This is a genomic window from Novosphingobium chloroacetimidivorans (assembly GCF_014204535.1).
Taxonomy (GTDB): domain Bacteria; phylum Pseudomonadota; class Alphaproteobacteria; order Sphingomonadales; family Sphingomonadaceae; genus Novosphingobium; species Novosphingobium chloroacetimidivorans.
This window is the reverse complement of sequence record NZ_JACHLR010000013.1, coordinates 52,016-106,975: the sequence shown is the minus strand read 5'-3', so window position 1 is coordinate 106,975 and position 54,960 is coordinate 52,016. Positions and strand designations below refer to the sequence as shown.

Genomic DNA, 54,960 nt, shown 5'->3' with positions numbered 1-54,960 from the left:
GTCGGCCAGGGCCAGGACACGCTGGAGGACGACATGGCGCGCATCGCCAAGGCGCAAGGGCGCACCGTCACGCCCGAGAGCCTGCCCGAGCGCGGGCTGTTCTACCGCGCCGACCACTTCTCCTTCGCCAAGCGCGGCGTCCCGGTGCTGCTACAGATGGGAATCGCCGGCGCCTCCGATTTGAAGCTAGGCGGCCGCGCGGCGGGGCAGGCGTGGATCGATCGCTATACCGGCCAGTGCTATCACCAGGCCTGCGATGCGTGGGACGCCAGCTGGAATCTGGACGGCGCGGTGCAGGACATCGAGCTGGTCGGCACCATGGCGCAGGAGCTGGCGAACTCGACCCGCTGGCCCGAGTGGAAGGCCGGGTCCGAGTTCAAGGCGGTGCGTGATCGGAGCGCGGGCGAGCGGCGGTGAGATTTCGCCCCCTCCACCACTCGCTGCGCGAGCGGTCTCCCTCCCCGAGCAAGCTTGCGGAGGAACCGGAGAGATTTTCCTTCAATCCTCCCCGAGCTTGTCTCGGGGAGGGGGACCGCCAGCCGCAGGCTGGTGGTGGAGGGGCAGCGCGCAGCTTCGCCCTCCTCGCCGCCCTCGCCCTCTCCGCCTGCGGCGGTCACTACCGCCCGGTCAGCGACGTGCCGGTGCGGATCGGCCCACCCTACAAAGTGCGCGGCGTGACCTACACCCCAGCCGCGCAGCCCAGCTACGACATGCTCGGCTATGCCTCATGGTATGGAAGCGAGAGCGGCAACCGGGTTGCCAATGGCGAGAAGTTCCGGCCCGGCTGGATCACCGGCGCCCACACCACCCTGCCCTTGCCCAGCTATGTCGAGGTGACCTCGCTCGACACCGGACGGCGCATCCTGGTGCGGGTCAACGATCGCGGACCGTTCGTGGCGCGGGGACGAATCCTCGACCTCTCGCGCGGGGCGGCGGAACTGCTGGGCATGCGCGCGAAGGGCCAGGCGGCGGTGCGGGTACGCGTCGCCGATCCATCGGAACGAGACCGTGCCGCCTTGCGCAAGGGCAAACCGGCGAGCGTACTCGATCCGGTGCCACCCCGGGTCCTCGAAGCGCTGCGCGAACGGTTCGTCCGGGGTGTCGGCGCACTCTGACGCTTGGGCGGAACCCAGGCTCGCGCTCGCGTGTTGAATCGGCAAGCACGAGGAGAGAGCCATGAGTGACACCGAACACACGCAGATCAACCAGACGGGGCCCTCGATCGGCGCCGAGATCCCCTATCGCCGCGATCGGATCGACAAGAAGACGGGATCGCTGGTGTTCGATCGCCATCTGGACGAGGTGACGACCAGCGTGCCCGAGCAGGCGCCGACCGACGACATGCCCAAGGACGACAACCCGCTCAGGCGCGGCCAGGTGACCTGATCGCCCCAGGCGTCGAACCTCAGGCCAGCAGCGCCCTCCAGGTTCCGGCGCCCACCACGCCATCGGGCGTCAACTTGTGCGCCTTCTGGAATGCCGTGACCGCGGCCTTGGTGCCTGGCCCGAACTCGCCATCGGGCTCCAGCTTCAGCAAGGCCTGTAGCAGCTTGACGTCTTCACCCCTGTCGCCCTGACGCAAGGGAGGGCGGCTGCGTTCGGGAGGCGTTGGCGCAGGTTTCGCGGAGGGCCTGGTCGGCTTGGTCGCCGGGGCCGACAGCAGCAGCTCCCAGGTCTGCCTGCCCACGATCCCGTCGGCGTACATGCCTGCCTTCTTCTGGGCCGCCATGACCTTGGCCTTGGTGCCCGGCCCGAAGTCTCCATCCGCCGCTTGCCCCAGCAGTTCCTGCAAGTGCATGACATCCTGCCCGGTGTCGCCGATCTTGAGCAAGGGCAGCGGGTTGTCGGTCCGCGCTCCCCCGCTGGCGAACAGCGCATAGGCGTCCGCCATCTTCCGGTCGTAGGCGTTCTCGGCATAGGAGGCGCCGTTGTAGCCGCGCGCGAAGCCGGCCCAGTCGCGGCGGATCAATTCGTCATCGAGCTTGCAGGTCTTGATGAAGGCCACGAACGCGGCGAGCTGTGCCGGTTCGCCCGAGACCATGGCCCTGACGAAGCCTTCCACCTTGGGATGGCCGCAGCTGGCGTGATTGAAGCCCATGACCTGGAACTTGCCCCAGCTGGCCGATTCGAGCGCGGCCTTGCGGTTCAGCTTCAGCGCCGCCTTCAGCCGCTCGTACTCGCGCGCACCGCCCAGGTACCCGCCGCGCGTGGGCCATGAGATATCGGAGTGCGCGGCGCTGTGCTTGCCCGCCGTGCGCTTGTGGAAGATATGCCGCTCGAACAGGATCTTGGGACGGCCATCGGCCAGGAAACCACCGCCCGCGCTTTCGACTTGCGCGACGGCGCGCACCGCCGCGACAGTACAGCGCAAGTCACGCGCCGCCTTCTCGAAGTCGGCATCGCGCAGCGGCGTGGGATCGCCGATGAATTCGTCTGGCATGCGTCTCGCCCTTCCCCCTCAGGAAAGCTGGAGGGTATCGCGATACCGGCGGTGTAGGAAAGTCTCTTCTACGCAAGGCTCCCCCGGAGCGACGGGTGCTCAGCCGATCGCGAGCGCGCGCGCTCCCGGCTCGCCCAGCCAGCGTGCCTCCACCCCCCAGACCTCGCGGATCACGCTCTCGGACAGAGCATGGCCGGGCGGTCCATCGGCGACGAGCCGACCGTGATGGAGTACCAGCACGCGGTCGGCATGGTTCATCGCGGTCGCAAGGTCGTGCAGCACCAGCACCACGCCCCTGCCCTCCTGCGCCTGCTCGCGAAACCGGCGCATCAGCGTGGCGGCGTGCGCCAGGTCGAGGTTGGCGAGCGGTTCGTCCGCCAGCAGCCAGTCGGGCCGCGTCGCCAGGACGCGCGCCATCAACGCCCGCGCCCGCTCGCCACCGGAGAGGCGCGTGACGGGCCGATGGCGGAAGCGTTCCAGATCCATGGCGGCAATCGCGGCGTCGATCGCACCTTGCGCCTCGCTCGCCGGCGCGCCGCGCCAGGGCAGGCGTCCGAGTGAAACCAGCGTCTCGACCGACACGTCCCAGGCGATCTCGGGGGCTTGCGGCAAGTAGCCGAGTTGCCGCGCACGCTCGGCGGCGGGCAGACGGTCGACCTGCGCCGCACCCAGGCGCACGCAGCCGGCATCGGGCGCCAGCAATCCGGCAAGCACCGACAGCAGCGTCGACTTGCCCGCGCCATTCGGGCCGCAGATCGCCTTGATCCCGCCGCGGTTGAGCTTGGCGGTCACTGCTTCCAGGCGGCCCGTGACCGTGACCTGATCGAGCGCGAGGCTGCTACTCATACCGAACCTCGCCGCATCTTGAGCAGGAGGTGGAGGAAGAACGGCGCGCCGATCAGGCTGAGCGCGATGCCGAGGCGCAGCTCGCCACCCGCGAGCGGCAGGATGCGGCACAGCACGTCGGCGAGCAGCAGCAGCAGCGCGCCCGCGAGCGCGCTCGGCAGCAGCAGCGACGAGGGCCGCCGGTCGGTCAGCGGGCGCATCAGGTGCGGCACGATCAAGCCGACGAAGCCGATGATGCCGGCCACGGCCACGCTCGCACCCACGGTCAGCCCGACGCCGACGATCATCAGCGCCTGGAGGCGCCGGGGCTCGACGCCCAGCGAACGCGCGGCCGCCTCGCCCAAGGTCAAGGCGTCGAGGCTGCGCGCGACGAGCGCCAGCACCGCGACCCCGGCGAGCGTGAGCGGCGCGGCGATCCACACTTCACGCCAGGAGCGATCGGCCAGCGCCCCCATCAGCCAGGTCACGATCTCGCTCATCGCGAAGGGGGTGGGCGAGAGGCTGATAGCGAGGCTCATCAGCGCGCCGGCGAGGCTGGCGATCATCAGTCCGGCCAGGGTGAACAGCGCCACCCCGCCGTCGCGCCCCGCAATCAGCGCCAGCAGCGCCATTGCCCCGCCGGCACCGATCAGGGCGAACACCGGGAGCAGGTAGACCGACGCGGCGTACCCGGTCCAGAAGCTCAGCACCGCGCCGAGCGCCGCTCCGGAGGAGACGCCGAACAGGCCCGGATCGGCCAGCGGATTGCGCAGATACCCCTGCATCGCCGCGCCCGCGGTGCCGAGCCCGCCGCCTACGATCAGCGCCAGCACCGCACGAGGCAGCCGCAGCTGGAGCAGGATCACGGCGGCATTGCGGGTCTGCGGATCGAAAGGGTCGATCCACACCCGTCCGGCCAGCAGCGAGAGCGGGACCGCCAGCGCCAATGCACAGACCAGAAGAAGGGTGGGCTTGCGGGTCATACCGGGTCGCTCGGTGCGCGGGGGCGCTTCGCCAGCCCGAGCCTGCCGCGAGCTTCGCGCGTCGCCTGCGGCGCGGTCCCGCCGATCGTGCGGCGCAATCGCGCCAGCTCTTCTGCCGCGCGCACGATCGTCGGGCCACCGCACCACAGCAGAGCGCTGTCGAACTTCTCGCGGCGCGTGTCCTTGAGCGCGGTCAACGCCGGATGAGACAGCAGCCGGTCCTCTTGCGCCTGTTCGCTGCCGGTCGTCAGGATCACCTGTGGTGGATCGGCCAGCATCGCTTCGAGCGGCAGGTAATCGGCCTGGCGCATGCCCCGGGCCGCAGCGGCGTTGACGAAGCCGGTCCGGCGCAGCAGGTCGGCGATCAGCGTCGTATCACCAGCGACGATGCCGCCGCTCTCCCAGACCAGGGCCGATGCCGGAAAGGTCCGAGCCGGCGGCGCGGCTCTTCGCAAGGCCTGTTCGATCTTCTGGACAAGTGCTTCGCCAGCCTGCACATTTCCGGTCGCACCTGCAAGCTCGCGCACTTGCGCCTCGCTCGACGCAACGCTGTTGACGCTGCCGATCATGACCACCTCGATGCCGAGGTCGCGCAGTGCCTGCACGGTCGGCGCGGGCAGGAACACGTCGGCAATCACGATGTCGGGCGCCAGCTTGGCGATCTCCTCGACCGAGCCGGACACCGCCGGATAGCGCCGCGCCTCGGCCACTCCCATCGAACTGGAGGCCGGGTCATGGCTGTAGTGCGAAACTGCCCGCAATTGGCCGGGTGCCGCTACCTCGGCCATGATCGCGTCGCTGCACGGATTGAGCGACACGACGCTCGGTCGCCCGGCGAGCCGGACGGCGGGTGCCGGCGGCTGACCGCAGCCGACCAGCGCCAGCACGACGCCGGCCATTCCGCTCGCCCGCGTGCGCGCGAGCGGTGTTCCTCCCCGGCGGCGCCGGGGCAGGAACGCCGAAAGCCTCACATCCTGGCCCGAATGCCGATGAAGCCGGACCGTCCGGCCGTGCCGTAGCCGCCCGCCGTCTGGTACTCCTCGTCGGTCACGTTCTCCACGCGCCCGAACACCTCCAGATTTTCGCCCACCGGAACGCTCGCGCGAACGGTGCCCAGCACATAGCCCTCGATGCGGCCGAACTCGCCGGCGAAGTCATAGCTGTCGCTGACCAGACGGATGTCGCCACCGAGCGCGAAGCCGGTCAGCGGGCCGGACTTGACCGGAGTCCAGTCCGCCGAGACGGTCAGCGCGTGCCGGGGGCGACGGGCAAGGTCGGTGCCCTCGTCGAAGCTGCCGGGCGTGCGGTCGGTCGACTTCACGTATGTATAGGCAGCCTGCGCCCGCAGCGTCTCGCTGACGCGAGCACCCAGTTCCAGCTCGAAGCCTGTCGCGCGCGCCTTGCCGATATTGACGTAGTAGCCGAACGGCCGCGTGGCGCAGATCGCGCCGGAGCAGGACGTGAATCCGATCAGGTCGCGGCTGTCGCGGCGGAAGCCGGTGAGCGCCAGGTGAAGATCGCCGTTGCGATCACCGTACTCGAGCCCCGCGTCGTAGCTGCGGCTCTTCTCGGGAGCGAGCGTCGCGGTCGGGTTGCTGTACTCGGAGAAGAGTTGGTACAGCGTCGGAACCTTGAAGCCTTCGCCATAGGAGGCGCGCACACGCCATTGATCCACAACGACAAAGCTGCCGTTGGCGCCGAACGTCCAGCGATCGCCGAAGCGGGAGTGATCGTCGTAGCGCACGCCGCCTGCCAGGGTGAAGCGATCGCCGTACCAACCCACCGAGGCATGGCCGCTCGACAGGTTGGCCTTCTCGCGATCGTTTGCGTCGACATCGATCTGCGACCACTCGTGATCGGCGCCGAAGTCCACCCGTACTGCCTCTGCAGCACGCCAGACGCCGGCCAGTTCGGCACGGCGGCTCTGACCCTGTGTCTCGGAATACGGCGCGTCGCCAAAGGTCGGGTCGTAGTACCGGCGGCGGGCGTCGGACACCTGGTAACCGGCATTGAGGTCGAGCGCGTCGGACGTCCAGGCAAGGCCGGCGCGGCCGCCGATCTCACGGGTCTTCTGGTACTCGGGCGTATCCGCGAACTCGAACAGGGGCGCGGGGTAGCCGTCGATATCGAGCTTGCCGCGCGTGTAGCGGCCGACGAGGCTCGCGGTGAGATCGGGGGTCAGGTTCAGGTGTGCTCGGCCGCTCGCCCGATACTGGTGGAAGCCGTCACGCTCAGTACCGGATGCTGCCTGGCTGAGGCCATCGGTGGTGACGTAGCCGCCATTCAGCGTCACGCCGTAGCCCTCACCCGAGACGCCGCCGGTGACCTGGCCGTCGAAGGTATCGCGCGCGCCGTACTCTGCAGAGGCTTCGAGGCCGTTAAGGTCCCGCGAGGTGAGCGCCAGGACGCCGCCGATCGCTTCGGATCCCCAGATCACGGAGTTGGAGCCGCGCAGCAGCTCGACGCGGCCGAGGCCGCCGGTGGTCAGGTTGCCGAAGTCGTAGCCGCCGCCCGGAGCCGCCACGTCGGCGACGCGCAATCCGTCGACGAGCACGAGGAGCTGCTGCGAGTTGGCGCCGCGCACGAACAGGCTGGTGGTCGATCCCAGGCCACCGTTGCGGGCGAAGGTCACGCCGGGCAGACGCTCCAGAACGCGGGTGATGTCGGGACCTTGAACCGATGCGATCTCTTCGGAGCCGATGACGCTGATTGGCTGACCGGCCTTGTCGATGTTCAGGCGGCTGCCGGTGGCGAGGACGGTGATTGCAGTCGTGTCGATAACCCGGTCGGCAAAGATGACCTCGTCATCCTGCGCCTGTGCGGGATTGGCGACCGCAAGGGCCGAAGTCAGCAAAAACAGGTACTTCACGTAAAAACCTCCAACCTTGAACGAAGCGCCGTTCATGGCGAGAGGTTCGCGCTCCCCCTCATGGAAGCGCGAGCCACGCTGCACCGGTACACCCGCCCGGCACGGAACGACCGTCAGATCGGGCAGGTCTCCTGGCTCCCGGATCGTTGCCCTCCCCCGCCTTCCCAGCGCAGCGCGCCAGTGGCTTGTTGAGGAAGGGCTCCCCGGTCACAGTTGCGGGCGCAGCTTCGGTTTCGCACCGAATTCCCTCTTGGGTCCGGTTTCCCGGTCAACCCGTGACGTGAGCGCGCCCCTAGTCGCAGCGGCGCACGCTGGCAAGCGCCGTGGCCTCGCCAACAGAAGTCCTTAACCGATTAAGGCTACTCGGCACCGATGTACCGCATCGGGACGCACGCCATTCACCTGCTGCCAAGCCGCATCCCTGCGCGTAAGTGCAGGCTCGACATGGCTCCTATCACGACTGCATGAGCGCTCGGCTCGCCTTGATCTGCCTTGACGAGCAGCGCTCGCGCGATTTCGTCGCGAAGGTGGGGCATGGCGGCATGCGGCTGCGGCGGGCGCGCGGGACCCATCGTGCACGGCTGGCCTTCGCGATAGCGGGCGCCATCGCGCTTCCCGCCTTCGCGGCACCGGGAAGCTGGGATGAGTTAACGATAGGCGATGCGGGCGCACCTGCCGTCGCGGTCGACCCGCTCCCTTTCGAACGCGCGGGCGACAGCTTTCCGGGCTCGGCGTTCTACTACCTCGATCTCGAACGCCGCGAGCCGGGCCTTGGCGAGGGGATCCACTCGGACGCGGAAGGTACCGCCGGATCGAGCATCGTCCCGCCGCCGATCGCGCGCTCGCTCAGGATCGACAACAGCGGCGTCGATCGCACCCGCGCCGAGCAGTGCCTGACGGCCGCCATATACTATGAAGCCGCCAGCGAGCCGGATTCCGGCCAGCAAGCCGTGGCGCAAGTGGTGCTCAACCGCGTGGCGCATCCTGCGTATCCGAAAACGGTCTGCGGCGTGGTCTACCAGGGTTCCGAGCGGTCGAGCGGGTGCCAGTTTTCGTTCACTTGCGACGGGTCGCTTGCGCGTCGTCCTAACCGCTTGTTCTGGGAACGGGCGGCCTCGGTGGCGCGGACGGCCCTGGCGGGCTACGTCTACGCGCCGGTAGGCTTGGCGACGCACTACCACACCGTCGCCGTGCATCCGTACTGGGCGCCGAGCCTGCATTATTTGCTGACCATCGGCGCGCATCGCTTCTACAGCTTCAACGGGCAGGCCGGCCAGCCCCGAACGTTCCGCTATGCCTATCTTGGCGGCGAGCCGCTGCCGGCGCCGCATCGCCGCGACGATTCCTCTGTTGCGGCAGCGGCGAGCGCCGCGCTCGATCCGCTCGCGATCCAGAAGGCCTACGACGAAGGCCTGCAGCGCGCGCGCGCGGCGGGACTGGTGGCGCACCCGGGCGGGCTTACAGCCACCGGCGTCGCTGCTCCCGCGCCTGTCTACACCAGCGAGCTCAAGGAGCGTGGCGGGGACGGCCTGTACCAGGGCAGCAACCTGCCCGAAGGCAATGGAATTCGGGAAGAGTACCGTAACTCCGGTCAGTGGATTCAGAGCCCGACCGGTTGAGGGCAGCGACGAGCGGCAATCCTCAACGCCACTGAAACCATAGCCTATCATCAAAGCCTTACGAGCATGGCCTTATCGTGGCATCACGCGATAACAACACAGGGCCGCTTCTGCCATGACCATCCGCTTCGCCGGTGCCCGTTCCCGTGGCAACTGCCCGAGCCACGCATGGCGTTGCCGTTCCGCGCCGCTGTGCGCCGCGAACGACAACACGCGCACCTTCACCGACAATGCGGCACTTATCTCCGCCTTGCGGCACTTCGCGGAGCATGGGCTCGCCGCGGCGGAACAAGCCGGAACCTATGCGGCCGCTGCGCGCACGCATGGCGACCCGGCAGCGTCACAGCACTGGCTCTCGGTGTGCAGACAGTTCGACCGCAAGCTTGCGGACCGGCTGGCCGCCCGGCTGCGCCACGCCGGAGATCGCTGATGACGCGTTCTTGATACTGAGAACCGTTATCATCTAAGCGTCTTGTTTGGATGTTCTTTTCGCCTTTTGGCGGTTGCAATCGACCCCTCACAGGCCTAGGCACGCGCGGAACTTATCGGAGCCTGCCGTCTGACGGGGCATAGCAGGCCGCCTTATCGTCCGCTGCCCCGCTCGTGTGAAGAGGACTGACAGGCTCTATGGCTCGCAAGAAGATCGCCCTTATCGGCGCCGGCAACATCGGCGGCACCCTGGCTCACCTCGCCGCGCAAAAGGAACTGGGCGACATCGTCCTGTTCGACATCGCGGACGGCGTTCCCCAGGGCAAGGCGCTCGATCTCTCGCAGTGCGGTCCGGTCGAAGGTTTCGACGCGCAAATCACCGGTTCGAGCGACTATGCCGCGATCGCGGGCGCCGACGTGGTGATCGTCACCGCCGGCGTGCCCCGCAAGCCCGGCATGAGCCGCGACGACTTGCTCGGCATCAACCTCAAGGTCATGAAGGCCGTGGGCGAAGGCATCAAGGCCAACGCCCCCGACGCGTTCGTCATCTGCATCACCAACCCGCTCGACGCGATGGTCTGGGCGCTGCGCGAGTTCTCGGGCCTGCCGCACAACAAGGTGGTCGGCATGGCCGGCGTGCTGGACTCGGCGCGCTTCAGCACCTTCCTCGCCTGGGAGTTCGGCGTGTCGGTGCGTGACGTCACCAGCTTCGTGCTGGGCGGCCACGGCGACACCATGGTGCCGGTGGTCGAGTACTCGACCGTCAAGGGTATCCCCGTTCCCGACCTCATCAAGATGGGCAAGTCGACGCAGGAGCGTATCGACGAGATCGTCAAGCGCACGGCCAACGGCGGTGGCGAAGTGGTCGCGCTGCTGAAGACCGGCTCGGCGTTCTATGCGCCCGCCGCCTCTGGCATCGCCATGGCCGAAGCCTACCTCAAGGACCAGAAGCGCGTCCTGCCTTGCGCGGCCTACCTCGATGGCCAGTACGGCGTCGACGGCCTCTACGTGGGCGTGCCGGTGAAGATCGGTGCCGGCGGCGTCGAGGAAGTAATCGAGATCGAGCTGAACGAGACGGCGAAGGCCGGCCTCCAGGTTTCGATCGACGCGGTCAAGGAACTGCTGGTCGCCTGCAAGGGCATCGACGAGAGCCTGGCCTAAGTCGGGCGCATGCACCGCCTGCTTCCCTTCTGCCTTGCAGGGCTCGCCTGTACCGGTGCGCCGGTGGCAGCGGCGGAGCAGGCCGCGCCTTATCCCACGGCACAAGTGCTCGGCGCGGCGCGAGACGCCTGTTCGGATTTGTCGAGCCGGGAGGCCGCCGCCGCCAGGATCGCGGCAAGCGGCTGGTCCAAGGCGGCCGATCCTTATGCCACGCCCGTCGGCGAGCTCGTGCGCTTCGGCTACGAAGCCGGGCGCAAGATGCTCGAGAACGGTAGCGGAACGGTGGACTCCGGACCGCTGGTCTTCTCGCGCCAGGTCGCCGGCGAAAGCCTGAACCTGGTGCTCTCGTCGGTCGTGATGGATGGCGTATCCGTCATGGGCTGTCGCACCTACGATGTCGGCGAGACCCGCCGCATCGGCAAGGACGCCGCATCCGCCTGGGCAGGCCGCGAGCCCGACCAGAGCGTCGACCAGGCCGAGTTGGTCAAGTACACCTGGGAGCCGGGCCTGCAGCCTGGCCAGGACAGCTTCGAAGTGTTCTACGTTCCCGCCGGCAGTCCTCTGATTGCCATGGTCAAATTTCCCGGCATTGCCATCAAAGCCGATCAGGTCAGCGTCCTCCCCCGCTGACGTTCACGAAACGGAGACATCATGTCCATTCTCGTCGACAAGAACACCAAGGTCATCACCCAGGGCATGACCGGCAAGACCGGCAGCTTCCACACCGAAACCGCGCTCGCCTATGGCACCAAGATGGTCGGCGGCGTGACGCCCGGCCGTGGCGGCACCGAGCACCTGGGCTTGCCGCAGTTCAACTCGGTCCACGAGGCCAAGGCCGCGACCGGCGCTACCGCCTCGTGCGTCTACGTGCCGCCGGCCGGCGCTGCCGATGCGATCCTGGAAGCGATCGATGCGCAGATGGAACTGATCATCTGCATCACCGAGGGTATCCCGGTGCTCGACATGATCCCCGTCAAGCGTGCGCTGACCGGTTCCAAGTCGCGCCTGATCGGTCCCAACTGCCCCGGCGTGCTGACGCCCAACGAGTGCAAGATCGGCATCATGCCGGGCAACATCTTCTCGAAGGGTTCGGTGGGCGTTGTATCGCGTTCAGGCACGCTTACCTATGAAGCGGTGTTCCAGACGACCAATGCGGGCCTCGGCCAGACGACGGCGGTCGGCATCGGCGGTGATCCGGTCAACGGCACGAACTTCATCGACGTGCTCGAACTGTTTCTGGCCGACGACGAAACGAAGTCGATCATCATGATCGGCGAGATCGGCGGCTCGGCCGAGGAAGAGGCAGCGCAGTTCCTCAAGGACGAGGCCAAGCGCGGTCGCAAGAAGCCGATGGCCGGCTTCATCGCGGGCCGCACCGCCCCTCCGGGCCGTCGCATGGGCCACGCCGGCGCGATCGTGTCGGGCGGCCAGGGCGGCGCCGAGGACAAGATCGCGGCGATGGAAGAGGCCGGCATCCGCGTCTCGCCTTCGCCGTCCGAACTGGGCACGACTCTCCAGGCCGTGCTGAAGGAACTCGCCTGACCGGTTTGCCTCGCCCGAGGGACCGGGCGGGGGACCATTAGAGCCGACGCACGAGCGACCCTCCCCGGGAACGTGCATGGGCCACGATTGATTGATGCAAGCGCCGAGGCAGTGTCTCGGCGCGGATAAGGTCTATGCCATGGGCAACGAAACGTTCGACTTCTTCCCCGACGACCCGCAACCGGGTCCCAGCTGGCAGCGCAGCAACTGGCCGCCTGTCGGGGGCGACTACGAAGACGATCTGACCCAGGCTCTGGACCCGACCACGCTCAAGGCGAAGATCGAGAAGGCGGCCAAGGCCACCGGCGCTCCGGTCGACGAAGCCCGGATCGAGCAGGCGGCTTCGGACTCGCTGCGCGCGATGAACCTGATCCGCACCTATCGGGTGCGCGGTCATCTCGCGGCCGATCTCGATCCGCTCGGCGTCTCCACCCGCGAGCTGCCGGCCGACCTGACGCCGGAATACCACGGCTTCACCGGCGATGCGCTTAACCGCAAGATCTATCTCGGCGGCTTCCTCGACCTGGAGTGGGCCACCGTCCGCGAGATCGTCGACATCGTTCGTGCGAACTACTGCGGCAAAGTCGGCCTGGAATACATGCACCTCAGCGACACGGAGGAGCGCCGCTTCCTCCAGGATCGCATGGAGGGTCCGAACAAGCAGATCGAGTTCACGCCCGAGGGTCAGAAGGCGATCCTGCAGGCGGTGATTCGCGGCGAGCAGTACGAGAAGTTCCTCGGCAAGAAGTACGTCGGCACCAAGCGCTTCGGCCTTGATGGCGGCGAGTCCATGATCCCGGCGCTCGAAGCCGTGATCAAGTACGGCGGCCAGCTGGGCGTGCGCGAGATCGTGTACGGCATGGCCCACCGTGGCCGCCTGAACGTGCTCGCGAACGTGATGGCCAAGCCTTACAAGGTCATCTTCCACGAATTCTCGGGCGGCAGCGCCAACCCCGAAGACGTGGGTGGATCGGGCGACGTCAAGTATCACCTCGGCACCTCGACCGACCGCGACTTCGACGGCGTGAAGGTCCACATGAGCCTGATGCCCAACCCCTCGCACCTCGAAACGGTCGACCCGATCGTGCTGGGCAAGGTGCGCGCCTACCAGGTGATCCAGGACGACATCGGTGACGATATCGGCCCTGGCGCCAAGCACAAGCAAGTGCTCCCGGTACTGATCCACGGCGATGCGGCCTTCGCCGGCCAGGGCATCGTGTGGGAGTGCTTCGGCCTCTCGGGCGTCAAGGGGTACAACACCGGCGGTTGCATCCACTTCATCATCAACAACCAGATCGGGTTCACGACCAGCCCGCAGTTCGCGCGCAAGTCGCCCTATCCTTCGGATGTCGCCAAGGGCATCCAGGTGCCGATCCTGCACGTCAACGGCGACGATCCGGCCGCCGTGACTTTCGTGTGCAAGCTGGCGATCGATTTCCGCCAGCAGTTCGGCCGCGATGTCGTAATCGACATGTGGTGCTATCGCCGCTTCGGCCACAACGAAGGCGACGAGCCCAGCTTCACCCAGCCGCTGATGTACGCCAAGATCCGGCAGCATCCGCCGGTGAGCGCGATCTACGCCGAGCGCCTGAAGCGTGACGGTGTGATCGACGACGCCTTCGTCTCCGAGACCGAGGCGACCTTCACCGGCCACCTGGAAGAGCAGTTCGAAGCCGCCAAGAGCTACAAGGCCAACGAAGCCGACTGGTTCGCCGGGCAATGGAGCGGCTTCAACAAGCCCGCCGACCCGGAAACTTCGCGCCGCAACGTCGAGACCGGCATCGATGCCAAGCTGTTCGACAGCCTGGGCCGCACGCTGACGACTGTCCCCGAAGACCTGACCATCCACAAGACGCTGGGCCGCGTGCTCGATGCCAAGCGGGAGATGTTCAAGTCGGCCGACGGCTTCGACTGGGCCACGGCCGAGGCATTGGCATTCGGCAGCCTCGTCTCCGAAGGCTACTCGGTGCGCCTTTCGGGCCAGGATTCGGGCCGTGGCACTTTCAGCCAGCGCCATGCGGTGTGGGTCGACCAGACCGACGAGCACAAGTACGTGCCGCTCACCACTCTGCCCCACGGCCGGTTCGAGGTGCTGGATTCGACGCTCAGCGAATATGGCGTGCTCGGGTTCGAGTACGGCTACGCCAGCGCCGATCCCAAGACGCTGGTTCTCTGGGAAGCGCAGTTCGGTGACTTCGCCAACGGCGCGCAGATCATCATCGACCAGTACGTCGCCGCCGCCGAAGCCAAGTGGCTGCGCGCGAACGGCCTGGTCATGCTGCTGCCTCACGGCTACGAAGGCCAGGGGCCGGAGCACTCGTCCGCGCGCCTGGAGCGTTACCTGCAGCTGTGCGCGCAGGACAACATCCAGGTCTGCAACATCACCACGCCGGCCAACTACTTCCACGTGCTGCGCCGGCAGATGCACCGCCCGTTCCGCAAGCCGCTGATCATCATGACTCCCAAGTCGCTGCTGCGCCATCCGATGGCGAAGTCGCGCGCTGCCGAGTTCGTGGGCGAGGGCCACTTCCGCCGCATGCTGTCCGATCCCAAGGCTCCGGCGGATGCAGCGACCAAGAAGGTCGTGCTGTGCTCGGGCAAGGTGGCCTACGACCTGATGGAAGCGCGTGATGCGGCTGAGATCGACGATGTGCAGATCATCCGGGTCGAGCAGCTCTACCCCTTCCCGGGCGAGCCGCTGGCGGCGCGGCTGTCGCGCATGCCGAACCTCGAAGAGGTCGTCTGGTGCCAGGAAGAGCCGCGCAACAACGGCGCCTGGTTCTTCGTCGGCTCGCAGATCGAAGAGGTTATCGACCAGACCGGCCTCAAGGTCGGGCGTCCGCGCTATGCCGGTCGCGCCTCTGCTGCCTCGCCGGCCACCGGCCTCGCCAAGCGTCATGCCTCCGAGCAGGCCGCCCTCGTCGCCGATGCCCTGGGCCTCTCGGTCCGTTCCGAAATCCGTCGCAAGCAGAAGGCTTGAGATCCACGATGTCCAGCGAAGTCAAAGTCCCCACCCTCGGCGAGTCCGTCTCGGAAGCCACCATCGGCCAATGGCTCAAGCAGCCCGGCGAAGCGGTGTCCGCCGATGAGCCCATCGCCAGCCTTGAGACCGATAAGGTCGCGATCGACGTCATGGCGCCCCAGGCGGGCGTCATGGGCCAGCACATCGCCAAGGAGGGCGAGACGGTCGTGGTCGGCGCGCTGATCGCGACGATCGAGGATGGCAGCGGCGCCGCTGCCACGCCCAAGGCGGTGGCTCCAGCATCCTCCCCTGCGCCGAGCCCGGCTCCGGCGGCCGCACCGACGCCCTCGCCGGCTCCTGCGGCCGACGACGCGAGCGGCGGATCGTCCGTACTCTCGCCGGCGGTGCGCCGCGCGGTGCTGGAACACGGCATCGACCCGAGCAAGGTCAAGGGCACCGGCAAGGACGGTCGCATCACCAAGGACGACGTGCTCGCCGCCGCGCAGGCCAAGACCGCTCAGGCTGCTCCGACTGCCAGCGCCCCCGCCGCGGCTCCGGCCTCCTCGGGTGGTGAACGCCGCGAGGAGCGCGTGCGCATGACTCGCCTGCGCCAGACGGTCGCCAAGCGCCTCAAGAGCGCGCAGGAAACCGCCGCGCTGCTGACCACCTTCAATGACGTCGACATGTCCGCCGTCATCGAAGCGCGCGACAAGTACAAGGACGTGTTCCAGAAGAAGCACGGCATCAAGCTGGGCTTTATGTCGTTCTTCTCGAAGGCCTCGGTGCTGGCGCTCAAGTCGATCCCAAGCGTCAACGCGCAGATCGAGGGCGATGAGATCGTCTACTTCGACTACATCGATATCTCGATCGCCGTCTCGGCGCCGAACGGCTTGGTCGTGCCGGTGGTGCGCGACGTGGACAAGCTGTCGTTCGCGGGCATCGAGCAGGCGATCGCCGACTACGGCAAGCGTGCCAAGGACGGCACGCTGACCATGGAAGACATGAAGGGCGGCACCTTCACCATCTCCAACGGCGGCGTGTTCGGCGGCCTGATGTCGACCCCGATCATCAACCCGCCGCAGTCGGCAGTGCTGGGCCTCCACCGCATCGAGGACCGTCCGGTCGTGCGCAACGGTGAGATCGTCATCCGCCCGATGATGTACATCGCGCTCAGCTACGACCACCGCCTGATCGACGGCCGTGAGGCGGTGACCGCGCTCAAGACCATCAAGGAAGCGATCGAGGATCCCACGCGGTTGCTGATCGATCTGTGACTTAGCTCCTCCCCCTTAGGGGGAGGGGGACCGTCGAAGGCGGTGGAGGGGTGTCCACGCCAGCGGCTACACCCCTCCGTCAGCGGCCAGGCCGCTGCCACCTCCCCTTTCCAGGGGAGGATCTTGGAAGGACGAGAAGAATGGCTGAATACGACTACGACGTCCTCGTCATCGGAGCGGGCCCCGGCGGCTATGTCGCGGCGATCCGCGCGGCGCAGCTGGGGCTGAAGACCGCGTGCGCGGAGGGGCGCGAGACGCTGGGCGGCACCTGCCTCAACGTCGGCTGCATCCCTTCGAAGGCCATGCTGCACGCGTCGGAGTACTTCGACGCCGCGGCGAACGGCGCGATGGCGAAGATGGGCATCAAGGTCACGCCCGAGCTCGATCTCGACACCATGCACGCGCAGCGCCGCGATGCGGTGAAGGGCCTGACCGGCGGCATCGAGTTCCTGTTCAAGAAGAACAAGATCGACTGGATCAAGGGCTATGCCAGCTTCCAGGACGCGCACACCGTGAAGGTCGGTGACAAGAGCGTCACCGCCAAGAACGTCGTCATCGCCACCGGTTCGACCGTCACCCCCCTCCCCGGCATCGAGATCGACAACGACAAGGGCGTGGTCGTCGACAGCACCGGCGCGCTGGAGCTGAAGGCCGTCCCCAAGAAGATGGTCGTCATCGGCGGCGGCGTGATCGGCCTGGAGCTGGGCTCGGTCTGGCGGCGGCTTGGTGCGGATGTCACCGTGGTCGAGTTCCTCGATCAGCTGCTCCCCGGCATGGATGGCGAAGTCCGCAAGGAATCCGGCAAGATCTTCAAGAAGCAGGGCATGGTGCTCAAGCTCTCGACCAAGGTCACTGGAGCAGCGGTAGCTGGCGACAAGGCCACTGTGACGGTGGAGCCCGCTGCCGGCGGCGCTGCCGAGACGTTGGAAGCCGATGTCGTGCTCGTATCCATCGGCCGCCGCGCGAACACCGAAGGTCTTGGCCTCGACAAGATCGGGCTGGAACTGAACCAGCGCGGCCAGATCGAGACCGACCACGACTTCGCAACCAAGGTCGATGGCGTCTGGGCGATCGGCGACGTGATCCCCGGCCCGATGCTGGCGCACAAGGCCGAGGACGAGGGCATCGCCGTGGCCGAGAACATCGCCGGCCTGACCGGCATCGTGAACCACGACGTAATCCCCGGCGTCGTCTATACCGCGCCCGAGTTCGCGGGTGTGGGCCTGACCGAAGAACAGGCGAAAGAACGCGGCGCGATCAAGGTCGGCAAGTTTCCGATGCTCGCCAATTCGCGCGCCAAGACCAATCATGAACCAGACGGCTTCGTGAAGATCATCGCCGACGCCGAAACCGACCGCGTGCTCGGCGTCTGGTGCATCGCCACCGTCGCCGGCACCATGATCGCCCAGGCCGCGCAAGCCATGGAATTCGGCGCCACCAGCGAGGACATCGCCTACACCTGCCACGCGCATCCGACGCACTCGGAAGCGATCAAGGAGGCGGCGATGGCAGTGACGGGCAAGCCGATCCACGTGTAATCGGCGGCGTAGCAGTCGCATACGAGAAGGCCCGCGATCCTCGGCAGGATCGCGGGCCTTTTTGTCTGCAAGTAAATGCCGGTGAGCGTCGACCCGGGCTCGACCCGGGTCCGGTTTCGCCATTTCGCGCCGTCTCGACGATACCCCCGAAACCTTGTGCACGAAACGAACTCGCTTGCTTGCCGGAACCGGACCCGGGTCAAGCCCGGGTCGACGGGTGACTCACCCCTTCTTCAGGTGACGCCGCCCCAGCAGTTCAGCGATCTGCACGGCGTTGAGCGCCGCGCCCTTGCGCAGGTTGTCGGAAACGCACCACAGCACCAGACCGTTGTCGACCGTCGGATCGTCGCGTACCCGGCTGACGTAAGTGGCGCCATCGCCGACGCACTCGACCGGGGTCACGTATCCACCGTCCTCGCGCTTGTCGACGAGCATGATGCCGGGCGCCTCGCGCAGGATGTCCTGCGCTGCTTCCGCCGACAGCTCGTTCTCGAACTCGATGTTGATCGCTTCCGAGTGGCCGACAAACACCGGCACGCGCACACAGGTGGCGACGACCTTGATCTTGGGATCGAGGATCTTCTTGGTCTCGACCACCATCTTCCACTCTTCCTTGGTGAACCCGTCGTCCAAGAAGCTGTCGATGTGCGGGATCACGTTGAAGGCGATCTGCTTGGTGAACTTCTGCGGCTCGACCGCATCGCCCACGAAGATGCCGCGGCTCTGCGTGAACAGCTCGTCCATGCCCGCCTTGCCGGCGCCGGAGGTCGACTGGTAAGTCGAGACAACGACGCGCTTGATCGTTGCGGCATCGTGCAGCGGCTTCAAGGCCACGACCATCTGCGCGGTCGAGCAGTTCGGGTTGGCGATGATGTTGCGCGCGGTGTAGCCGTCGATCGCGTCGGGGTTCACTTCCGGCACGATCAGCGGCACGTCCGGGTCCATTCGGTAGAGCGACGAGTTGTCGATCACCACGCACCCGGCCGCGGCCGCCTTTGGCGCGTAGATCTTCGTCGGCTCCGATCCGGCGGCGAAGAGTGCGATGTCCCAGCCGGTGAAGTCGAAATGCTCGATGTTCTTGACCTTGAGCATTTTACCGGTGTCGCCGTACTCGATCTCCGTTCCGGTCGAGCGCGACGAGGCCACCGCTGCGATCTCGTCGCAGGGGAACTCGCGCTCGGCGAGGATGTTGAGCATTTCGCGGCCGACGTTGCCCGTCGCACCGACGACGGCTACCCGGTAACCCATCTCTTGGTCCTTTATAACATGTCACGCGATCACGCCGCGTGCGCGGGCGCGTTAGCGGCGGAGGGCCGGGATGGCAAGCGGAGTGGCCGCCTCACCCGTGCGTCCAATTACACTCGTCATCCCCGCGGAAGCGGGGATCCATCTCCTGAGCCAGCGTAATAGGGAGCACCTGGAGATGGATTCCCGCGTGCGCGGCAATGACGAAGTTGTAATCTACTTTGTTTCCTCAATGCGCGGTCGCGCTCGGTGCGGGCGTGTGCGGAGGAGCTGCTGCCAGCTCGTCCGCCTCTGTCCACTCGATCGCCTCGATCTTCTCGGTCAAGGCATGGGCGAGCACTTCGTCCACGTGGCTGACGGGGATGATCTCCAGCCCCTCCTTCACGTTGGCGGGGATCTCGGCGAGGTCCTTGCGGTTCTCTTCCGGGATCAGCACCGTGGTGATGCCACCGCGCAGCGCGGCCAGCAGCTTCTCCTTCAAGCCGCCGATCGGCAGCACGCGGCCACGCAAGGTGACTTCGCCGGTCATGGCGACATCCTTGCGCACCGGAATGCCGGTGAGCGTCGAAGTGATCGACGTCACCATGCCAATGCCCGCGCTTGGCCCGTCCTTGGGGACAGCGCCCTCGGGCAAGTGGATGTGAATGTCGCGCTTGTTGATCAGCGACGGCTTCACGCCATAGGCCGGTGAGCGCGCCTTCACGAAGCTGAAAGCGGCCTGGATCGACTCGCTCATCACCTCGCCCAGCTTGCCTGTGGCCTTGATCTGGCCCTTGCCGGGAACGGTCACCGCCTCGATCGTCAGCAGCTCGCCGCCGACTTCGGTCCAGGCAAGCCCGGTGACCGCGCCGACCTGGTTCTCTTCCTCGCCAACGCCGTGGCGGAACTTGCGCACGCCCGAAAACTCGTGGAGATTTTCCGGCGTGATCGTGACCGTGCCGGCCTTGCCTTCCAGGATCTGGCGCAGCGACTTGCGGGCCAGACGGGCGATCTCACGCTCCAGCGTGCGGACCCCGGCCTCGCGAGTGTAGTACCGGATCAGGTCGCGCAGAGCGTCCTGCTGGAGCACGAACTCTCCCGCCTTCAGGCCATGCGCCTCGATCTGCTTGGCGACGAGGTGCCGCTCGGCGATCTCGACCTTCTCGTCCTCGGTGTAGCCCTCCAGACGGATGATCTCCATGCGGTCGAGCAGCGCCTGCGGCAGGTTCAGCGAGTTCGCGGTGCACACGAACATCACGTCAGACAGGTCGTAATCCAGCTCCAGGTAGTGGTCCTGGAACTTGGCGTTCTGCTCCGGGTCGAGCACTTCGAGGAGCGCCGAGGCCGGATCGCCGCGGAAATCCTGGCCGAGCTTGTCGATCTCGTCGAGCAGGAACAGCGGGTTCGACCGGCCAGCCTTTTTCAGGTTGGTGATGATCTTGCCCGGCAGCGAGCCGATGTAGGTGCGGCGATGACCCCGGATCTCGGCCTCGTCGCGCACGCCGCCCAGCGACTGGCGGATGAACTCGCGACCCGTGGCCTTGGCGATCGACTTGCCGAGCGAGGTTTTGCCGACGCCCGGAGGACCGACGAGGCAAAGGATCGGACCCTTGAGCCGGTTGGTGCGCGCCTGGACGGCCAGATACTCGATGATGCGGTCCTTGACCTTGTCGAGCGCGTAGTGGTCCTCATCGAGCACCGCCTGCGCCTCGGATATGTCCCGCTTCAGCTTGCTCTTCTTGCCCCAGGGCAAGCCCAGCAGCACGTCGAGGTAGTTGCGGATCACCGTCGCCTCGGCGCTCATGGGCTGCATGCCCTTGAGCTTCTTGAGCTCGGTGGTCGCCTTCTCCTTGGCCTCGCGCGAGAGCTTGGTCTTCTCGATCTTCTCGGCGAGTTCGGCGATCTCGTTGCCGTCTTCGCCGTCGCCGCCGCCCAGCTCGGACTGGATCGCCTTGAGCTGTTCGTTGAGGTAGTACTCGCGCTGGGTCTTCTCCATCTGGCGCTTTACGCGGCCCCGGATCTTGCGCTCTACCTGCAGCACGCCGAGCTCGCCCTCCATGAAGGCATAGACCATCTCGAGGCGCTTGAGCGGATCGGGCTCGGCCAGCACGGCCTGCTTGTCGCCCACCTTGGCGGAGAGCTGCGCGGCGACCGTGTCCGACAGCTTGGCCGGATCGTCGATGTCGCCCAGGCTCTCGCCCGCGTCGGTCGACAGCTTCTTGTTGAGCTTGGCGTATTCGCCGAACTGCTCGACCACCTGGCGCATCATCGCGGCCACTTCGGTGCCTGAGGCGCCAACCGGCTCGACCTTGTCGACCTGGGCGACCAGCATCTCGCCCTCGGCCGTGGTCTCGGTCCGCAGGCTCTCGATACGGGCACGCTCCTGCCCCTCCACCAGCACGCGCACGGTGCCGTCGGGAAGCTTGAGCAGCTGGAGCACGCTGGCGATCACGCCGGTGTCGTAGAGGTCGTCGCGATCCGGATCGTCGGTGCCGGGGTCGAGCTGCGCGAGCAGGAAGATGTCCTTGCCGCCTGCCATGGCCGCCTCGAGCGCCGCGACCGATTTCTCACGGCCGACAAACAGCGGGACGACCATGCCGGGGAACACGACGATATCGCGGAGCGGAAGAAGGGGAAGTAAGTTCACGGGCATGTCCATATCTGAAGGCACCTTGACGGGACCTTGCCGGCAGCTTCCGGCATTGCTGTCAGATATGGGAGGCACGTGCGACCGACGCAATGCCGCAGTGCGTCATGTTGTGGATGGGGACTGCGCGGTGCGCGTCTGCTTATCCGAGCAGTAAAGCGGCGACGCTGGCAAGCAGACCCAACACGCTCGGGTAGAAAGTGAGCGCGAAGCCAAACGCGCGACCGCTTGCGCCTCGCTTGTACCCGCTCCAGAACAAGACGCGCCCCACAACGAACAATGCCGCCATGGTCAGGACCATCTCCCGCGACCGGGCGATGATGGCCGTCACGATCGCGTGCGTGGCGATAGCGAGAACCACCTGCTCGAGGGTGTTTTGTGCGACCGCACCGGCTTCCCTCACCCGATCCGAGCCGCCCACCAAGCCGGCTCCGGCGATATCCTGCTCAGAGAAGAAGCGCAGGCGCGCAACGTTGGCGATCGTTGCTGCGAGCCAGGCGACAACCAACACGTCGGCCTGGAGTGTCGCCTGCATTCGAGCGGGTAACGGCTGCACCTGCCTTGCCTACCGAAGAACCATGCGAGCGTCAGCGCGGCCAGGGAGATGCACAGCGCAGCTCCCATAGCGATGGCGACCTTGCGCTGTTCCCGCCTGAACTGCTGACCAGTCGCATCAGGCAAGCCTGGTTGGCGCATGGATATGCGGTACTCAGAACGGCAGCTGGAAGCCCGGGGGCAAGCCCATTCCCTGCTGTGCCTTGGCCATCTCCTCGCCGGCGACGCTGTCCGCCTTGACGCGCGCGTCGTTGTAGGCGGCGGCGATGAGGTCTTCCAGGATCGACTTCTCGCTCGGCTGCATCAGGCTGTCGTCGATGGCGACGCCGATCACGCGGCCCTTGGCGGAGCAGCGGATCTTGACGAGGCCGCCACCCGAAAGCCCTTCGACCTCCAAGGAGTCGAGCTTGCCCTGCGTTTCGGTCATCTGCTTCTGGATGGTCTCGGCGGCGGCCTGGGCTGCCTTGATCATCTCTTCCATCGACTTCATCTCAGTGTCTCCAATTGCGGAAACCGCCGCCGCTTGCGGCCTGGCGGTCATCCTGATCGATCAGTTCGGCTTCGGGAAAGGCTGCCAGCGCCGCCGCGACGATCGGCGCACGGCGGCGGGCATCATCGGTGGCCGCCTTGAGCGCGTCCTTCTGCTCCTCCAGCGTCGGCGCACCATCCTCGGCACAGCGCTCGACCCGCCAAGGGTCCCCGGTCGCCTTCACCAGCGCGCTCTTGAGCAAGCCGGCGATGTCTTCCTTGAAACCCGGAGGCTGGGCGAAGCGCAGCACGCCAGGGCCAAGTTCCACGACGCGCACTTGCAAGCGCATCATCGTCGCCATGCTGAGGCCGACCTCGCGTTCGACCAGCTCGACGAGCGGCTCCCACCGCATCGCCGGCTGCGGTGCGGCAGGCGCCGACCCGGCCTCGCCGCTCGGGGTGGACGGTTCAGGACGGCTGGCGATCTCCTCCAGCTTGCGCGCGAGCATGCCGGGATCGGGCAGATCGGCCGCGTGCATGACGCGCAGCAGCGCCATCTGCGCGGCGATCAGCGGGTCGGGCGCGGACTTCACTTCCTCGTGGCCCTTGAGCAGCAGCTGCCAGAGCCGGTGCAACTGGCCTGCGCCGAGTGCTTTGGCCCACGCCTCGATCGCCTCGCGCTCTTCGGAAGAAGGCGCATCGGCGGCATTGCCACTCACTTGCGCGACGGTGACGCGGTGCACCAGGTTCATGACGCCGCGCACCAGCGCGATCGGTTCGACGCCAAGCGCAAACTGCTGCGCCACGCGCTCCAGCAATCCCGGTCCATCACCCTGCAGGATGGCGTCGAGGAGCCCGCGTTGCGCGCTCTTGTCGGCCAAGCCCAGCATGTCGCGCACGCGGGCTGCCTGAACCAGCCCCTCGCCATCGAGGTCGGCGTGGGCGATCGCCTGGTCGAGGATCGACAGACCGTCGCGCACCGAGCCTTCGGCAGCGGCCGCGACCATCGCCAGCGCCTCGTCCTCGGCCTGCACGCCTTCGCTGCGGCATACATGCGCGAAGTGCTCGGCGAGCAGCGGCGAGGGGATGCGGCGCAAGTCAAAGCGCTGGCAGCGCGACAGGACGGTCACCGGCAGCTTGTCGACCTCGGTGGTCGCGAAGAGGAACTTCACATGCGCCGGCGGCTCCTCGAGCGTCTTGAGCAAGGCGTTAAACGCATTGCGCGAGAGCATGTGGACTTCGTCGATGATGTAGATCTTGTACCGCGCCGAGACCGCGGCGTAGCGCACCGCCTCGATGATCTCGCGCACGTCATCGACGCCCGTATGGCTGGCGGCGTCCATCTCGATCACGTCGATGTGGCGACCCTCGGCGATGGCGGTGCACAGCTCGCACTGGCCGCAAGGATCGATCGTTGGACCGCCCTTCCCGTCCGGACCGATGCAGTTGAGCGCCTTGGCGATCAGCCGCGCGGTCGAAGTCTTGCCCACTCCCCGCACGCCGGTCATCAGGAACGCATGGGCGAGCCGGTCGCGTTTGATCGCGTTGGCGAGAGTGCGGACCATCGCCTCCTGCCCGATCAGTTCGGCGAAGGTCTGCGGTCGATACTTGCGCGCGAGGACCCGGTAGGGCTGCGCGGCGGTGGCAGGTGGCGGAGCGGCGGGAGCCGGTGAAGCAGGAGGCGGCGGCGTCAGATCGGCGGGAGCGGCGCTTTCCGCAACGCGCGGGGCAGGCGCAGCAGCTGTCGGTTCGCCGAACATGGAAGACTGGCCTGCCGCTTCGAGCTCGGCTGCGCTGGGACCTGCGTCTTCGTCCGGTCCCGTGTTCCAGGGAGGCGTGTCGCCGAACATGTCGCGGGATTCGTCCATCGCCGGAAGGTAGGGCCTGCGGTCCAGCTTGTCAGGGAAAAAGGAGCCGGGCGACCCGTCGCAATCCGTTGTGGCTGCTTCCTTCCGGACCTGACCAGGTTGGCGAACGCAAACGTCCACCCGACTCCCGGCGGCGCATATGGCGGGGCGAAATTTCTAATGCAAGCAGGCTTTTCGGGATTAGTCGTAATGAAAGCGGCATTGCGCGATTTCGAGCCGCTGATCGACGCCTGTTCCCGCTACGCGATAAACCAGACGATCGGCCTGGCTGATGCGACGCGACCACCAACCTTTCCATTCACCCTTGAGCGGCTCGGGCTTCCCGGTTCCCCGAAACGGATCGCGGCGGCACTGCTCGATCAAGGTATTCAGTTTGCGAAGAGCATCGGCATCATGATCCAGCCAATGCCGATAGTCGTCCCAAGCCGTATCGTGGAAGACGATCTTCACGGTTGAAGCAGATCGTGCTCTTCACCACCACCTGCTTCGAGATCCCGAATAGCCTTCCGCAGCCGGGTTGCATTCGCCGGCGTGCTCATCAGGTGCAGCGTCTCTTCGATGGAGTTCCAATCATCCAGCGACACCAGAACCACTGCCTTGCCGCCCTGGCGGCTGAGGATCACCGGCTCGCTATCCTCGATCACATGATCGACCACCGCCTTGAGGTTGGCACGCGCTTCGGAAATGGGCAGCACTTGCATGATGGTAACTCCAGTCACCACCTAAGTGTACGCAAATCAGTACAATGTCAACCTTAGCGGAAGTTATCCGCGTAAGCCTGCAGCTTCAGGCGGCGCGGTGGCGTCGGGTGCACCACCACGTCGATCCCGTAGCGATCGGCGTAGGCAAGCGCCTCCTCCCTGGTCGGGAACTTGAGCGTGACCTGCTGCTGCGTATCGCCCGAGCCGGCCCAACCCATCAGCGGGTCGGGCTTCTTCGCCTCGGCAGGCGCGAACTCAAGGACCCACTGGTCGAGCAGGGCCTTGCCGGACTGCATGGCGTTCTTCGGGCGCTGGTAGATGCTTGCACTCATGCCACCTGTCTTGCCCCGGAACGCCCCATCAAATCAAGAGCGCTTGGAAGCTTCGAAGGCATTGCGCGTCTTGAGGCTGGGGTTCTCGCGCCAGGGTTCGTCGGGCCAGCGATGCCGCGGGTAACGCCCCTTCATGTCGCGCTGCACGTCCCGCCACGATCCGCGCCAGAAGCCGGGCAAGTCGCGCGTCGCCTGCAAGGGGCGACCGGCGGGCGATGTCAGCTTGAGCAGCAGCGGCTGCGGCGGATCGCCGAAATCGGGATGCCGGTCGAGCCCAAATAGTGCCTGCACCCGCACCTCGACCGACGGGCCGCCTTCATCCTCGTAGTCGATGGCGTGACGCGTCCCGGCCGGACTGATGAATTCGGGCGGGGCCAGGCGATCCAGCCGCTGCTGATCGTCCCAGGCAAGGCGATCGCGCAAGGCCTGGTGCAGCGCGCAGGCGTCCAAGGCATCGAGCCGGCGCGTCAGCAACGGCGCAAGCCAGGCTTCCAGGTCCGCCAGCAGCGCCTCTTCGGCAAGCGCCTCTACGCGTGCGTAGCGCGCACGCTTCAGCAAGGCATGCGCACCCGCACCGAACGGCACCAGCGACAGGCCCGTTGCGCGCACTCGATCGAGCAGGAAGGCGCGGATCGCGGACGGATCCGGCGAGGGATCGGGACCACTCGCAAGCGTGATCGCACCGATCCGCCGTTCCAGGCGCGCCTCGACGCGGCCCTCCTCGTCGTTCCAGCGGAGCACAGAGCGCCGCTCGATCCGCTCATGCAGCCACGCCTCGATCTCCGTTGACGACAGCGTCAGGCCGGCGAGGATGCGAGCCCCCTTGGCTTGGCCCTGGGCATCGCCGATCACCAGCCACTCGCTGGAAGCCAGCGGTGAGGCCGGATCGAGGATGTAGCCGCGCCCTCCGGCCGAAAGCCAGGTTTCGCCCCGCGCGTCGCGCCGGCGTGCGAGCATCTCGGGATAGCCGAGCGCCAGCAGCACCGCGGGTGGAACTTGGACCGCTGGGCCCGCAGGAGCGCCTGCGAGGGCCTGCGCGCGTCTGGCCCAGCCCCCCGCCAGCTTGCGCGAAGCGTCCGCGCGGGAGTGGCGCTCGCCGTTCCAGCGCGAGAGGCGTTGCGAAAGATCCTCGCTGCGCCCGCCAAGCGCCTTCTCCTGCATCAGCAATGCGAGGCGCGCGGCCGTTTCCGCTTCCCCCAGCGCCGCACCGCGCAGCACCATCGCGGCTTGCGAAGGCTCCATCGGCAGGCTGGCGATGGCTCGCCCGAACGCCGTGATCTGCCAGCCCTCGCCACCAGGACGTGGTTCAAGGGCGCCCAGGGCCTGCAGCTTCGCGCGAGCGGCCGCGACCGATGGCGGCGGCGGCGCGTCCAGCCATGCGAGCGCAGCGGGATCGTCGCTCCCCCATGATGCCAGCGACAGCGTCAGCGGGGCGAGATCCGACGTCTGGATCTCGGGCGGGTCGAACTCGGGCCGTCCCGGATGCGCTGCTTCCTCCCACAGGCGATACGCCACGCCCGGCCCCTGGCGCGCCGCACGTCCCGCTCGCTGGGCGGCTGCGGCGCGGCTGGCCCGGTGGGTGACGAGGCGGGTGACGCCGGCGGCTCGGTCGAACTCCGCACGGCGCGAGAGCCCGGCGTCCACCACCACACTGACGCCGTCCAGGGTCAGCGAGGTTTCGGCGATGGCCGTCGCCAACACCACCCGGCGGCGGCCATCGGAATCGCGGCGGATCGCGGCGCGCTGCGCGGCAGGCTCGCATTGGCCATGGAGCGGCAGGACCAATGCGGCGGGCAGTTTTTCGGCCAATTGCGTTTGAACCCGGCCGATCTCACCGACGCCGGGCAGGAAGACCAGGATATCGCCCTGCTCCTCGCGCCAGGCGGTCAGCACCGCGGACGAGACCGCATCGTCGAGGCGCTTCTCGGGCGCGCTGCCCAGCCAGCGGATGGCCAGCGGGTAAGCCCGACCCTCGCTCTCGATCACCGGTGCGCCGCCGAGCAGGCCGGCGAAGCGCACGCCGTCGATCGTCGCCGACATCACGCAGAGTCGCAAGTCAGGCCGCAGCACTTCGCGGCACTCGATGGCAAGGGCCAGGCCCAGGTCGGAGTCGAGGTGGCGCTCGTGCGCTTCGTCGAACAGCACGGCCGATGTGCCGGCGAGTTCGGGATCATCGAGGATCGTCGCGACGAAGATCGCCTCGGTCATCACCAGCACCCGCGTGCGAGCCGATCGGCGGCTGTCGAGACGGGTCAGATAGCCGATGGTCTCGCCAGCCTTCTCGCCGAGCGCCTCGGCCATGCGCTCTGCGGCGGCACGCGCGGCGACGCGCCGGGGCGAGAGCAGGATGATCTGTCCGGTGCACCAGGGCTGCCCGAGCAGTGCTGGCGCCACGGCGGTGGTCTTGCCGGCTCCCGGCGGCGCCACGAGCACGGCTGCGCCCGGCTGGGCAAGCGCGGCGAGGCAATCGGGCAGGACTGCGTGGATCGGAAGTTCGCTCACGCCGCGGCTCTAGTACAAGGACACTGGCCCGGCCAAGGTCCACGCGAGCGATCGTGACCGCCCGCGATCTTTCATCGATTTGGTCGCACTCGCCTGCAACCAATCGCGCCCGCCACGGTTCACGCTCCCGGACGGCCCATCACGGAGAGCAGGCATGGCGATCAAGGAACTTGCGACATTCAACATCGTCCGAAAGGGCGAGGATTACCGGATCACCATCGAGGATGCGAACGGGGATACGACCGAGTACACCGCCGACTACGATGCACTCGATCTCATCTCCGAGGCCATCGACGAGGCGCTGGACAGCGACGAGGAAGAGGCGCTGGAAGTCGACGAGGACGAAGAAGAGGAAGAGAACTGAGCCCGACGGTTCAGGCTTGAGTTCGAAGGGGGAGCGGTCACGGCCGCTCCCTTTTTTGTGTGGGCGCAAGCTACATACGGCCTGCAAACCCCAAGCATTCCTGATTTCGACATAAATCCTGAATTTGCTTCAGGGTCCATGGCGCAACACGCTCAGAGCCTTGTCGGACTGAATTGCCGGCCCAGCAGCACCTCTCGCGGACAAGTATCGGCGCTTGATGGACCCTGAAACACATTCAGGGTGACGAGGCGTGGCCACATCCTCGTGATACCGAGCTGGCGGCCACTCCACACCAATCGCGTCAATACCGCCGCGCTACAGCGAACAGCGCCGCCTGGGCCATCGCATCGCGGGCCGCCCCCGCCGGGAAGCCGGCGATCGCGTCGATGGCGCGCTGGGCGAAGTGGCGGGCGCGTTCGCGGGTGGCCTCGACGCAGTCGTGGCGGTTGATCAGCATGACGGCGTGGGCGAGATCCTCGTCCTCGGTACGGAAACCGGCGATCGCGTCCTGCCAGAACTTGCGTTCCTCGGCATCGCCGCGCGCATAGGCGAGGATCACCGGCAGGGTCATCTTGCCCTCGCGGAAATCGTCGCCCTTGCTCTTGCCGCTTTCCTCCGCATGCGAGTCGTAGTCGATCGCGTCGTCGACCAGCTGGAACGCGATGCCCAGGTTCCGGCCGTAGGCGTCGAGCGCCTTCTCCTCGGCCTCGCTCTTCTCCGCGACCACGGCGGCGATGCGGGTCGCAGCGGCGAACAATGCCGCCGTTTTCGATCCGATGATCGAAAGGTAGCGCTCTTCACTGGTTTCGACATGGCGCTGGGCGACGAGCTGGTCGACCTCGCCCTCGGCGATCACGGATGCCGCCTTGGACAGGATCTTGAGGACCTTGAGGCTGCCATCCTCTACCATCAGCTCGAACGAGCGGGTGAACAGGAAATCCCCTACCAGCACCGTCGCCGGGTTACCGAAGACGATGTTGGCGGCGGCCTTGCCGCGTCGCAGATCGGAACCGTCGACCACGTCGTCGTGCAACAGCGTCGCGGTGTGGATGAACTCCACCGCTGCGGCGAGCTTGTGGTGGCGCGTGCCCTGATAGCCGCACAGCTCCGCGCCGGCGACGGTCAGCATCGGACGCAGCCGCTTGCCGCCGCCCGAGATCAGGTGCCCAGCAAGTGCCGGAATCAACGGCACCTCGCTCTGCATCCGGTCGAGGATCACGGCATTGACGCTGTTCATGCCTTGCGCGGTCAGCGCGAGCATGGGCGACAGCGAGGGTTCGGCTCCGCGCGTGCGCAGCGGTACGACTTCAGCGCTCATTGCGGTGCGACATGGAGGCTGCGGGGCTGCATGGCAAGCGCGAAAGCCGCCAGTGGAATTGCACGTGCGACCATGCTAGCGGCTCGCGCCATGAGCGAGCCCGTGTCCAGCCCCGAACCCGCCCTGCAGACCGGCCCCGATCCGGTGCTCGCCGGCTATCGCGCCAGCATCGACAACATCGACGCGGCGCTGATCCACATGCTGGCGGAGCGCTTTCGCATCACCCAGGCAGTCGGGGCGTACAAGGCCAGGACGCAGCTGCCCGCCTCCGATCCGAGCCGTGAGGAGCGCCAGATCGCGCGGCTGCGCAAGCTGGCGGAGGAAGCACAACTCGATCCGGACTTCGGCGAGAAGTTCCTGCGGTTCATCATCGACGAGGTGATCCGCCATCATGAGCAGGCCAAGGCTGAGGCGTGATTTTGTAAACCGTTTTGGGTTTCAGCCGACTGCGGGACTGCTCGGCTTCTTCTCGGGCGTCCATTTTTAACGCACATCCCTCGTCGTCCCCGCGAAGGCGGGGGCCCCGCTTCTTGCGTCAGGCACTAACTCGTTGAAGATAGCGGGGCCCCCGCCTTCGCGGGGGCGACGAGGAGGATGCAGCAGAGTTGAATTCGGTAAGGCTGCAGCTGAGGTAATTTCGTTGCATTAAGATCAGCACCCACTGACCAACTCACCCCACCGCCCTCGGCAGCTTGAGCTTCACCAGCAGCCCGCCAAGATCCTCGCTTTCGTCCAGCTCGACACTGCCGCCGTAGATCTCCGCCACATCGCGCACGATCGCCAGGCCGAGCCCTGTCCCCGGCTTGCCTGTATCCAGTCTGGCTCCGCGGTCGAAGATGCGCGTGCGCTCGGCCTCGGGGATGCCGAGGCCGTCGTCCTCGATCCAGATCTCGCACCAGCGCGGGTCCTTGGTCTCGTCGACGGTGACGAAGACGCTGCCACCGCCGTACTTGGCCGCGTTCTCGATCACGTTGCCGAGCAGTTCCTCCAGATCCTGCCGCTCCAGCGCGACCATGGCATCGCGATTCCCGGCGAGATCGAACCGCGTCGCACCGTAGAGGCGTTCGACGGCCCGAAGCACCGCCTCCAGGCTCGGCCACACGCCGGCGCGTGACAGGCCGGCTGCGCGACGGCCGACCGCCCTTGCCCGCGCGAGGTGGTGATCGACCTGGCGCCGCATTACCCCGGCCTCGCGGATCACCGTATCTCCCAGGTCCGGCGCGCGTGCCGTGGCGGCGTTCATCACCACCGTCAGCGGCGTCTTGAGCGCATGGGCAAGGTTACCCGCGTGCGTGCGGGCCTCCTCTGCCTGGCGGTCGGTGTGCTCGAGCAGGGCGTTCAACTCCTCGACCAGAGGCTGCACCTCGTGTGGAAGCGGCTCGGTCACCTTCGAAGCACCGGTGGTCCGCAGCCGGCGAATGGCCCGGCGCACGTGGCGCAGCGGGAACAGGCCATACCAGGTCTGGATGCCCGCCATGGCGAGCAGCCCCAGGCCAAGCCCCAGGAAGCTGTAGAACAGGATCGAGCGGATCGACTTGATCTGCTCGTTCAACTGCTCGCGACTGGCGGCGACGGTGAACATCCACTCGGTCCGGCTGCCCGGCAGGATGATCGAGCGTTCCATGACCCGCAGCGGTTCGCCCGCGAACTGGTTGCTGTCGTAGGTATGCGGCTGCGTGTCGAAGTGCTTTTCGGGCACTTGCAGGCTCCGGTCCCACAGGGATCGGGAGGGAAAGTCCTCGTGTCCCTTGCCGCGGATCTGCCAGTAGAGGCCGCTGTTGGGCTCCAGGAACCGCTGGTCTCCAAGCGGCCGGTTGAAGAACACCTCGCCGTCCGGCCCGATCTCCGCCGAGCCGATCATGCCGGTCAGCATGTAGCCGAGCTGCTCGTCGAAGCTGCGCGTCACCTGCGAGGTCAGTGTTCGGTCGAGGAAAACGCCGCCGATCAGCAGCAGCAACGAGATCCAGCCGGCTGCGATCAGCATCATGCGCCGGGCAAGCGAGCCCGTGCCGCGCGGGCGACGCCGACGCGGCTGTGCGTCCGTCGCTACGGTCGCCAGCTGGTCCGTATCAACCTCGCGGCTGATCTGCGGGGTCGTCGAGGCTGTAGCCGAGGCCACGGATGGTGGTGATCACATCGGCACCCAGCTTCTTGCGGATGCGCGTAACAAAGACCTCGATCGTATTGGAATCGCGGTCGAAATCCTGATCGTAAATGTGCTCGATCAGTTCGGTGCGGCTGACCACCTTGCCCTTGTGGTGCATCAGGTAAGCCAGCAGCTTGTACTCCTGCGCGGTCATCTTCACCGGCTCTCCAGCGAGCGTCACACGGCCCGAGCGCGTGTCGAGCCGCACCGGCCCGGCGGTCAGCTCGCTCGAGGTGTTGCCCGAGGCGCGGCGGATCAGCGCGCGCAGGCGGGCGATCAACTCTTCGGTCTGGAACGGCTTGGCGAGGTAGTCGTCGGCGCCGGCGTCCAGCCCCGCCACCTTGTCGGACCAGCTGTCACGCGCGGTCAGGACCAGCACCGGAAAGTTGCGACCTTCCTTGCGCCACATGCCGAGCACGGTGAGGCCGTCGATCTCGGGCAGGCCGAGATCGAGGATCACCGCGTCGTATTCCTCGGTCGACCCCATGAAGTGGCCGTCCTCGCCATCGGTGGACAGATCGACGGCATAGCCGTTCTGCTCCAGCGTGTTCTTCAGCTGGTTGCCGAGCGTGGGTTCATCCTCGACGATCAGGATGCGCAAATCGGTCTCTCCCTCAGGTACCGGGCTGAAATGGGCCGAATGCGCAGAATGGTCAAGGAAGCCCACGGTTCCGTCTCCTTGTGTGGCACCCGTAATCCGCCCCGCAGCTGGAAACCCTATCGACTGCGGCTGATGATCCGACCCGTGCGGGCGTCGACGTCGACGAACACGACTTTACCACCATGGATGAACTTAAGCCTATAAGCCATTGCAGCTGCATCGTATTCCGGACCGAGATACTGCATCCCCGACATCTGCGGGAGCACGATCTGCTCGATCTCGCGGGTGGAGCGCACGGTGCCGGCTCGGCGCTCCTTGCGCAATTGGCCCTGTTCGCTGACCTGGTCGGCAGAGGCGGGCACTGCCCCGACACCGACCAGACAAAGGGAAAGAGCAACGGCTCGCGAGATTAGCTGATGGGTCATCACGAGCCGGCTTATCACGGCAACCCCTTGAACATCCCGTGAATACGGCCGGAAAGTGGCGCCATGTGGCATGTGCGCCACAGCGCTTGCCAGCATCAGGCATGCCCCTGTAGGGCGCACGACATGGCAACTGCACCGATATTGAGCTGGGAAGGCCTGGGTTTGATCCAGGGGTCCGGCTGGCTGTTCAAGGATCTCGACCTCGCCATCGGCGCACGCGACCGGCTGGCGCTCATCGGCCGCAACGGTGCGGGCAAGACCACCCTGCTCAAGCTGATCTCGGGCCAGGTGGAGGCGGACAAGGGCACTCGCTCGGTGCAGCCCGGCACGCGCATCGTCACGCTGGAACAGGATCCGTTCTTCACCGGATACGACACCTTGCTCGACTTCGCGATCTCTGGCGAGGATGCACCGCCGCGCCATGAAGTGGAAGCGATCGCCGACCAGCTGGGCATCGACCTCTCCCGCACCGCCGACAGCGCCTCTGGCGGTGAGCGGCGCCGCGCCGCTCTCTGCCGCGCGCTGGCATCGGAGCCGGACCTCCTTCTTCTGGACGAGCCGACCAACCACCTGGACCTTGCCGCCATCGAGTGGCTGGAAAGCTGGCTGCAGCGCTACAGCGGCGCCTTCGTGGTCATCAGCCACGACCGGACCTTCCTCACCCGCCTGACTCGCTCGACGTTCTGGCTGGATCGCGGATCGCTGCGGCGCAAGGACGTGGGCTTCGGCGGCTACGATGCCTGGGAAGAGCAAGTCTACGCCGAGGAAGCGCGCGCCGCCGAGAAGATGGACGCCAAGCTCAAGATCGAGGCGCATTGGCTGGAACGCGGGGTCACCGCCCGGCGCAAGCGCAACCAGGGCCGGCTCGCCAAGCTTTGGGAGATGCGCGCCGCGCGCGCCCAGATGATGGGGCCGCAAGGCGCCGCCAAGCTCGCCATCGGCTCCGACGACGCCAAGAGCAAGTCGGTGATCGTCGCCGAACACGTTACCAAGCGCTTCGAGAAGGCGGACGGCGGCACCCGCACGATCATCAAGGACTTCAACTTGCGCGTGCAGCGTCGCGATCGCATCGGTCTGGTCGGCGCGAACGGCTCGGGCAAGACGACGCTGCTCAAGATCCTGACCGGCGAACTGCAACCGGACGAGGGCAAGGTCGTGCTCGCCAACACGCTGCAGGCCACGATCATCGACCAGCAGCGCAGCCGCATGTCGCCGGAGAAGACGATCCGTGAAGTCGTGGCCGAAGGTGGCGACTGGATCGACGTGCGGGGCGTCCGCAAGCATATCCAGGGATATCTAAAGGAATTCCTTTTCGATCCGAACATGGTCGAGGCGAAAGTCGGCACGCTCTCCGGCGGCGAGCGCTCGCGCCTGCTGCTCGCCCGCGAGTTCGCGCGGCTGTCGAACCTGCTGGTGCTTGACGAGCCGACCAACGACCTGGACCTCGAAACCCTCGACCTGCTGCAGGAGGTGATCGCCGACTACGACGGCACCGTCCTGATCGTCAGCCACGACCGCGATTTCCTCGACCGGACGGTGACGGTGACGCTGGGCTTGGATGGCTCGGGCCATGTAGACGTGATCGCCGGTGGCTATGCGGATTGGGAAGCCAAGCGGCGCCAGCGCACGGCTCCGGGCAAGGCGGCGAAGGCGAAAGAGGAGGCCGTGGCTCCAGCTGCTCCGCCGCCTCCGAGCAAGGTGAAGCTCTCGTACAAGGACCAGCGCGACTACGAGCTGCTGCCCAAGCGGATCGAGGAGCTGGACGCCGCGATCGCGCGCGACGAGGCGGCGATGGCCGATCCAGCCCTCTACACGCGCGATCCGGCCAAGTTCGCCGCGCTGACGGAGGCGATCGCCAAGGCGCGCGCGGGTAAGGATGCGGCCGAGGAGCGCTGGCTCGATCTTGCGAGCCTGGTCGAAGGCTGAAGTTCAGCGTCGTCCCGGGCTCAACCCGGGACGGCGGCATGATCAGGCCCGCATTCTCTCCGCGATCCGCTCGTCCACCCGGCGCTCGAGCAGTTCGAGCGGCATCAGTCCTTCCTTCAGCACATCGTGGAACCACGCCAGGCTGAACTTGTCGCCCAGCTTGCCTTGCGCGCGCTGGCGCAATTCGGTCCACTTGTTGTGGCCGATCTTGTAGCTGCAGGCCTGCCCTGGCTGCGTGCAGTACCGCTCGACCTCGCGCTGGCTGCGCCCGGCCGAGAAGCCGACTGTCTCGACCAGATATTGCGTCGCCTTCTCGCGGCTCCAACGCTTGGCGTGAATGCCGGTGTCGACCACCAGGCGCGCGGCGCGGAACAGGAAGGATTGCAAGTAGCCCGCCTTTTCGAGGCCCGAGTAACCGCCAAGTTCATCGGCCAATTGCTCGGCGTAGAGCGCCCAGCCCTCGCCATAGGCCGAGATGAACAACGTGCGCAGCATCAGCGGCACCTCGCCGCTCTTGCCGGCATAGCTCAGCTGCAAGTGGTGGCCCGGGATGCCCTCGTGATAGGTGAGCGACGGCAGCTGGTACTTGGGCCAGTCCGCCGTGTCCTTGAGGTTGATCCAGTAGATCGCCGGGCGCGAGCCATCGAGCGGAGCGCGGTAGTAGTAGCCGTTCGAGGCGCCGTCCTGGATCTCGGGCGGCACGCGGCGGATCTCGAGCGGTTCGTCAGGGATCTGACTGAAGGCCTTGGGCAACAAGCCTTTCATCTGCGCGACGCCCTGGTTCAGGCTGGCGATCATCGCGGTGCGGCCGGCATCGGTGTTGGCGTAGAGCTGCTCGGGCGCGGAGTTCAGCGCGACGAGGCGCTGGCCGACGGTCGCGCCCTTGTACCCGGCCTTGTCGAGCATCTCGGTCAGCTGCGCGCCGATCTCCGCCACCTGGCGCAGGCCGATCTGGTGCACCTCCTCGGGCGAGAGCGAAGTGGTTATACTGTCCTTCAGCGCGGCGGCGTAGATCGCCTCGCCCCCCTTCAGGCGCCACACCCCATCGCCCGCCGGCGTGGTTCCACGCAGCTGCGTGAGCAGCGCCATCTGCCGATCGAGCGCGGGATAGACCTCGCCGTCCATGATCTTCGCCGCACGTGCGGACCAATCGCCGTCGAGGCCCTTTTCCTTTGCCCGCCGCGCCAGCGACGCCACCAGCGTGCTCTGTGCCGCGGGCACGTCACGCAGCTTGCGCATCTGACCCAGCGTCAGATCGAGCGACCAGGCCGGCGCCACCACGCCGCGCGGCGCCAGCGAGCGCTGATACGCGGTATCCTCGTCGAGCGCGGTGCGGAAGGCGGAGAGACGCGCCAGATACGCCTCGGCATCCGCCTTGGTCTCGATGGTGTGGCGGGTGTCGAGGAAATCGGGAACGCTGAAGTAGGCGCCGCCCTGCTGGAAGATAGGATAGGGCCGTCGAACGGAGTCCAGCTGGAAAGTCTCTGGCACAAGTCTCTGACCGACAACGTAAAGAGCCACCTCGCGCTGTAGCTTGCCGGCTTGGCTCAGGCCCGCTGGCGCGATCGCCTTCAACTCGGCCAGCGACTTGCGATCCTGCGCCGTCCGCCTGGCGCGCCCGGCGGGACTGTTGTCGTCCAACTGCGACTTCAACGCGGCGCGCTCGCCCTTGTCATAGCCGCGCTCGGTCGCGGTCTCCGGTTGCAAGTCGATGTCGGAGTAGAAGATGCGGTCGAGCGCGGCGACGAGTTTCGCATCACCTGGCGCCTGCGCCATCAAGGCGCCGGGGCGAATGGTGGCAAGCGCCAACGCGGCGCTGCCGGTGGCCATGAAATCGCGACGTTTCATTGTGTTCTCCGCCAATGTTGCTGCTGCAGGGGTGCCACCGTGGCGAGGCGGGCGCAACACGCGTGGTTGCGGGGCACCGCGCACGCTGAAGCCATCGCACTTGCCATCCGGCTCGCCTTGGTAGAGAGCGCGTGCACCGCAATGGTTAGAGGACCCCATCCATGATCAACCGCATCCGCGACATCCGCGCGCAGAAGGGCATGACGCTGGCGCAAGTCGCCGCCGCCTGCACGCCGCCGACCACGGCGCAGACGATCGGCCGCCTGGAAACGGGCATGCGCAATCTTTCCCTGGTATGGATGAACAAGATCGCCGCCGCCCTTGAGGTCGAACCGGAAGTCTTGCTTCGCAGCGAAAGCGCCGGCGAACCGCAAGTCACCGCAGTGCTGACCGGCAGCGGCGTCGACGCGCCACGCAAGGCCGCCGACGCGCTGCTCCCCACCGCGCTGGCCGGCGAAGGTGCGTTGCGGGTCGTGACCGTCGAGGCGGCCAGCGGCGATTACCGCGCCGGCGACCAGATCTGGTTGCGCGAGACGCCGATGGAGCAGATCGCCCGTGGCCTGAACCGCGACGTGCTGGTGCCGCAGCCTGCGGGGCGGTTCGCTTTCGGTCGCCTCATCCAGCACGAGGCCGATACGCTCACCCTGCTGCCTCCTGGCGGGCAGAAGCACGTCACCGTCAAGGACCCCGCGTGGATCGCCATCGCCGAGATGCTGGTGCGCAAGCTGTAGCGCAGCGATGCGCATCCTCTCGATCGCGACGCTGTTCCCCAATCCGGTTCGGCCCGGGTTCGGCATCTTCGTCGGCAACCAGATGCGCGCTGTGGTGGCGCGCGGGGACGTCGACCTGACGGTGGTGAGCCCCATCGGCATGCCGCCGTGGCCGCTCTCGACACGCGAGCCCTATGCGCGCCTGCGATCGATCCCGGCCGATTCCCGCGCTGTCGGGTTGCCCGTGCTTTACCCCCGTTTCACGCTGATCCCGAAGATAGGCGGCGACGGCAATCCGGCGCGGATCGCACGTGCGGTGCTGCCGCTGGTGCGGCGCCTGCATGCCGAGCACCCCTTCGATCTCGTCGATGCGCAGTTCTTCTTTCCCGACGGCCCGGCGGCAGCGATCGTCGCGCGAGAGCTCGGCCTGCCGCTCACGATCAAGTCGCGCGGGGCCGACATCCACTACTGGGCCGGGCGACCGAAGGCCCGTGCGCAGATCCTGGCTGCTGCCGAGCAGGCGGCGGGTCTGCTGGCCGTCAGCAAAGCACTGCGCGAGGACATGATCGCACTCGGCATGACGGGCGATCGGATCCTGGTTCACTACACCGGGCTTGATCGGGAGCGGTTCCGCCCGATGGCGCGGACCGAGGCCCGGGCCCAAGTCGCGGCGATGGAGGGCATCCGAGTACCCGAGGACGGACCTTTGCTGGTCACGACAGGGGCGCTGATCGCGCGCAAGGGGCAAAGGCTGGTCATCGAGGCGCTGGATCAGCTCCCCGGTGCGCGGCTCGCTCTCGCCGGAGCCGGGGAAGACGAGGCGGCCTTGCGCTCGCTCGTGCGGGAGCGAGGGCTGGCGGATCGGGTCCATTTCCTGGGCCAGGTCGGCCACGAGGCGCTGCCGCCGCTGCTGTCTGCGGCCGATGTCCTGGTGCTGCCCTCGGCCAGCGAGGGCCTGGCGAACGCATGGGTGGAGGCGCTTGCCTGCGGTACGCCGATCGTCGTGCCCGACATCGGCGGTGCGCGAGAGGTGGTGCAGGACCGCTCGGCCGGGCGGATCGTCGCGCGGGATAGTGCCGCCATCGCCGCAGGCGTGCGGGAGATCCTGGCCGCGCCGCCTTCGCAGGCCGAAGTGGCGGCGCATGCAGACCGGTTCAGCTGGGATGCGAACGCCGATAACCTTGTGCGGTTCTGGTCCGGTGTGCTCGCGGCCGAGCCGATCCGCTAAGGGGTTGTCGCCTTCTCCCCGATGGGGAGAGGTAGCGTAACTTACCGCCTTCGTTGGCTAGCGCAGCTTGGAGAGGGGGGCGACGCGCGAGAACGCACAAGCCCCTCTCCAACTCCGGCTAAGCTGCAAGCAGCCAAGCCTGCGTATCCTCTCCCCGTCCGGGGAGAGGGAAGATCTTCTGCGCTGCTACCCTCAGCCACGCTCGCGGGCGAGGCGCTCCTGCCGGTCGGTCGCGCTTTCGTTGGCGACGAAGCTGTTGGAGCTCACGCCGAGCCAGATCAGGATCGGCGCGGCCATGTAGATCGAGCTGTAGGTGCCGACGAAGATGCCCAGCGTGATCGCGGCCGTCATGCCGAACAGGCTCTCGGGACCGAACAGCAGCAGCGGGACCAATGCGATCAGCAGCGTCGCCGATGTCATCACCGTGCGCGCCAGCGTCTCGTTGACCGACAGGTCCAGCAGTTCGGGCAGCGGCATCTTGCGGTACTTTTTCAGGTCCTCGCGGATGCGATCGTAGACGACGATCGTGTCGTTCAGCGAGTAGCCGATCAGCGCCAGCAGCGCGGCGATGATTTGCAGGCTGAATTCCATCTGGAACAGCGCGAACATGCCGATGGTGAGCGACACGTCATGGACAAGCGAGAGCAAGGCGCCGACGCCGAACTGCCATTCGAAACGCACCCAGATGTAGATCGCGATCGCGCCCATTGCCGCCAGCAGCGCATAGATCGCCGTGTCGCGGAACTCGCTCGAGACTTTGCCCGAAACCGTATCGATGCCGTCGATCCGCACGTCGGGGTAGGCCTGGCGCACGGCGCTGACGATGCGATTGCTGATCTGCTCGGCAGCGGCCGGGTTGCCCTCCGCACTGGCCGGCAGCTTGGTGCGGATCGAGACTTCGTTCTCCGCGCCATAGCGCTGGATCACCGGATCGCCGTAGCCCAGCTTGCCCACCAGTTCGCGAAGCTCGCTGATCGGAGCCTGCGACTGTTTGGTGAAGGTCGCGCTGATCTCCTGGCCGCCGGCAAAGTCGACGCCGTAGTTCAGGCCCTTGGTGAAGACGAGCGTCCAGCTGGCGATCACCAGTAGCGCACTGATTACGTAGAACGGCACCCGCCACTTCAGGAAGTGGATGTTGGTGTTCTCGGGAACGAGCTTGAGCAGTTTCATGGATCTTGCCTCAGACGTTCAGCTCGGTCGGCCGCTTCTTGCGCAGCCAGTCGGCAACCCACATGCGGGTCAGGGTGACGCCGGTGAAGACGCTGGTGAACAGGCCGATGATCAGCACGACGGCAAAGCCGCGAACCGGCCCGGTACCGAAGACGAACAGCAGGACGCCGGCAATGGCGTTGGTGACGTTGGCGTCGTAGATCGCGCGGCTTGCTTCCTTGTAGCCGTTCTCGACCGAGGCGACGACACGCCGGCCCTTCTTGCGCTCCTCGCGCATGCGTTCGTAGATCAGCACGTTGGCGTCCACCGCAGCACCGATCGTCAGCACGAAGCCGGCGATGCCCGGCAGTGTCAGCGTGGTGTTGATCAGCGCCATGACGCCCAGGATCATCAGCACGTTGATGATCAGCGCGATCGTCGCGTAGATGCCGAAGCGTCCGTACACCAGGATCATGATCAGCATGACCAGCAGCGAGCCGACGGTCATCGCGATCAGGCCCTTGCGGATCGAATCGGCGCCGAGGTCCGGCCCGACAGTCCGCTCCTCGACGACGGCGAGGTCGACCGGCAGCGCGCCCGAGCGCAGGGCAATGGCGAGCTGGGTCGCCTCCTGCACGCTGAAACTGCCGGAGATCTGCGCGCTTCCGCCCAGAATCGGCTCGTTGATGTTGGGCGCCGAGAGGATCTTGTTGTCGAGGATGATCGCGAAGGGACGGTTCACGTTCTCACTGGTGAGCTGCGCGAACTTGGCGCCGCCGGCCGAGTTGAACGTGATCGAAACGACGGGCGCGTTCGACTTGGGGTCGAAGGCCTGCTTGGCATCGGTCAGCTGGTCGCCCTTGATGCCGCCCAGGCGCTTGACCGCCAGGCCGGGTTGCCCCCTGCCCTCCTGCGGGTCGGCAAAGGGCAGGATCTGCGAACCCGCAGGCGCGATGCCCTTGGCGATGTCGTCGGGCTGCGCGGTCACGTCGACCAGCTTGAACTCAAGCTTGGCGGTCTGCCCCAGCAGCTTCTTGAGGGCGCTGGGGTCCTGAAGGCCGGGCACCTGGACGACGATGCGTTCGTCGCCCTGGCGCAGGATGGTCGGCTCGCGTGTGCCGAGTGCGTCGATGCGCTTGCGCACGACCTCGACGGCCGTGTCCATCGCGTTTGTCACCGCCTGGTCGACGCCCTGCTGCGTGGGCGTCACCACGAAGCGGCTGCCGTCGACGACCTGGATGTCCCAGTCGCGCGCTCCGGTGAGCCCGGCGCCGGTGGTCAGCGGCATGATGGCCTCGCGCGCGGCGTCGACCTGCGCGGGGTTCTTCAACATGAACGACAGCCGGCCACCCTGGCTGGAGATGTCGCCGATCTGGATCGAGGGCTCGGCGGCCTTGAGGCGCGTGCGCACCTGCTCTTCCATCGTCTCGAGCCGCTGCTTGGCGACCTGGCGCTGATCGGCCTCGAGCAGGATATGACTGCCGCCTGCGAGGTCGAGGCCGAGGTTGACCATCGGGCTGGGCAGCGCCGCCGGCCAGCGCACGCCGGCGATCGAGAACAGCGAGGGAAGCGCGCAAGCAATGGCAAAGGCGGTGATCGCCCAGTACCACGCCTTCTTCCAGGTCGGGAAGTCGAGCATCAGTTCAGCGCCTTCGCTCAATCGTTGGCCGGCTTGGAACCAGCGGGCGGGATCACGTCAGCGATCGTCGACTTGACTGCCTTCACGCGCACGCCCTGCGCGATCTCTACATTGACGTAGTGCTCGTCGACGCTGACCACCTTGCCGACAAAACCGCCACCGGTGAGCACTTCGTCGCCCTTCTTGATCGCCTCCAGCTTGGCCTTCTGCTCCTTCTGCTGCTTCATCTGCGGGCGCATGATGAGGAACCAGAAGATCAGGCCCATGGCAACGAACGGCAGGTAGCTCAGCCAGGCGGGCGGGGCGGCGTTGGCACCGGCGCCAGCGGCGGCGAGTATCGAGAGAACGGTAGTTGGCATGGGCGAAGGCACGCTTTCTGAAACTGTGGTGTCGCGCCCGCGCGGCGCATAAGCTGGCCAACACGAACGACATCGATCAGCGCGCGCGGTTAGCAGCATCGCGCGAGCCGTGCAACGCGCGGGCTCAATCGAGCGGTGGGTGGGGTGTAAGGCGGATCGGGTTGTTCGCCGGGAAGTACCAGTGGATCGCGGCGGACGACCTTTCGTCACCAAGGTCGTCACCCTGGAACGATTACAGGGTGACGAGGTAAACGGTCGCAGACCTTGCATGTAGATGGATGCGGCCTTCCCGCTTGCACTCGACCAAAGCCTTGCCTATAGGCGCGCCTCCGGTCGGGACGTAGCGCAGCCTGGTAGCGCATCACACTGGGGGTGTGGGGGTCGGAGGTTCGAATCCTCTCGTCCCGACCAAAGTTCTTTCTGCCTCGCCATGCGGACGGCTTTCCTAAGCTGAGCGGCATAGCTTGAGGACGCTCAACGCCACATCACACCACAACCTCGTCATCCCCGCGAAGGCGGGGATCCCGCTTGGTGCCTTGACCTCGCAGACGAAGGCGGGGCCCCCGCCTTCGCGGGGGCGACGGGTGTTGAGGTGCTTCCTGGCTCAGGCCTCCACTTGCGGCCGGTTCGCCAGCAAGTGATCGACGACTCCCGGGTCCGCCAGGGTCGAGGTGTCACCCAAATTGCCCGTATCGTTCTCGGCGATCTTGCGCAGGATGCGGCGCATGATCTTGCCCGAGCGAGTCTTGGGCAACGCCGGGGTGAACTGGATCACGTCGGGCGTGGCGATGGGGCCGATTTCGGTGCGGACCCACTTCACCAGCTCGGCACGCAGAGCCTCGTCGGGTTCCACCTCGGCGTTGGTGGTGACGTAGGCGTAGATGCCCTGCCCCTTGATCGCGTGTGGCATGCCGACCACCGCGGCTTCGGCCACCTTGCTGTGCGCCACCAGCGCGGATTCGATCTCTGCAGTGCCCATGCGGTGGCCCGAGACATTGATGACGTCGTCGATGCGGCCGGTGATCCAGTAGTAGCCGTCCTCGTCACGCCGGCATCCGTCGCCGGTGAAGTAGTAGCCCTTGTAAGTGGTGAAGTAGGTCTGGAAGAACCGCTCGTGATCGCCCCACACGGTGCGCATCTGGCCGGGCCAGCTGTCGGCGATCACCAGGCTACCCTCGGCCGCGCCCTCTAGTATCTGCCCCTCGGCATCGAGCAGCAAAGGCCGTACGCCGAACATCGGCCAGCTCGCCGCACCGGGCTTGAGCGCGGTGGCGCCGGGCAGCGGGGTCATCGTCGCGCCGCCGGTCTCGGTCTGCCACCAGGTGTCGACGATAGGGCAGCGCGCCTCGCCGACGACGCGGTAGTACCATTCCCAGGCCTCGGGGTTGATCGGCTCGCCCACCGAGCCGAGCAGGCGCAGCGACTTGCGGCTGGTCCTGGCGACCCATTCGTCGCCCTCGCGCATCAGTGCACGCAGGGCGGTGGGCGCGCCGTAGAAGATTTCGACCTGGAACTTGTCGACGATCTGCCAGAAGCGGCTGGGATCCGGGTAGTTGGGCACGCCCTCGAACATGACGGTGGTCCCGCCGTTCAGCAGCGGACCATAGACGACATAGGTGTGCCCGGTGACCCAGCCCACGTCCGCCGCGCACCAGAAGATCTGCCCTGGGCGGTAGTCGAAGACGTACTCGTGCGTCATCGAGGCCCAGACCGAGTAGCCGCCGGTGGTGTGCAGCACGCCCTTGGGCTTGCCGGTCGAGCCCGAGGTGTAGAGGATGAACAGCGGGTCTTCCGCGCCCATCTCCTCGGGCGCGCAGTCGGGTGACTGGCCCTCGACGCCCTCGGCCCAGTCGACATCGCGTCCATCGCGCATGACGACATTCGCACCGGTATGGGCAAGCACGATCACCGTTTCCACGCCCGGCGCGTGGGCCAGGGCGGCGTCGACGTTCGCCATCAGCGGGATCGCCTTGCCGCCGCGCAGGCCTTCGTCTGCAGTGAGCACGACCCGGCTGTCGCAATCCTGGATGCGCCCGGCCAGTGCCTCGGGCGAGAAACCGGCGAAGACGATGGAGTGGATCGCCCCGATCCGCGCGCAGGCGAGCATCGCCACCGCCGCCTCGGGCACCATGGGCAGGTAGATCGTGACGCGATCGCCCTTGCCCACTCCACGGCTGCGCAGCAGGTTGGCGAAGCGGCAGACCTGCTCGTGCAGCTCTCGATAGGTGATACGCCGCGCCGGTCCGTCGGGACTGTCAGGCTCCCACAGGATGGCCACCTGATCACCGCGCGTGCCGAGGTGCCGGTCGAGGCAATTGGCCGAGAGGTTCAGCGAGCCGTCGCCGAACCAGCGGATGCCGAAGTCCGCCTCATGGAAGCTGGTTTCCTTGACCTTGGTGAACGGCTTGATCCAGTCCAGCCGTTTGGCCTCCTCGCGCCAGAAGCCGTCCGGATCGTCGACCGAACGACGATAGAGCGCCTGATACTTGGCTTCGTCAATCAGCGCATCGGCCGCCCAGTTCGCGGGAACGGGATAGACGGGCTGGCTCATGCGCTCTCTCCTTCGCGTCGTCTTGCGCGGATCGCCGATGCGATTCCTTGCGGCAGGGCTTAGCACGCCGGGGGCGGGAACACGCAAGCCGCAGCTTGGCTTGCGTGACGGTGCGAACCACTCAGTCCTGCGGGCGCAGGCCGGCCGCTAAGATGCCGGCAAGCGCCGCGATCTCGTCATTGTCGCTGGTGTCGCCGGTCACGCCGACGGCGCCGATCACCGCGCCGCTCTGGTCCACCACGATCACGCCCCCGGCGGCGGGGATGACCGCGTGGGAGGCAGAGGCAGCAAGAGCACCGACGAACCACGGGCGTTCCACAGCCATGTCCGCGACCTTGCGCGAGGAGACGCCGAGCGCGAGCGCGCCCGCGGCCTTGCCCTGCGCGATCTGCATACGGCCGAAGGAGGCACCGTCCTGCCGCTGAAAGGCGATCATGTGTCCGCCCGCATCCACGACCGCCGCGCTGAGGGGCTTCAGGCCGAGTTCCGCACCCTTGGCGAACGTGGCAGCGATGCAAGTGTTGGCTTGGTCGAGATTGATGCGGCTCATGTCGGAACGTCCTTTGTCAGATAGGCGGATCATGGATGCACGATTGCACGCGATGACCATCTTTGTATACATTCCCAGCGAACGTCATCGGAGCAGCTGGTGGAGCGTCACGCCCCAACTGACGGTCGATCTTGGCAATCGCTACCCTTGACCGGTCTGTCGGATCAGCGGAACGGATCGCTGCTCCAAGCGGTTGTATTCTTTTGAACAGCTACCGACACGGAGTGAGGCAGATGAGCGAAGACAAGGGTAAGACCCCGCTGCAAGCCAGCGGCGAAGGCCGTCCGAAGCCGCAGGCCGAAGGTGTCGGCGTACCGGGCACGCATGGTCGCACCGAGAGCGAAAGCCAGGGCGGCGCCTATCCCAACCCCCACACCGGCAAGGAAGAGGCCGGCAAGTCCGGCGGCTTCCACGGTGGCCAATCGGAGGCCGCCTATCACGGCACAGGTCAACTGGGAGAGGACGACGTAAAGGGCCTGGAGAACCAGAACTCGGCCACCAAGAAGGGCTGAGCCGCAGACGGCGTGTGCACGCAAAGTACCGTGCACACGCCGCCATGCAATGAGCTTGCGAAAACCGAGCATGGACCGTGCAACTTGCAGTTGACCTGCCGTTGCACTCGACCTAAGGGACGCGGCCTGCACCGCCCCGGCGGTTTGCAGATGGTCTGGCGGAGTAGCTCAGCCGGTTAGAGCAGCGGAATCATAATCCGCGTGTCGGGGGTTCGAGTCCCTCCTCCGCTACCAGACCATCTTGTAATCACTAGATTTTCTGCCGAAGGCGTCGGGCAACTCTGGACCAGTTTACACAAACCTGTAAACCGCAGCCGCAGAAACTACCCTGAAAGACGCTCGACGAGGGATACGACGACCCGCGCTTCGTCGACGTAGCGCGCGCGGATTTCGCCCACCTTCTCGGCCGTCCAGCCCACGATCCGAGCAATCTGCTCGTCGGTCAGCCCCTTCACCGCCAGGAACGTGACGAAGGTGCCTCGCAAGTCGTGGAGCGTGCGATCGAAGCCCTTCGGCTGCTTTCGCTGCCATACCGTCTCTAAGCCACTCGCTGTCCATGGTTGCTTCCGGCTGTTCAGCAGCACGGTGCCCTCGTCCTTGCGTCCGATCTCGGCGAGCAGCTTGCGCAGTTCGGGGAAGATCGGGATCACGGCCCTGCCGCCGCGTTTGCGGGTGCGCTCGACAGTGATCTGCTTGTCGAACACCTGCTTCCACTCCAGCGCCACAAGATCGCCCAGGCGCAGGCCGGTCAGGCGAGCAAGCCTCAGCGCTGTCATGACGTGGGCCGGGAAGTCCTCTTCCTTCTCGACTGCCGTCCAGTGACGATCTTCCCAGATTTGCTCGGAACGGTCGGCGGAGTGAAGCAGGCCGATGCCATGGCAGAAGTGCCGCTCGAGCTTGCCGTTCTCCACACCCCAGTTCAGCAGGGTCACCATCATCACCACCGCCTTGTCAGCGGTCCGGGGCATGTGCGCCCACTCGTCGCGCCACTCGATTACATCGCCTCGCATCCGCCAGTCGCAGAAGGCGTCCACCGGAGTCGTGCCGAACCGCTTCGAGATCCGGGTCAGCCAGAGCCGGTAGTCCTTCTTGGTCGAGGGCTTGGTGTTGATGTACTTCGGGCTCGCCTCATACGCCTTGATGAGCCAGTCGACGTCCTCCGGTGCGCGTCCTATTGTGTCCTGCTGGGCACGGTACTGCGCGTCGAGGATCTCGCGCGTGATGACCGGCTTCTCCTCGCCATCCTGCTTGTGGATGCAGGGGCCGCCACGCCAAGCATAGACGAACCAGCGACGGCCGGTGGCGAGACGCTTACTGACTACGTGCAGGCCGGTCACGATTCTTGTCCTTCGCCTTCCATGCGTCATAGGCGTTCCCCGGAGTCGTGGCCGGGGGTGAGACAGCCACGCCATCGGCGCGGATGTCAACGGAGCAAGCGGCTGGATCGAAGCCTTCCTGGCGGAGGAAGTCGAACAACTCCTTCAACTCAGTCAATGGTACGAGGCGGCGCTTCGCTGTCATGCGGCGTCATCCAGCCCCAGCAAGCCGAACAGCGTCGGCACGGCCGCCTGGCGCTCCGCTTCCTGCAGGTACCGCACACTGTGCGCGAAGTAGTCCGGGTTGAGTTCACTGCCCTGCCCCCGCCGCTTCTTGAGCACCGCGCGCATCGGGACAGTGCCGAGCCCGCAGAAGGGATCGTAGACTAGCTCGCCCTCCATGCTGAACCGGTCAATCAGTCGATCCACGATGTCGAACTGCAGCGGGCAGACGTGCTTCTCGCGGCCTTTCGCTACTTGCTCGGCGTTGAGCGTCCGCATACGCACGACATCGTCCCAGGTGTCAGGATCGTGCGCGCCGGGCGCTAGGCTCATGAACGTGCGCGGCAGATGCCCGCGGGTGTCGTTCGTCTCGCGCGCCTCAATATGCTCGCCGATCGCTACGTGGGCGGCGAAGTCGTAGATCAGGCCGCGCGTGCCTTCCATAAAGGCTTTCACCAACGAACCGACGCCCATCTCGCCATAGTGCGCGGCAGCATCGCCGAGTTCGGCCGGCATCGCGAGCCGCTCGCCGCTCGAGCGCCAGAAGGCGTGCGCGTCGATCTGCCACTTGGCTAGGCTGTACTCGTCCGCCACCTTGCGCACCGGCTTGTCGGCATAGCCGCGGCTCCGGTCGCTCTGCGGCTTCCTCATCAGGAGCACATATTCGGGCGAGCCAACGCCCATCTTCGTGCCGTCCTTCAGCATCTCGCTGTAGGAAAGCCGGTAGGTCTGGTTGTTTTCCCGCACCACGTCGGTGTTGACGTGGATCATGCCCATGTACTGAAAGCCGTGCTCCAGATAGTGGCTGATGCACTTGGCGTGGAACGGGTTCACCGTGGGCACGCCCTCCCCCGTCACGTTGCCGAACAGGATCCGGTCTTTGACGTGTATGCACGACATCCGGCCGGGCGCGAGCGCACGCAGCAGTGCCGGCGTGAGGAAGTCCATCTGTGCGAAGAAGTGCGCGTCATCGTCGGTATGCCCGAAGTCATTGTAGCTGGGCGTGTACTCGTAGTGGTTGCTAAACGGGATCGATGTGACGATCAGATCCAGCGAGCCTTCCTCAAGCAGCTTCGCTTCCTCGACGCAGTCGTTGTGCGCGAGCTTCCACCCGGCGCCGGTCATTTCGGTGCGGTCCACTCCGATGCTCCTCTTCATGGCTTCGGCAGCGGCGGCATGGTTGAGGCCGTACTTGCGGATGATCTCCGACATGCGGGCCTTCATCTGATCGTCGCGCTGCCATTTAGCGAGTAGTTCGCGCCGCACCTGGTCCTCGGTCTCGGCGTAGATTATGTCGATCACGACCTGACCCGGTTGCAGGAACCGGTAGATGCGGTGGATCGCTTGGATGAAGTCGTTGAACTTGAAGCCTACGCCAGCGAAGATCGCGCGGTGGCAATGACGCTGCAGGTTGGAGCCGCTGCCCAGCATGATCGGTTTCGCCGCGAGCCGGGCTAGCTCACCGTCAGCGAACCGGCGCACGATCTCCTCCCGGTCGTCTAGGTCCTGGGAGCCGAACACCGCCTCTACGCCCTCGAGCTTCTCAAGTGCCCGGCGCTCGTCCTCCAGATCGTGCCACAGCAGGAAGTGATCATCGGGGTCCTCGGCCATGATCTCGGCGACCTTGGCAACGCGGGCGTCGAGGGTGCGCCGCTTCTCGCGGCTGGCGCCGACCACACCGACAGCCTTGTCTCGAAAGAGCGCGGCCTGGCCGAAGTTATCCGTCTCGGTGCCGCCAGCGATGTCGGTCTTCACCTCGTGCCAGCGGACGATCACCTTCGGCAGATCGTAGCCCTCATCGCTGAAGCCGAGATCGCTGGGCCGCTGCAGGAACACCGCCCAACTGTTCATCCACAGCCAGAACTCATCTTCCTTGTGTGGGTAGAGGGTGAGGTCGTTCGCCTTCTCGCTATTGCGGGAGAAGAAACGGGTGAGCGCCTGGCCGGTGTCCATGACGCCGAGGAAGCCGGCGTAGTGGATCAGCTCCTTGTACCGGTTTGGGCTGGGCGTGGCGGTAGCAACGAAGCGGTACGGCACCTGCTCGAACAGCGGCAGGAACTCCTGGAACGTCTTGGAGCCGTAGCTGCGCAACACGCTCGCTTCGTCTAGGCTTGCCACCGTGAAGCGGCTGACGTCGATCTTGCCGTCGCGCACGCTCTCGTAGTTTGTAAGAAACAGGTGGGTGTCGGCCGGATCGCCAGCGGCGATGATGGCGTCGATCTCGGCGTCACAACGAACGAAGTGCAGCTTGAGACCGAGCTTGGCCGCATCCGCTATGAACTCACGACGCACGCCTAGCGGCGCGACGATCAGACCGAGCGCACCGAAGCTGACCAGGCGAACGATGATGTCGCAGATGAGCAGCTGCTGGATCGACTTGCCCAAGCCGAACGCCTCAAACAGTGCGCGCCGGCCACCTTCGATTGCCCACTGGACGATCGCGCGCTGGTGAGGCTTGATCTCCTCGCCGGTGACAAGGTGCGTGGGGATGTCGTCAAGCGAGCACGGGAGACCGGCCGACTGCGCTAGCGGTGCCTTTGCCTCAAGGAAGGTGTGATAGTCGGTCATGAGTTGATCCCGAACTCCCAAGGCTGCATTCCGCGCTGCTTGAGCGCTGCCTTAACCTTGCTGATTGTGCGCTCCGCGAGCCTGACGCGTTGCTTGAGCAGATCGGTGTCGCGGTTGACCTTGCCGCTGTTCCGGATGAGCGAGACGACGAACTGCCAGGTGGGTCCGTCCTTGTCGCGGAGCGGCGCGTGCACGACCTTGGTGAGTACCGTGCCGTCGAACTCGATCAGCCCCGCCCAGTCCGGCACCTCGTCGCGCTTCACCAGCCCGGCGGGCGTCACGTAGTAGAATTGGTCCGAGAACAGCCGGGCCTCACGCTGTTTGAAGGCGTGATCGCGGCGGAAGTCGGCGCGTGAAACCTTGATCTCGTGGGCAATCGCCTTGAAGCCTGCCGAGCCGTTTGGGCTGATCGTCCAGAAGTCGCAACGACGCTCGCCACCTGACATCGCAAGTTCGGTGGCAAAGATGGCGTCGCCGGCAGCTGCGATGAGAGCGGCCAGGATGTCGTCGGCGGTCATGCCATTGCCTCGATCTTCGGCCACTTGCCTTTGAACCCTCGCGGCGGTCCGACCTCGTTTGGATCGATCCCCTCAGCCCGCATGCGCTCCACGGCCTCAGCAAGTTTGCTATCGTGACGGCGCCAGTGATCGGCCCAGGCCTCCTGACCCCATTGGGCCCACACACCCTCGCGACCGTCGCGCTTGGTCATCTCGATTTCAAAGCCAAGCGACTGACGCCATTGCAGCACGTAGAACGGCCACCAGCGCTCCAGCTTACCGCCGCAACCGTAGGCCTTCACCGGCGCATCGATGTATGCGCAGATGCGATCCGCGATCTCGCCCGGGTCCATGGTGTTGTACCCAAAGGATCGAAAGCCAGTCTCGCTCCAAAACAGCGATCCCGGAGCGCTTACGGCATGGGTGCTGAAGCCTGCGCTGACGACGCAAGGTACGCCCCGCACGACTAGGTCAATCGGCTCAGGCTCATCGCAATAGACCGTGATCATGCCGTCATGGCTGAAGGCCCGAGTATGCACTTCGGCGCGGGGGCGAGGCTGGTAAGCGACCGGAGCAACTGGTGATGGTGCGGGCGGGGCGAAGAGATCAAGCTGCATCATGCGAACAGCGCCTCCACCTTGACGAGATCATCGCCGCGAAGCCATGTGCCCTCGTCGACCGCAGCCGGGTCGGCATGGTTGAGGCAGATGGCGATCGCCTCGGCAGCCTCAGGCGAAGCCGCGTCCGCGAGGTGCTTGCCGTCGATCATGATCTGCTTGCCGCAGAAGGTGACCCTGCCCCCGACCGCGGGAGCGGCCTCGTAAGTGATCCCGTCGCGAGGGCCGTCCGGTCCATTTGGATGCGAGTGGGAGATCGCCTCCGCCAGCGTGAAGCGGCCAGCGCGGCGTCGATCGTTCGTGTAGCCCTCTGCGTTCGGACGATAGTAGGCGCCGCCCTTGCGGATGAGGTACTCGGCGGATTGCTCAGTCATGCGCCGCCCTCCCCAGCCTACGGGTGAGTTCGCGATAGAGCGCTTGGAACTCGTCAGCCGACGCCTCTGCAGACCAAGGCTCGATCTGCGAGGGGAATGGCTCGTAGCCCTTCGTCCACTCCCAGCGGTCGACGCCAGAGTGCGGCATCAGGTCTCGCTTTTCGGTCGCGAGCATCCGTATGTCGTACTGCTTCACTAGAGCCTTGTGGTTGTGGGTGACCCCAAAGTGCCGGTCGATTGCGTCGCCGTTGGCTTTGACCACCGTCGCTGCCTGCTCGCCCAGCAACCCCTTCGCCGGTCCCGGGAAGTCGCCCCAAGGCACCTCGTCGCTCTCATGCATGAGACCTTCAAACGCCTGCTCGTCGGAGCAGCCATCATCCATCATGTGCCAGGTGAGCCAGACAACATGCTGCGCGACGTTGTAGAGGCAGCGCCTCCCGATGCCGTTGTAGGTGCGAAGCCGCGTCTGGCCGCGGAAGCGGTTGGTGCTCGCAAGACCCCAGGCGTAATCCTCGATCGTCATGCCGTGCGCATGATCGGCCTCGTAGTCGAAGTACGCGCCGTCACCCATGAGGATGGTGGGGCCGATGATCCGCTTGACGTGCTGCTCGGCTGCGGCGGCGTTGGAGTGGTTATCAGCCACGGCTCACCTCCCGGCTTGCACTCGCCGCTCCCAAAGCAGAGGAAGACACCCGCCGAATCTGCGGGGGCAAGGTGATATGGGCGAAGTCGTCAGCATCGACGCTGCTTGGGAAGATCGCTTCGTCGCCATTGCTGACGTGATCTCCCAAGCGTCGACTATCATCGCTGAGCAAGCCGAGGCGCTTCAGCACATTGGAGACAAAGGGCTTGCGCAAAAGATGGTCGGGTACGTGCTCGACAATTGGATGAAGCTGACCATCGCGAAGGCCGTCATGCTGCGCCCGAGTTTGCGAGAGTCGCCGCTGGAAATGGACATGCTGGTTCGGCTGCTTCGCGAGATGCCGAGCGAACTGCTTGGGAGCTTGGTACCTAAATGACGCGCCCTCAGGCATGATCACCCTCCTTCGGGAAGTTCGGCATCTCGCGCCCGTCGTGCATCCGCCATTCCGACGTGATGACTTGGCCCTGCGAGGTGCGTTGCAAGTGAACGTCAGCGAAGTTGCTGACAAAGGCCGCGACGATCTCGTCCTGGTCCTCAAGCGGAGCCGCGCTGAGCGCATAGCTGGCGAGCCGGAAAGCAAGCTCGAGCACCGTCGTGTGGGTGTACGGGATCATCTCGTTCATCACGACGGTGACGGCGTCGCGCAGGACGTTCTGCGCCACGTTGACGGCCCGCATCTCGGGATCTTCGATCCGGACCATGTGCGGTGCGAGCAGCTCGGCTAGGCGCCGGTACTCAGCTTGTGTCGCTTCGATCATGGCGATGCGCGACGGGTCGGAGCGGATGCGGGGCCGCTCAGCCACGAGCTTTCTCCTCTTCGGAGAGCGCCCGCCAGCGCACCGGCTCGACCGGCTTACCGACTGAACCATCCTCGTTCAGTTCGCGCCACCACTCCCACGAGTGCCACCACACGGCGCGCGTCTCGACTCCGCCGACGTCGACCATGATGGTGCTGCCGTCCTGCGGCGCATCCTCCATCGGCTTCCAGTCCGCAGGCTGCCCGCGCCCAAAATCGCGAGCCACGTCCCAGTCGAACTCGCGACCGCAGTTGGCGGACAGCAGGCAGGGGATGCCCTCAAGCTGGCACTGCTGCATAATCGCGCCAGCCTCGGGGCCAGTGTAAGGGCCGTAGCGGAAGCCGAGATTGGCCCGGCTGATGATGACGAACCACTCGGCGCTGTTGAGCGAGGCGAGGTAGTTCTCGTCGGTCTGTTCGGAAGCCATCAGAACGGCACCCCCGGCTTGGTGCCGCGCAACTCCGCCCGATACTCTTCCAGTATCTGCTTGGCCGTCGCGACTCCAACCTCGCGGTCCTCGATGCCATGCCGCAGCCCGTCGTACAGCCGCTCGAACTCGGCGTAGGTGATGACGATACCCTGCTCCGGCTCACCGAGGCCGAGCACGCGCCGCTTGCCCTCAGCCAACCGCTTCAGCCAATTGCGCGCGTCTAGCAGCTTGCTCTGCATGTCGAACGTCGCGTCGCTCGCCTCGGTCGGCTGCGCAGCCCTAAAGCCGCGGAACCACCAGAGCGCATCGGCGAGCGCGTTGTCTGCGTCTTCGTGTCGCATCAGATCAGCTCCCAAAGCTTGATGTCGAAGGGATGCGGCGGGCGGTGGATGCGCCAGGTGCAGCCGCTTTTACCGTCAGCAGCCCAGCCACCAGGCTCGGTGCGCGCGGTGTCGGTGCCGTTGAACAGCACGACGCGCACGCGCCGGCCCGCAGCCTCCGCTGGGCACTTGCCGGGGTTGGGCTGGAGAGGCACATCAGCGCGCCTCAGCTGCCAGCTTCGGCTCGACCAGCTTCCACAGGTCGCCCACGGTCGCGCCTTTATCGACGTCGCCGAGTGCACTCATCTCGGCGTCCGTGATCTCGATCGAGAACTCTTCCTCGGTCGTCATGACGAGCTCGACGGTGTCCAAGCGGTCAGCGCCAAGCTGCGAGAACTTCACCTCCATCGGATCGGTGAAGGTACGCGGGTCCTGATCGAGCACCTCGGCCACGATCGCGAGCAGGCGGTCCTGCTGTGCGGTGATCTCCATCGCTCAGCCCTTCCCAAGCGGCTTGCGGCCGCGGCTCGCCTGCTTGGGCTTGCCCAGGCCGATCTTGTGGGCCAGCTCGCGCCGCCGCTCCGCATAGTTCGGGGCAACGAGCGGATGATCCGGCGACAGCCTCCAACGCGCCCGGTACGTCACGGGCGTCAGCTGGTGCTCGTTCGCCAGGTGCCGCTTGAGCATCTTGCCCGAGAAGCCGCACTCCAGGCAGGTGACCTTGTCCGGCTTCACCGACGCACGGATCGATACGGCGGGCTCGGGCAACGCCGGCGCGGCAGGGGTGGCAGGCTCGCCGAGACCCGCAACAGCAGCGTGCACGTCCTTGATCAGCGCCGGCAGCTCGTTGACGGGCGTCTCGTTGTTGCTGACGTAGGCCCGGACGATCTCGGCGGTGATCAGCGTGAGACCCGGTGTGGCGACGAGTGGCGCTCCAGGCAGGAGCGAGGGGATAGGTGCGTTCATGAGTTCAGCCCTCCTGCTGCGGCTTCAGCGCCAGCTTGCGCGCCGCGATCTCGCGTTCGATCGTCGCGACGGTGTCGTCGTCGAAGCGGTTGCGCATGGTGTTGACCCAATCGCGCTCGATCGCTTCGACCGCCTTCACGGCGCGGGAGTTGCCGAGGCGGCGGCGCAGGTCGGCGAGTTCGTCGACTTCGGTGTTCGCTTCGCCGCGCTGGCTGCTATCCGGACCTTCGGCGGCGTGCGGGTTGTCCTCGCTCAGCGTGCCGTCGTTGCTGTCCAGCGCGCGGGCGGTTTCCTCGTCGACCGGCGTCATGCCACGGTCGTCGGTCGGGTAGACCTCGCCAGTGCTCGGATCGTGAGCCTGGTCGAAGCTGGGTATCTCGTCGTCGAGTTGCTCGGCGAGCGACTGCCGATTGGGCAGCGCCTTCACGTCGTCGGCAGCCACAGCGACCGCATCGATCACTGTATCCTCAAGCGCCGAAAGGCCTGAAAACCCGAACGCAACACGCGCGCACTGGATCAGCGCTCGGTGCCGCAACATGCGAAGTGGCGACTGCTTCCACGGATCGGTGTTCCGCCGGCACTCGTCGAGATACTCGATGATCTTGGTGGGCCGCGTCTTGTCGGTCCGCCAGATCGTCGCCTCGATGGCGTAGATCGCGCCCTTGTCGTCGGCGATGTCCTCGAACTCGATGCTGTCGTACGCCGGGTGCGAGTGCATCAGCTTGATCCAGCCATCGACGCTGACCATCGGAACCACGCCGCCGCCCTTCGCGGGGAAGGCGTAGATTTCCTTGAGCAGCGGGTTCAGGCCGTAGGCGTTGGAGACGATGACCAAGCCGATGAACTCGCTGTCGTTCCGGCACGTCGCGAACACAGTCTTGAGCAGCGTGTCTTTGAGCGCGCCGGGGCTGACCTCGAGGCGCGAAGACATCGCTTCGAGCGCGT

At 66.2% G+C, this 54,960-nt stretch carries 55 protein-coding genes, 2 tRNA genes, 1 other RNA gene and 1 riboswitch (2 of these 59 only partly in view); of the genes, 20 read left to right on the top strand and 38 right to left on the bottom strand.

Annotated elements, in window-relative coordinates:
- From HNO88_RS14975 to HNO88_RS14965, 3 genes are all read left to right on the top strand, one after another.
- Window positions 1–417: the final stretch of a M28 family metallopeptidase gene (locus HNO88_RS14975; protein WP_184247147.1), read on the top strand. The gene continues 1,239 nt to the left of window position 1, outside the view; only the last 417 of its 1,656 coding nucleotides appear in the window; its start codon lies off the left edge, out of view; the stop codon is at window positions 415–417.
- Window positions 414–1,115, top strand: a complete 702-nt coding sequence (locus tag HNO88_RS14970) for a septal ring lytic transglycosylase RlpA family protein (RefSeq protein ID WP_312857085.1) — start codon at window positions 414–416, stop codon at window positions 1,113–1,115. The genes HNO88_RS14975 and HNO88_RS14970 overlap by 4 nt, the downstream gene beginning before the upstream one ends.
- A gap of 61 nt (window positions 1,116–1,176) precedes the next feature.
- Complete coding sequence (locus HNO88_RS14965; protein WP_184247144.1) at window positions 1,177–1,386, top strand: hypothetical protein; 210 nt, start codon at window positions 1,177–1,179, stop codon at window positions 1,384–1,386.
- Between the two features lie 19 nt (window positions 1,387–1,405).
- On the opposite strand, the gene HNO88_RS14960 is transcribed toward HNO88_RS14965, so the two are convergent.
- The 5 genes from HNO88_RS14960 to HNO88_RS14940 form a co-directional block, all read right to left on the bottom strand.
- Complete coding sequence (locus tag HNO88_RS14960; protein WP_184247139.1) at window positions 1,406–2,440, bottom strand: N-acetylmuramidase domain-containing protein; 1,035 nt, start codon at window positions 2,438–2,440, stop codon at window positions 1,406–1,408.
- Window positions 2,441–2,539: 99 nt separating this feature from the next.
- Window positions 2,540–3,286: an ABC transporter ATP-binding protein gene (locus HNO88_RS14955; RefSeq protein ID WP_184247136.1), complete on the bottom strand. Its 747-nt coding sequence runs from the start codon at window positions 3,284–3,286 to the stop codon at window positions 2,540–2,542.
- On the bottom strand, window positions 3,283–4,248 hold the full coding sequence (locus HNO88_RS14950) for a FecCD family ABC transporter permease (RefSeq protein ID WP_184247132.1): 966 nt from the start codon (window positions 4,246–4,248) through the stop codon (window positions 3,283–3,285). The genes HNO88_RS14955 and HNO88_RS14950 overlap by 4 nt, the downstream gene beginning before the upstream one ends.
- The gene (locus HNO88_RS14945; protein WP_184247129.1) at window positions 4,245–5,147 is read right to left on the bottom strand and encodes an ABC transporter substrate-binding protein; all 903 of its coding nucleotides are present in this window, start codon (window positions 5,145–5,147) and stop codon (window positions 4,245–4,247) included. Before HNO88_RS14945 ends, HNO88_RS14950 begins: the two co-directional genes overlap by 4 nt.
- 68 nt (window positions 5,148–5,215) lie before the next feature.
- A complete protein-coding gene (locus HNO88_RS14940) occupies window positions 5,216–7,117 on the bottom strand; it encodes a TonB-dependent receptor plug domain-containing protein (protein WP_184247126.1) in 1,902 nt (633 codons plus the stop codon).
- Window positions 7,118–7,221: 104 nt separating this feature from the next.
- Window positions 7,222–7,406: riboswitch (cobalamin riboswitch) on the bottom strand.
- A gap of 175 nt (window positions 7,407–7,581) precedes the next feature.
- Here HNO88_RS14940 and HNO88_RS14935 point away from each other — a divergent pair.
- The 8 genes from HNO88_RS14935 (at window position 7,582) to lpdA (ending at window position 17,642) form a co-directional block, all read left to right on the top strand.
- Entirely contained in the window at window positions 7,582–8,736 is a 1,155-nt protein-coding gene (locus tag HNO88_RS14935; protein WP_184247122.1) for a cell wall hydrolase, read from the top strand.
- 115 nt (window positions 8,737–8,851) lie between these two features.
- Entirely contained in the window at window positions 8,852–9,166 is a 315-nt protein-coding gene (locus tag HNO88_RS14930) for a hypothetical protein (RefSeq protein WP_184247119.1), read from the top strand.
- A gap of 197 nt (window positions 9,167–9,363) precedes the next feature.
- Entirely contained in the window at window positions 9,364–10,326 is a 963-nt protein-coding gene (gene mdh, locus HNO88_RS14925) for a malate dehydrogenase (RefSeq protein ID WP_184247116.1), read from the top strand.
- A 9-nt stretch (window positions 10,327–10,335) separates the two neighbouring features.
- Window positions 10,336–10,956, top strand: a complete 621-nt coding sequence (locus tag HNO88_RS14920) for a hypothetical protein (protein ID WP_184247114.1) — start codon at window positions 10,336–10,338, stop codon at window positions 10,954–10,956.
- 21 nt (window positions 10,957–10,977) lie between these two features.
- A complete protein-coding gene (sucD, locus tag HNO88_RS14915) occupies window positions 10,978–11,868 on the top strand; it encodes a succinate--CoA ligase subunit alpha (protein WP_184247110.1) in 891 nt (296 codons plus the stop codon).
- A 139-nt stretch (window positions 11,869–12,007) separates the two neighbouring features.
- Window positions 12,008–14,848 carry a 2-oxoglutarate dehydrogenase E1 component gene (locus HNO88_RS14910; RefSeq protein WP_184247107.1) on the top strand — a complete coding sequence of 947 codons (2,841 nt, stop codon included), beginning with the start codon at window positions 12,008–12,010 and terminating at the stop codon, window positions 14,846–14,848.
- Window positions 14,849–14,856: 8 nt separating this feature from the next.
- Window positions 14,857–16,104: a 2-oxoglutarate dehydrogenase complex dihydrolipoyllysine-residue succinyltransferase gene (gene odhB / locus HNO88_RS14905; protein WP_184247104.1), complete on the top strand. Its 1,248-nt coding sequence runs from the start codon at window positions 14,857–14,859 to the stop codon at window positions 16,102–16,104.
- Between the two features lie 140 nt (window positions 16,105–16,244).
- On the top strand, window positions 16,245–17,642 hold the full coding sequence (lpdA, locus tag HNO88_RS14900; protein WP_184247101.1) for a dihydrolipoyl dehydrogenase: 1,398 nt from the start codon (window positions 16,245–16,247) through the stop codon (window positions 17,640–17,642).
- A gap of 222 nt (window positions 17,643–17,864) precedes the next feature.
- Here lpdA and HNO88_RS14895 read toward each other — a convergent pair whose 3' ends face one another.
- From HNO88_RS14895 to hrpB, 10 genes are all read right to left on the bottom strand, one after another.
- On the bottom strand, window positions 17,865–18,890 hold the full coding sequence (locus HNO88_RS14895) for an aspartate-semialdehyde dehydrogenase (protein WP_184247098.1): 1,026 nt from the start codon (window positions 18,888–18,890) through the stop codon (window positions 17,865–17,867).
- 226 nt (window positions 18,891–19,116) lie between these two features.
- Window positions 19,117–21,519 carry an endopeptidase La gene (gene lon / locus HNO88_RS14890; protein WP_246381837.1) on the bottom strand — a complete coding sequence of 801 codons (2,403 nt, stop codon included), beginning with the start codon at window positions 21,517–21,519 and terminating at the stop codon, window positions 19,117–19,119.
- A gap of 136 nt (window positions 21,520–21,655) precedes the next feature.
- Window positions 21,656–22,048, bottom strand: coding sequence for an MAPEG family protein (locus tag HNO88_RS14885; protein WP_221420035.1), 393 nt, complete (start codon window positions 22,046–22,048; stop codon window positions 21,656–21,658).
- A 174-nt stretch (window positions 22,049–22,222) separates the two neighbouring features.
- Complete coding sequence (locus HNO88_RS14880) at window positions 22,223–22,558, bottom strand: YbaB/EbfC family nucleoid-associated protein (RefSeq protein WP_184247092.1); 336 nt, start codon at window positions 22,556–22,558, stop codon at window positions 22,223–22,225.
- Window position 22,559: 1 nt separating this feature from the next.
- A complete protein-coding gene (locus tag HNO88_RS14875; RefSeq protein WP_184247089.1) occupies window positions 22,560–24,404 on the bottom strand; it encodes a DNA polymerase III subunit gamma/tau in 1,845 nt (614 codons plus the stop codon).
- A 36-nt stretch (window positions 24,405–24,440) separates the two neighbouring features.
- An RNA gene (gene ffs, locus HNO88_RS14870) (signal recognition particle sRNA small type) lies at window positions 24,441–24,535 on the bottom strand.
- Window positions 24,536–24,584: 49 nt separating this feature from the next.
- Complete coding sequence (locus tag HNO88_RS14865) at window positions 24,585–24,854, bottom strand: Txe/YoeB family addiction module toxin (protein ID WP_184247086.1); 270 nt, start codon at window positions 24,852–24,854, stop codon at window positions 24,585–24,587.
- A complete protein-coding gene (locus HNO88_RS14860; RefSeq protein WP_184247083.1) occupies window positions 24,851–25,105 on the bottom strand; it encodes a type II toxin-antitoxin system Phd/YefM family antitoxin in 255 nt (84 codons plus the stop codon). The genes HNO88_RS14865 and HNO88_RS14860 overlap by 4 nt, the downstream gene beginning before the upstream one ends.
- Window positions 25,106–25,158: 53 nt before the next feature.
- The gene (locus HNO88_RS14855; protein ID WP_184247080.1) at window positions 25,159–25,437 is read right to left on the bottom strand and encodes an ETC complex I subunit; all 279 of its coding nucleotides are present in this window, start codon (window positions 25,435–25,437) and stop codon (window positions 25,159–25,161) included.
- Between the two features lie 33 nt (window positions 25,438–25,470).
- Window positions 25,471–27,939 carry an ATP-dependent helicase HrpB gene (gene hrpB, locus HNO88_RS14850; protein WP_184247077.1) on the bottom strand — a complete coding sequence of 823 codons (2,469 nt, stop codon included), beginning with the start codon at window positions 27,937–27,939 and terminating at the stop codon, window positions 25,471–25,473.
- Between the two features lie 154 nt (window positions 27,940–28,093).
- Here hrpB and HNO88_RS14845 point away from each other — a divergent pair, with 154 nt between their 5' ends.
- A complete protein-coding gene (locus tag HNO88_RS14845) occupies window positions 28,094–28,303 on the top strand; it encodes a hypothetical protein (protein ID WP_184247074.1) in 210 nt (69 codons plus the stop codon).
- Window positions 28,304–28,604: 301 nt separating this feature from the next.
- On the opposite strand, the gene HNO88_RS14840 is transcribed toward HNO88_RS14845, so the two are convergent.
- Complete coding sequence (locus tag HNO88_RS14840; protein ID WP_184247072.1) at window positions 28,605–29,621, bottom strand: polyprenyl synthetase family protein; 1,017 nt, start codon at window positions 29,619–29,621, stop codon at window positions 28,605–28,607.
- Between the two features lie 90 nt (window positions 29,622–29,711).
- On the opposite strand from HNO88_RS14840, the gene HNO88_RS14835 reads away from it, so the two are divergent.
- Window positions 29,712–30,038, top strand: a complete 327-nt coding sequence (locus HNO88_RS14835) for a chorismate mutase (RefSeq protein WP_246381826.1) — start codon at window positions 29,712–29,714, stop codon at window positions 30,036–30,038.
- 253 nt (window positions 30,039–30,291) lie between these two features.
- On the opposite strand, the gene HNO88_RS14830 is transcribed toward HNO88_RS14835, so the two are convergent.
- The 3 genes from HNO88_RS14830 to HNO88_RS14820 all read right to left on the bottom strand — a co-directional run bounded on the left by HNO88_RS14830 (window position 30,292) and on the right by HNO88_RS14820 (window position 32,889).
- Window positions 30,292–31,608, bottom strand: coding sequence for a sensor histidine kinase (locus tag HNO88_RS14830; RefSeq protein ID WP_184247238.1), 1,317 nt, complete (start codon window positions 31,606–31,608; stop codon window positions 30,292–30,294).
- Between the two features lie 82 nt (window positions 31,609–31,690).
- Window positions 31,691–32,368, bottom strand: coding sequence for a response regulator transcription factor (locus tag HNO88_RS14825; protein ID WP_184247235.1), 678 nt, complete (start codon window positions 32,366–32,368; stop codon window positions 31,691–31,693).
- Between the two features lie 116 nt (window positions 32,369–32,484).
- Window positions 32,485–32,889 carry a PepSY domain-containing protein gene (locus tag HNO88_RS14820; protein ID WP_312857084.1) on the bottom strand — a complete coding sequence of 135 codons (405 nt, stop codon included), beginning with the start codon at window positions 32,887–32,889 and terminating at the stop codon, window positions 32,485–32,487.
- A 27-nt stretch (window positions 32,890–32,916) separates the two neighbouring features.
- On the opposite strand from HNO88_RS14820, the gene HNO88_RS14815 reads away from it, so the two are divergent.
- Window positions 32,917–34,719, top strand: a complete 1,803-nt coding sequence (locus HNO88_RS14815) for an ABC-F family ATP-binding cassette domain-containing protein (protein ID WP_184247069.1) — start codon at window positions 32,917–32,919, stop codon at window positions 34,717–34,719.
- A 42-nt stretch (window positions 34,720–34,761) separates the two neighbouring features.
- Here the strand turns inward: HNO88_RS14815 and HNO88_RS14810 are convergent, their stop codons facing one another.
- On the bottom strand, window positions 34,762–36,567 hold the full coding sequence (locus tag HNO88_RS14810) for a DUF885 domain-containing protein (RefSeq protein WP_184247066.1): 1,806 nt from the start codon (window positions 36,565–36,567) through the stop codon (window positions 34,762–34,764).
- A 161-nt stretch (window positions 36,568–36,728) separates the two neighbouring features.
- Between HNO88_RS14810 and HNO88_RS14805 the strand changes: the two genes are divergently transcribed.
- Window positions 36,729–37,298, top strand: a complete 570-nt coding sequence (locus HNO88_RS14805) for a helix-turn-helix transcriptional regulator (protein WP_184247063.1) — start codon at window positions 36,729–36,731, stop codon at window positions 37,296–37,298.
- Between the two features lie 7 nt (window positions 37,299–37,305).
- Window positions 37,306–38,505: a glycosyltransferase gene (locus tag HNO88_RS14800; protein ID WP_184247060.1), complete on the top strand. Its 1,200-nt coding sequence runs from the start codon at window positions 37,306–37,308 to the stop codon at window positions 38,503–38,505.
- A gap of 192 nt (window positions 38,506–38,697) precedes the next feature.
- Here the strand turns inward: HNO88_RS14800 and secF are convergent, their stop codons facing one another.
- Genes secF through yajC form a run of 3 tightly spaced genes read right to left on the bottom strand, consistent with a single transcriptional unit; the run spans window position 38,698 to window position 41,652 of the window.
- Window positions 38,698–39,675: a protein translocase subunit SecF gene (secF, locus tag HNO88_RS14795; RefSeq protein ID WP_184247057.1), complete on the bottom strand. Its 978-nt coding sequence runs from the start codon at window positions 39,673–39,675 to the stop codon at window positions 38,698–38,700.
- Between the two features lie 10 nt (window positions 39,676–39,685).
- Window positions 39,686–41,293, bottom strand: a complete 1,608-nt coding sequence (gene secD / locus HNO88_RS14790) for a protein translocase subunit SecD (protein ID WP_184247228.1) — start codon at window positions 41,291–41,293, stop codon at window positions 39,686–39,688.
- Between the two features lie 17 nt (window positions 41,294–41,310).
- Window positions 41,311–41,652 carry a preprotein translocase subunit YajC gene (yajC, locus tag HNO88_RS14785; RefSeq protein WP_184247054.1) on the bottom strand — a complete coding sequence of 114 codons (342 nt, stop codon included), beginning with the start codon at window positions 41,650–41,652 and terminating at the stop codon, window positions 41,311–41,313.
- 334 nt (window positions 41,653–41,986) lie between these two features.
- Here yajC and HNO88_RS14780 point away from each other — a divergent pair.
- Window positions 41,987–42,063: transfer RNA gene (locus HNO88_RS14780), tRNA-Pro, on the top strand.
- Window positions 42,064–42,256: 193 nt separating this feature from the next.
- On the opposite strand, the gene acs is transcribed toward HNO88_RS14780, so the two are convergent.
- A complete protein-coding gene (gene acs / locus HNO88_RS14775) occupies window positions 42,257–44,203 on the bottom strand; it encodes an acetate--CoA ligase (RefSeq protein WP_184247050.1) in 1,947 nt (648 codons plus the stop codon).
- Between the two features lie 121 nt (window positions 44,204–44,324).
- On the bottom strand, window positions 44,325–44,753 hold the full coding sequence (locus tag HNO88_RS14770) for a GlcG/HbpS family heme-binding protein (RefSeq protein ID WP_184247047.1): 429 nt from the start codon (window positions 44,751–44,753) through the stop codon (window positions 44,325–44,327).
- Between the two features lie 233 nt (window positions 44,754–44,986).
- Here HNO88_RS14770 and HNO88_RS14765 point away from each other — a divergent pair, with 233 nt between their 5' ends.
- On the top strand, window positions 44,987–45,265 hold the full coding sequence (locus HNO88_RS14765) for a hypothetical protein (protein ID WP_184247044.1): 279 nt from the start codon (window positions 44,987–44,989) through the stop codon (window positions 45,263–45,265).
- Between the two features lie 157 nt (window positions 45,266–45,422).
- Window positions 45,423–45,499 (top strand) — tRNA-Met (locus HNO88_RS14760).
- An 89-nt stretch (window positions 45,500–45,588) separates the two neighbouring features.
- Here the strand turns inward: HNO88_RS14760 and HNO88_RS14755 are convergent.
- From HNO88_RS14755 to HNO88_RS14730, 6 genes are all read right to left on the bottom strand, one after another.
- Window positions 45,589–46,602, bottom strand: a complete 1,014-nt coding sequence (locus HNO88_RS14755) for a tyrosine-type recombinase/integrase (protein ID WP_184247041.1) — start codon at window positions 46,600–46,602, stop codon at window positions 45,589–45,591.
- 180 nt (window positions 46,603–46,782) lie between these two features.
- Window positions 46,783–49,371 carry a DNA methyltransferase gene (locus HNO88_RS14750; RefSeq protein WP_184247038.1) on the bottom strand — a complete coding sequence of 863 codons (2,589 nt, stop codon included), beginning with the start codon at window positions 49,369–49,371 and terminating at the stop codon, window positions 46,783–46,785.
- Window positions 49,368–49,889 carry an MmcB family DNA repair protein gene (locus HNO88_RS14745; protein WP_184247035.1) on the bottom strand — a complete coding sequence of 174 codons (522 nt, stop codon included), beginning with the start codon at window positions 49,887–49,889 and terminating at the stop codon, window positions 49,368–49,370. The genes HNO88_RS14750 and HNO88_RS14745 overlap by 4 nt, the downstream gene beginning before the upstream one ends.
- Entirely contained in the window at window positions 49,886–50,221 is a 336-nt protein-coding gene (locus HNO88_RS14740; protein ID WP_184247032.1) for a hypothetical protein, read from the bottom strand. Before HNO88_RS14740 ends, HNO88_RS14745 begins: the two co-directional genes overlap by 4 nt.
- A 263-nt stretch (window positions 50,222–50,484) precedes the next feature.
- Window positions 50,485–50,859, bottom strand: a complete 375-nt coding sequence (locus HNO88_RS14735) for a hypothetical protein (RefSeq protein WP_184247028.1) — start codon at window positions 50,857–50,859, stop codon at window positions 50,485–50,487.
- Window positions 50,852–51,502: a hypothetical protein gene (locus HNO88_RS14730; RefSeq protein ID WP_184247025.1), complete on the bottom strand. Its 651-nt coding sequence runs from the start codon at window positions 51,500–51,502 to the stop codon at window positions 50,852–50,854. Before HNO88_RS14730 ends, HNO88_RS14735 begins: the two co-directional genes overlap by 8 nt.
- Before the next feature lie 76 nt (window positions 51,503–51,578).
- Here HNO88_RS14730 and HNO88_RS14725 point away from each other — a divergent pair, with 76 nt between their 5' ends.
- Entirely contained in the window at window positions 51,579–51,878 is a 300-nt protein-coding gene (locus HNO88_RS14725; RefSeq protein WP_184247022.1) for a hypothetical protein, read from the top strand.
- Window positions 51,879–51,885: 7 nt separating this feature from the next.
- Here HNO88_RS14725 and HNO88_RS14720 read toward each other — a convergent pair whose 3' ends face one another.
- The 7 genes in view from HNO88_RS14720 to HNO88_RS14690 are tightly spaced (at most 4 nt apart) and all read right to left on the bottom strand, a layout consistent with a single transcriptional unit that may run on beyond the window.
- Window positions 51,886–52,305 carry a hypothetical protein gene (locus tag HNO88_RS14720; RefSeq protein WP_184247020.1) on the bottom strand — a complete coding sequence of 140 codons (420 nt, stop codon included), beginning with the start codon at window positions 52,303–52,305 and terminating at the stop codon, window positions 51,886–51,888.
- Complete coding sequence (locus HNO88_RS14715) at window positions 52,298–52,726, bottom strand: hypothetical protein (RefSeq protein ID WP_184247017.1); 429 nt, start codon at window positions 52,724–52,726, stop codon at window positions 52,298–52,300. The genes HNO88_RS14720 and HNO88_RS14715 overlap by 8 nt, the downstream gene beginning before the upstream one ends.
- On the bottom strand, window positions 52,726–53,070 hold the full coding sequence (locus HNO88_RS14710) for a hypothetical protein (RefSeq protein ID WP_184247014.1): 345 nt from the start codon (window positions 53,068–53,070) through the stop codon (window positions 52,726–52,728). Before HNO88_RS14710 ends, HNO88_RS14715 begins: the two co-directional genes overlap by 1 nt.
- On the bottom strand, window positions 53,070–53,264 hold the full coding sequence (locus HNO88_RS14705) for a hypothetical protein (RefSeq protein ID WP_184247011.1): 195 nt from the start codon (window positions 53,262–53,264) through the stop codon (window positions 53,070–53,072). The genes HNO88_RS14710 and HNO88_RS14705 overlap by 1 nt, the downstream gene beginning before the upstream one ends.
- A 1-nt stretch (window position 53,265) precedes the next feature.
- Window positions 53,266–53,541, bottom strand: coding sequence for a phosphopantetheine-binding protein (locus tag HNO88_RS14700; protein WP_184247008.1), 276 nt, complete (start codon window positions 53,539–53,541; stop codon window positions 53,266–53,268).
- A gap of 3 nt (window positions 53,542–53,544) precedes the next feature.
- A complete protein-coding gene (locus HNO88_RS14695; RefSeq protein ID WP_184247004.1) occupies window positions 53,545–54,015 on the bottom strand; it encodes a Ros/MucR family transcriptional regulator in 471 nt (156 codons plus the stop codon).
- Between the two features lie 4 nt (window positions 54,016–54,019).
- A protein-coding gene (locus tag HNO88_RS14690; RefSeq protein ID WP_184247001.1) for a RecT family recombinase crosses the window boundary here: on the bottom strand, window positions 54,020–54,960 show its 3' portion. It continues 112 nt past the right edge of the window; the window shows 941 of its 1,053 coding nt (coding positions 113–1,053); the start codon falls outside the window, past its right edge; it ends in the stop codon at window positions 54,020–54,022.

What these genes read in the sequence shown, in the direction of transcription:
- HNO88_RS14700 (WP_184247008.1), bottom strand. Translation starts at nt 53,541, where the DNA reads ATGGAGATCACCGCACAGCAGGACCGCCTGCTCGCGATCGTGGCCGAG.
- HNO88_RS14815 (WP_184247069.1), top strand. Translation starts at nt 32,917, where the DNA reads ATGGCAACTGCACCGATATTGAGCTGGGAAGGCCTGGGTTTGATCCAG.
- yajC (WP_184247054.1), bottom strand. Translation starts at nt 41,652, where the DNA reads ATGCCAACTACCGTTCTCTCGATACTCGCCGCCGCTGGCGCCGGTGCC.
- HNO88_RS14710 (WP_184247014.1), bottom strand. Translation starts at nt 53,070, where the DNA reads ATGCGACACGAAGACGCAGACAACGCGCTCGCCGATGCGCTCTGGTGG.
- HNO88_RS14860 (WP_184247083.1), bottom strand. Translation starts at nt 25,105, where the DNA reads ATGCAAGTGCTGCCCATTTCCGAAGCGCGTGCCAACCTCAAGGCGGTG.
- odhB (WP_184247104.1), top strand. Translation starts at nt 14,857, where the DNA reads ATGTCCAGCGAAGTCAAAGTCCCCACCCTCGGCGAGTCCGTCTCGGAA.
- HNO88_RS14750 (WP_184247038.1), bottom strand. Translation starts at nt 49,371, where the DNA reads ATGACCGACTATCACACCTTCCTTGAGGCAAAGGCACCGCTAGCGCAG.
- sucD (WP_184247110.1), top strand. Translation starts at nt 10,978, where the DNA reads ATGTCCATTCTCGTCGACAAGAACACCAAGGTCATCACCCAGGGCATG.
- HNO88_RS14725 (WP_184247022.1), top strand. Translation starts at nt 51,579, where the DNA reads ATGGGCGAAGTCGTCAGCATCGACGCTGCTTGGGAAGATCGCTTCGTC.
- HNO88_RS14840 (WP_184247072.1), bottom strand. Translation starts at nt 29,621, where the DNA reads ATGAGCGCTGAAGTCGTACCGCTGCGCACGCGCGGAGCCGAACCCTCG.
- HNO88_RS14880 (WP_184247092.1), bottom strand. Translation starts at nt 22,558, where the DNA reads ATGAAGTCGATGGAAGAGATGATCAAGGCAGCCCAGGCCGCCGCCGAG.
- HNO88_RS14965 (WP_184247144.1), top strand. Translation starts at nt 1,177, where the DNA reads ATGAGTGACACCGAACACACGCAGATCAACCAGACGGGGCCCTCGATC.
- HNO88_RS14835 (WP_246381826.1), top strand. Translation starts at nt 29,712, where the DNA reads ATGAGCGAGCCCGTGTCCAGCCCCGAACCCGCCCTGCAGACCGGCCCC.
- HNO88_RS14955 (WP_184247136.1), bottom strand. Translation starts at nt 3,286, where the DNA reads ATGAGTAGCAGCCTCGCGCTCGATCAGGTCACGGTCACGGGCCGCCTG.
- HNO88_RS14805 (WP_184247063.1), top strand. Translation starts at nt 36,729, where the DNA reads ATGATCAACCGCATCCGCGACATCCGCGCGCAGAAGGGCATGACGCTG.
- HNO88_RS14910 (WP_184247107.1), top strand. Translation starts at nt 12,008, where the DNA reads ATGGGCAACGAAACGTTCGACTTCTTCCCCGACGACCCGCAACCGGGT.
- HNO88_RS14745 (WP_184247035.1), bottom strand. Translation starts at nt 49,889, where the DNA reads ATGACCGCCGACGACATCCTGGCCGCTCTCATCGCAGCTGCCGGCGAC.
- HNO88_RS14800 (WP_184247060.1), top strand. Translation starts at nt 37,306, where the DNA reads ATGCGCATCCTCTCGATCGCGACGCTGTTCCCCAATCCGGTTCGGCCC.
- secD (WP_184247228.1), bottom strand. Translation starts at nt 41,293, where the DNA reads ATGCTCGACTTCCCGACCTGGAAGAAGGCGTGGTACTGGGCGATCACC.
- HNO88_RS14820 (WP_312857084.1), bottom strand. Translation starts at nt 32,889, where the DNA reads ATGCTGGCAAGCGCTGTGGCGCACATGCCACATGGCGCCACTTTCCGG.
- HNO88_RS14830 (WP_184247238.1), bottom strand. Translation starts at nt 31,608, where the DNA reads ATGATGCTGATCGCAGCCGGCTGGATCTCGTTGCTGCTGCTGATCGGC.
- secF (WP_184247057.1), bottom strand. Translation starts at nt 39,675, where the DNA reads ATGAAACTGCTCAAGCTCGTTCCCGAGAACACCAACATCCACTTCCTG.
- HNO88_RS14855 (WP_184247080.1), bottom strand. Translation starts at nt 25,437, where the DNA reads ATGAGTGCAAGCATCTACCAGCGCCCGAAGAACGCCATGCAGTCCGGC.
- HNO88_RS14935 (WP_184247122.1), top strand. Translation starts at nt 7,582, where the DNA reads ATGAGCGCTCGGCTCGCCTTGATCTGCCTTGACGAGCAGCGCTCGCGC.
- mdh (WP_184247116.1), top strand. Translation starts at nt 9,364, where the DNA reads ATGGCTCGCAAGAAGATCGCCCTTATCGGCGCCGGCAACATCGGCGGC.
- HNO88_RS14875 (WP_184247089.1), bottom strand. Translation starts at nt 24,404, where the DNA reads ATGGACGAATCCCGCGACATGTTCGGCGACACGCCTCCCTGGAACACG.
- HNO88_RS14735 (WP_184247028.1), bottom strand. Translation starts at nt 50,859, where the DNA reads ATGACTGAGCAATCCGCCGAGTACCTCATCCGCAAGGGCGGCGCCTAC.
- HNO88_RS14895 (WP_184247098.1), bottom strand. Translation starts at nt 18,890, where the DNA reads ATGGGTTACCGGGTAGCCGTCGTCGGTGCGACGGGCAACGTCGGCCGC.
- HNO88_RS14740 (WP_184247032.1), bottom strand. Translation starts at nt 50,221, where the DNA reads ATGGACCCGGGCGAGATCGCGGATCGCATCTGCGCATACATCGATGCG.
- HNO88_RS14960 (WP_184247139.1), bottom strand. Translation starts at nt 2,440, where the DNA reads ATGCCAGACGAATTCATCGGCGATCCCACGCCGCTGCGCGATGCCGAC.
- HNO88_RS14765 (WP_184247044.1), top strand. Translation starts at nt 44,987, where the DNA reads ATGAGCGAAGACAAGGGTAAGACCCCGCTGCAAGCCAGCGGCGAAGGC.
- HNO88_RS14950 (WP_184247132.1), bottom strand. Translation starts at nt 4,248, where the DNA reads ATGACCCGCAAGCCCACCCTTCTTCTGGTCTGTGCATTGGCGCTGGCG.
- HNO88_RS14810 (WP_184247066.1), bottom strand. Translation starts at nt 36,567, where the DNA reads ATGAAACGTCGCGATTTCATGGCCACCGGCAGCGCCGCGTTGGCGCTT.
- acs (WP_184247050.1), bottom strand. Translation starts at nt 44,203, where the DNA reads ATGAGCCAGCCCGTCTATCCCGTTCCCGCGAACTGGGCGGCCGATGCG.
- lon (WP_246381837.1), bottom strand. Translation starts at nt 21,519, where the DNA reads ATGCCCGTGAACTTACTTCCCCTTCTTCCGCTCCGCGATATCGTCGTG.
- HNO88_RS14845 (WP_184247074.1), top strand. Translation starts at nt 28,094, where the DNA reads ATGGCGATCAAGGAACTTGCGACATTCAACATCGTCCGAAAGGGCGAG.
- HNO88_RS14695 (WP_184247004.1), bottom strand. Translation starts at nt 54,015, where the DNA reads ATGAACGCACCTATCCCCTCGCTCCTGCCTGGAGCGCCACTCGTCGCC.
- HNO88_RS14920 (WP_184247114.1), top strand. Translation starts at nt 10,336, where the DNA reads ATGCACCGCCTGCTTCCCTTCTGCCTTGCAGGGCTCGCCTGTACCGGT.
- HNO88_RS14930 (WP_184247119.1), top strand. Translation starts at nt 8,852, where the DNA reads ATGACCATCCGCTTCGCCGGTGCCCGTTCCCGTGGCAACTGCCCGAGC.
- lpdA (WP_184247101.1), top strand. Translation starts at nt 16,245, where the DNA reads ATGGCTGAATACGACTACGACGTCCTCGTCATCGGAGCGGGCCCCGGC.
- HNO88_RS14770 (WP_184247047.1), bottom strand. Translation starts at nt 44,753, where the DNA reads ATGAGCCGCATCAATCTCGACCAAGCCAACACTTGCATCGCTGCCACG.
- HNO88_RS14885 (WP_221420035.1), bottom strand. Translation starts at nt 22,048, where the DNA reads ATGCAGGCGACACTCCAGGCCGACGTGTTGGTTGTCGCCTGGCTCGCA.
- HNO88_RS14715 (WP_184247017.1), bottom strand. Translation starts at nt 52,726, where the DNA reads ATGGCTTCCGAACAGACCGACGAGAACTACCTCGCCTCGCTCAACAGC.
- HNO88_RS14945 (WP_184247129.1), bottom strand. Translation starts at nt 5,147, where the DNA reads ATGGCCGGCGTCGTGCTGGCGCTGGTCGGCTGCGGTCAGCCGCCGGCA.